The sequence below is a fragment of the Myxococcus dinghuensis genome (genome assembly GCF_024198235.1).
Classification (GTDB): domain Bacteria; phylum Myxococcota; class Myxococcia; order Myxococcales; family Myxococcaceae; genus Myxococcus; species Myxococcus dinghuensis.
On sequence record NZ_JAKCFB010000013.1, the window covers coordinates 115344 to 171173 of the forward strand.

The window sequence follows — 55830 nt, forward strand, 5'->3', positions numbered from 1 at the left end:
CGAGGGCAGGTCCAGCCGCAGGTACACGTGGCTCCCCGGTCGTCCCTCCTCCCGTGGGAAGGACGGCGTCACCAGCGGCAGGAAGCCCAGTGACTCCAGCACCCGGCGCGCGGTCTCGTTGCCGGCGCGCACGCTCGTCTCCAGGTGCCGCACGCCGTCGCTCCGCACGCCCCGGCGGATGACCTCCGTCATCGCCCAGTGGCCCGCGCCACCCAGCCGGTGCCGCGCCGTCACCGCGCAGCTCACCCGCGCATAGCGCTCCTCGCGGCGGATGTTCGACAGCGCGGCCAGACCGATGATGCCCTCACCCCGCTCCGCCACCGCGAACAGCCGCGTCCCCTCCGCCGCGCTCCACGGCCCCGGCGGCCGCCCACCCGCCTCGGGCCGCCACCATCCGAACGACTCGTCGATGTCCGGGTCCTCCAACAACAACCGCACCGCACCCGCCACGACGTTCCCCACCACTTCCATGGGAATGAGCTGACGCTCACGCATTCCGGCTTCCCCCCTTCTGTCGGTTTCCGACTTCAAGGGACATGCCAGTATTCACCCAGCCCACCGTCCGAGGCGGAGACGCGGCGGGACGGACGCGCGCCCGCGTCGGCGCGAGACGCGAGCGCGTGTGGCCGGCACGCGCGGGTGGGAAGCCGTGCGGCCTCCCTACGGGAATCCCCGCGTGTCGCGGCCGACACGGGCGGCGGGTGGCGCGCTACTCCACCTACTCCGCGACGGAGAGCTTCACGTCGATGTTGCCGCGCGTGGCGCGCGAGTACGGGCACACCTCGTGGGCGGTGTGCATCAGCTTCTCCGCCTGGTCGCGGGGGATGCCCGGCAGGATGCCCTTCAGCTCCACCGCCAGCCCGAAGCCCCCGTCCGGCGTCTTGCCGATGGTGACCGAGGCCGCGATGCCCGCGTCCGCGCCCAGCTTCACGCCCACCTTGCCCGCCACCAGCCGCAGCGCGCTCTCGAAGCAGGCCGAGTACCCCGCCGCGAACAACTGCTCCGGGTTCGTCGCCGCGCCGCCCGCGCCGCCCAGCTCCTTGGGCATCACCAACGGCAGGTCGATGACCTTGTCGGACGACTGGACCTTGCCGTTGCGCCCACCGTGGGCGGTGGCGTGAGCGGTGTACAGGGGGCTGATGGTGACCGGGGCCATGACGTTCTCCTCGAGTGGGACGGTGGACCTCACGTCCACCGTCATGGCCAATTACTAGGGCACCATTCAATTGTGCGCAACTGAATCGAACCAAGAAGAAGCCCCCGGGGGCGCCGCGTGAGGATACGCGACGGCCGGGGGCTCTCGGGATGCGTGGGGACTCCCTCTTCCGAGGGAGTCCGGAAGTCATCAGCGGGTGGCGACCGTCGCGGGCGTGGCGACGAACTCCTCGGCGGCCTTCACGGCGGCCTTGATGTCCAGCTTGCCGCCGGTGCTCACCTTCCCCTTGAGGTCCGGGTCGACCTCGACCGTCTTCACCAGGAGGTCACGCACCTGGGCGGCGGTCAGGTCGGGGTTGGCGGCGAACATCAGGGCCGCGGCGCCGGCCACCGTCGGGGTGGCCATGGAGGTGCCGCTCATCTTCTCCCACTTGCCGCCGGGCACGGTGCTCAGCACGTCCTCGCCCACCGCGGCCAGCTCGACCACCTTGTCGCCGTGGGAGGAGAAGCGCGCCAGCTTGTCGTTGTTCTTGTCCATGGACGCCACGGTGATGACGTTGGGCAGGTCCAGGTTGGCGGGCATGTCCGCCACGTTGTTCATGTTGCTGCCGTAGCCGTTGGCCGTGGCCGCCACGAGCAGGATGTCCGCGTCCGCCAGCTTCTGCACGGCGGCCGTCCAGCGCGCCTGCGAGGCCGCGTCGCGGTACTCGTCACCGAAGCTGGCGTTGAGGGCGCGCACGTTGACGCCGCGCTCCTGTTTCATGTTGACGATGTAGTCCACGCCGCGCTCGAAGTTGGTGAGCAGGTCCGCGCCGTCGTACAGGCCGCCGATGCTCATGATCTTCGCCTTGCCCGCGGCGATGCCGGTGTTGCCCTGGCCGTTGTCCTCGGCGGCGATGATGCCGGCCACGTGCGTGCCGTGGTCCGTGCCGTCACCCTTCAGCACGTCGCCGCTGTTGAAGCCGACGTTGAAGCCGTGGACGTCATCCGCGATGCCGTTGCCGTCGTTGTCGATGCCGTCGCCGGCGACCTCGCCCTCGTTGACCCACATGGCGCTGTCGAGGTCGGAGTGCTTGTAGTCCACGCCGCCGTCGAACACCGCGATGACCGGGTCACCCGTGGGGCGCGGGGGCTTGGGGTCCACCGGGTCCGTGCCCTGCGCCTTGCCCGTCGCCTCCAGGCCCCAGCTCTTCAGCGTGCCCGTGTCCGCGCGCGCCTTGTCCTCGACGGACAGCGTCCAGGTGCCCTTCGTCTTCTCGCCCTGGAACGCGGTGCTCAGGTCGAACGTGCCCTTCACGTCGTCCGCGCTGCCGCCCGTGCGGTCGTGCACCACCGCGCTCTTGCCGGAGGGGCTGGTCAGCTTGACGACCAGGTCACCCTTGTAGGTGTGGGGCAGGTCCAGGTTCAGCTTCAGCGAGTCCAGCGCCACGTCCTGGTCGAAGGACACGGTGGACGTCACCGTCGAGAGGTCCTTCACCGGCGTGTTGGGCGTGGCGGACGCCTTCAGCGTGACGGGCGTGGAGGCGTCACGCGTGCCGACGGCGACCTTCTTCGAGCCGAAGGCGAACGCCGTGGCCGGCAGCACGGGGGCGCTCGGGTCCGGGCGGTGACCGGTGGGACGGTCGACGAAGTTCGACGGGCGGGCGGCCTTGGCCGACTCGAAGCCGTCACCGTTCGTGTTGCCGGGCCGGGCCACCACGCGGCCGGCGCTCGACGGGGCCGACGACTCGGGGCGCGAGGCCTCGCTGGGACGGGGAGTGGTCGGGAGCGACAGCGGCTTGCGGGTGACGGTCATGGATGTGGGCTCCGTGGGGGATCAGCAGCCTGTCCCCCATTGTCGCACCTCGTCAGGAGATGTTTCCTCGCGCGCCGTATTTTCCACTCCGGGTGCAACCGGGTCCCGCCATGGCGTGGTAGAGCGCGGCCCCGCGGGGCCCCTCCGGAAGGAAGAGGGCCCTCCGGGCGTCCTCGCCGCACCACCGGGACGAGGCCCGGAGCGAGGACGGAGAGAGGCGGATGCCGAGGACCATTGTCGCCACGCGCTACGTGACGCCCCTGCGCGAGGGGGGCTCGCTGCCCGCCATCGTCGAGGCGGATGACGCGGGGCTGTATGTCGTGAAGTTCCGGGGGGCGGGCCAGGGGGCCAAGGCGCTCATCGCGGAGCTCATCGCCGGGGAGCTGGCCCGGGAGGTGGGGCTGCGCGTCCCGGAGGTGGTGCTGCTGGAGCTGGACCCGGCGCTGGGCCGCAACGAGCCGGACGGGGAGATCCGGGAGCTGCTCAAGGCGAGCGCGGGGCTCAACCTGGCGCTGGACTACCTGCCCGGGTCGGTGACGTTCGATCCGCTGGCGGAGCCCACCCCGAGCGTGCCGGAGGCGTCCGCCATCGTCGCGTTCGACGCCTTCATCACCAACGTGGACCGCACGCCGAAGAACCCCAACCTGCTGTGCTGGCACCGGCAGTTGTGGCTCATCGACCACGGGGCCTCGCTCTACTTCCACCACGCGTGGGTGGACTGGGAGGAGCGCAGCCAGGGCCGCTTCGCGCCCATCAAGGACCACGTGCTGCTGCCGTGGGCGGGGGCGCTGAAGGACACGGAGGCGCTGCTGCGCGGGCGCCTCACGCGCGACGTGGTGGAGCGCACGGTGGCCGCCATTCCCGAGGCGTGGCTGGCGGCGGCCGAGTCGCCCTTCCCGTCCGTGGAGGCCCACCGCGCGGCGTACGTCACGTGGCTGCTCAAGCGCGTGGAGGCCCTGCCCGCGTTCCTCGAGGAGGCGGCCCGTGCCCGCGCCCAGCTCGTTTGACTACGCCATCATCCGGGTGATGCCCCGGGTGGAGCGGGAGGAGTTCATCAACGTGGGCGTCGTCCTCTTCTGCACCACGCAGCGCTTCCTGAGCGCCCGCGTGGAGCTGGACGAGGCGCGGCTCCAGGCGCTCGCGCCGGACGTCGACCTGGAGCTGGTGCGCGGCCACCTGGAGAGCTTCCGCCGCGTCTGCGAGGGCGGCAAGGGCGCGGGCCCCATCGGGCAGTTGCCGCAGAAGGAGCGCTGGCACTGGCTGGTGGCCCCGCGCAGCACCATGCTCCAGACGGGCCCGGTGCACTCCGGGCTGTGCCAGGGCGAACCCCGCGCCGCGCTGGAGCACCTGGTGGACACCGTGGTGCGCGTGAAGCGCGCGGGGTGAGCGCCAGGTGGAGACGGGCGCCACGGACTCCCCGGGCGCCGTCTCGAGGAAGACCGGCTACTGCTTCACGCGCCGCCCGGTGAAGCCCACCCGGGCGCTGCACGAGCCTTCGCCCGTCAGGATGTCGGACGACGTGGTCCGCGTCTCGAGGAAGCCCTGGATGCGGTCCGCCTCGAGCGAGTCCCCGTCGATGAAGAAGCGATGGGTGAAGAGGAAGGACCCCTCCTCGCCATCGGCGGAGTCGATCGCCAGGAACTGGAAGGGGCCCTCCGAGGACCTCGTCCCATCGAGCTCGTACGGCACGTCATCCGACACGCCCGTGTCCCCGTGGAACCGGGTCCGGTAGAGCCCCGGGACCTGCATCAGCGTGTCGCCGTACTCGCCCGCGGTGATGGTCCAGCGCTGCTGCACGGGGAGGTCCCAGGCGCCCTCGTGGCCCTCGGTGCCGCTCTCGCACCGGAACGGGACATCGCTCAGCTCCTCGGCGTTCAGCTCGATGTCGTAGACACTCTTCTCGAACCCGCCGCACCCCACCAGCAGCCCCGCGAGCGCGGCCCCGGCTCCCCACTTCCCAGCAGTCCCTCTCATCGACATCGCTCCTCCCATCGTGACGCGTGCCTCGGGCCCCTCCGGGCCAGGAGCCCACGGTGGCCCGCGTCCATGAAACCCAGACACACGCCGCTCATCAAGCGCGCGTCGCGTCGACCCTCCCCGGGGTGGCCGCGCGGTGCTACTCGGCCACGCGGTGGCCTGTGAAGCGCACCCGGGACGAGCACGTCCCCTCGCTCATCCAACTGGACCACGTGGTCCTGGTCTCGACGAACCCCTCGATGCGGTCCGCCTCCAGCGAGTCCCCGTCGATGAAGAAGCGGTGCGCATAGGTGTAGGAGGTCTCGTCGTCCGCGTCCGAGTCGAGGGTCAGGAAATGGAAGGGGCCCTCCGAGGACGACGACCCTCCGATGATGTACGGGACGTCGTCCGACACGCCCGTATCGCCGTGGAAGCGGGTCCGATAGAAGCCCGGAACCTCCATCCGCGCGTCGCCATATCCGCCCGCGGTGAGGGTCCAGCGCTGCTGGGCGACGAGGTCCCAGGGCTCCCCCTTCCCCGCCCTCCCATCCACGCACTGGAAGGGCACCGCGCCCAGCTCCTCGGCGTCCAGCTCGATGTCGTAGACGCTGCGCTCGAAACCACCGCACCCCGTCACCAGGGCCGCGAGCACGACCCGGAGTCCCACGCGCCCGACGCTCTCTCCCATGTGGCTGTCCCTCTCCTCGAACCTGGTTCCACGACGCTTCCGGGCCCGGCACCCGCCCTCCCGGCGGCCATCCATGAGAGACCCCGCCCGGAGGGGTTGCAAGGGACCGGCACAATGCCCTTCATCCAGCAACGACCTGGAGCGACCTGCCGGACAGCCGGCGGCCCTCCCCCTGGAGGGACTTGCATCGACGAGAAGCCAGAGGACCTGGCTGTTAGTAGCTTTACCCGGTGCCCACGGGGCATGGACCACGCATGAGCGACCCTGCGCTGCGAATCGTCACCTACAACGTCCGCTACTTCGGCCACATGCTGCGCGGCCTGGCGAGCACCATGGGGCCCAAGCGCCGCGTGGCCGCGGCCCTGGCGTCGCTCGACCCGCTGCCCGACATCGTCTGCCTGCAGGAGGTGGAGACGACGTCCCTGCGCAGCACCATCGCCCACCGGCCCAAGCAGCCCGGCGAGACCCAGTTGATGGCCTTCATGGGACGCATGGAGGAGACGTTCGCCGCCCAGGCGCGGGAGATGCCGTACGAGGCCTTCTACTTCCGCGCGCACCACTACAAGCTGGGCGAGGTGTCGCTCTACACCACCGGCCTCGCGGTGCTCGTCAACACGCGCGTCCTCCAGGTGGACACGCACAACGTGGCCTCACCCCAGGCCATCACCCACCACCACGTGCAGCGGCTGAAGGACCGCAAGCAGAGCCGCATCTGCGCGCACATGCGCCTGGTGCGCCGCGCGGACGGACGCCCCTTCCACGTCTTCAACACGCACCTGAGCCTGCCCACGCCCTTCGCGCGCGAGTTCTGGTCCACCAAGGACAAGATGGGCTGCGGCGTCAACCAGCTCCACGAGGCGCGCAAGCTGGCGGACTTCGTCAGCGCGCACTCGGCCAACGAGCCCTTCGTCATCTGCGGCGACTTCAACTCGCCGCCGTCGTCGCCCGTGTTCCGCTACCTCACCGGCGACGCGCGCCTGACGTGCGCCCAGGCCGCCGTCGGGCAAATCGACCCGAACGTGTCGCGGGGCTTCCCCACCGCCGGCTTCATGCACATGCGCATGCACCTGGACCACGTCTTCTCCAGCGCGGGCATCCGCTGGCTGGACGCCCAGGAGACCAGCCCCTTCGGCGACCTGAAGAGCCGCTTCCACGGGCTTTCGGACCACATGCCCATCATCGCGCGCTTCGCGCTGGACGCCGCGCCCGTCACGCTCGCGACGCCGGACGCCTCCCTCCCCATCGTGGGCTGAGGCCCCTTCAGCCCGCGTCCTTCAGCTCGCGCTCCACCTCTTCCCACGCCTCCAGGATTTCGCGCGTGCGGCGCTCGGCCAGCTCGCGGAACTCCGGCGCCAGGTGCGCCACCTTGTCGGGGTGGTAACCCGAGATGAGCGTCCGGAACGCCTTGCGCGCCTCGTCCAGCGCCGTGCCCCGGGCGATGCCCAGCAACGTCCAGGCGTCCTTCCTCGGCGCGCTCGCCGCCACGCGAGTCCCCCGGGGCGGAGTGGTCTCCGGGTCCTCGGCCTCGCCGCCCACGCGGCCCCAGCCCTGGGGCTCCGTCCGGTCGCGCCAGTCTCCCGGCCCCTGGGAGTCCTCCACGCGACCGCGGCCCTGGGGCTCCGTGCGGTCGCGCCAGTCCGGCTCCCGCGGTGGACGCGGTGCGCCGTGGCTCGCGGGACGACGCGGTGCGCGAGGAGCGGGCTCCGGCTTGCGCTTCCCCGGACGCCGCGTGGGGTCCGGGGGTGGGACCCGCGGGGTGAGCCGGCTGAGCGCCTCCTCGAGGAACCACAGGTCCTCGGCGGGGAGCCCCTGCTTGCGCACCACCGCGCGCGGCGCACCGTCCTCCAGGAGGAGGTAGCCGTTGGTCATGGCGTACGCGTCCTCCTTGCTGTCGGGGTAGAGCCGATCCGCCAGGTCCCCGAGCGGGTCCCTCCACATGCCCTCCGCCGTGCCCTCGTCCGCGACGAGCACCTGTGTCAACACGGAGCCGTGGAGGAATTCCAACGTGACAAAAGGCTCACGCTGCTCGGGGGAGCGCATCGCCGGGCCATGACGCACCCCGGCCACGAGCAACAGCCCTCGCGTCCCGTCCACCCGGGCGAAGAGCTGCTCGCGCACATTCTTATCGGAGAAGAAGAGGACGAACTGCACGGTGCCCAACGTAGACCGAAGCACCCCCTTCCGGGCAGGCGATACATCGCTCCGTCATCACGAGGGTGCGGGGTGAACACTGCGCGAAGACACCGTCTCGACGCTGGCTCGGGCTTGGGAAAGAGTGGTTGTCGCTTATGCGCTGCTGCCACCGCCACGCCTCCGAGCCCGCCCTCCCAGACGCCCACTCCTTCGCCCTCCCGGGCGCCACCGAGCACTACGCGCCGGAGCGTCCCGTCCGCGCGGAGCACCTCCGCATCGAGCTGGACCTCGACTTCGAGCAAGCACGCATCGTTGGCGTCTGCACCACCCGCGTCTCCGCCGCGCGCGCGCTGTCCACCCTCACCTTCGACGCCGTGGACCTGGAGGTCTCACGCGTGCTCGTCGACGAGCGTCCCGCGCGCTTCACCAACTCCGGGGCGCATGTCCGGGTGGAGCTGGCCCGGCCGCTCGAGCCCGGCCACGCGTGCGAGGTGGCCATCCACTACGCCGCCCAGCCCCGCCGGGGCCTGTACTTCTGGGGCCCCGACGCCGGGTACCCCGAGCGCCCCCGCCAGGCGTGGACGCAGAACCAGGACACCGACGCGCGCTGCTGGTTCCCCTGCCTGGACACGCCCGCGCAGAAGGCCACGTCCGAGCTCGTCGCCACCTTCCCGGAGGGGATGACGTCGCTGTCCAACGGCGTGCTCGTGGACGACCGGGTGCATGAGGGCCGGCGCACCCAACACTTCCGGATGGAGCAGCCGCACTCGCCCTACCTCGTCACGCTCGCGGTGGGTGACTTCGAGGAGCTCACCGACACGAGCGGCACCGTGCCGCTGCGCTACCTCTTCCCCCGGGGCCGGCGCGAGGACGCCCTGCGCTGCATCCGGCGCACGCCGGAGATGGTGCGCGTGTTCCAGGAGGCCACCGGCGAGCCCTTCCCGTGGAGCGGCTACGCGCAGGTGTTCCTCACGGAGTTCATCTTCGGCGGCATGGAGAACACCACCGCCACCAGCCTCACGGACGCGGTGCTCCACGACGCGCGGGCCCACGCCGACTACACCGCCGAGCCGCTCATCTCCCACGAGCTGGCGCACCAGTGGTTCGGCGACCTGCTCACCTGCCGCGACTGGCCGCATGGCTGGCTCAACGAGGGCTTCGCGACCTGGTGCGAGATGCTGTGGAAGGAGCGCGCCGACGGCGCGGACGAGGCCGACCAGCACCGCCTGGTCGACCTGGAGGCCTACCTGGGCGAGGTGAAGGAGCGCTACGCGCGCCCCATCGTCTCGCGCCGCTTCCACGCGCCGCTGGACGTCTTCGACCGGCACCTCTACGAGAAGGGCGGCCTGGTGCTCCACGAGCTGCGCCGCCGGCTGGGCGACGCGCTGTTCTTCCAAGGCCTGCGCCACTACGTCTCCCGCCACCGCCACGGCACCGTGGAGACGGTGGACCTGGCGCGCGCCTTCGAGCAGGCCACGGGGCACAACCTGGATGGCTTCTTCGACCAGTACGTCTTCGCGCCGGGACACCCGGAGCTCAAGGTGGAGGTGCGCTACGAGGCGGAGGAGGCGCGCCTGCGCCTCAAGGTGCGGCAGGTCCAACGCACGGACACCGGCACGCCCGTCTTCCGCCTGCCGCTGGACGTGGTCGTCACCGTCGACGACCAGGACACCCCGCACCGGCTGGAGGTGACCGACGCGGAGCACTCCTTCCACCTGCCCTGCGCCGCCGCGCCCACGCAGGTGCGCGTGGATCCGCGCCGGGACGTGCTGGGCACGCTGGACGTGGACAAGTCCGTGGGCCTGTGGCTGGCGGAGCTGCACGCCGCGCCGGAGGCCCGGGCGCGCACCGAGGCGGCGATGGCGCTGGGGCGGGACGGGGGCTATCGCGTGGTGGAGGCCCTGGCCCGGGCGCTCGGCGACACGCGGTTGTTCTGGGGAACACGCGCCGCGTGTGCCCGCTCCCTGGGACGCATCCGCACGTCCGAGGCGCGAGCGCGCCTGCTCACGGCGATGAGCGTCGAGCACCCCCGGGTGCGCCGCGCCGTGGTGGCCGCGCTGGGCGAGTTCCGCAGGGACCCCGACGTCGCCTCGCGGCTGCGCGCGCTCGTGCGGGGCGGCGACGCCAGCTACTTCGTGGAGGCGGAGGCCGCGCGCAGCTACGGCAAGGTGCGCGCTCCGGACGCGGTGGAGGTGCTCGAGGGCGCCGCCACGCGGGCCTCCTTCCAGGACGTGGTCGCCTCGGGCGCGATGGACGGGCTCGCCGAGTCCCAGGACCCCGCGGCCTTCCCGCTCGCGGTGGCGCGCACGGCCTATGGCCAGTCGGCGTACCTGCGCCGCGCGGCGACCCAGGCCGTGGCGAAGCTGGCGGAGGTGGCCGGGCGCAAGCGCGAGGCGGTGGACCTGCTGGGCGACCTGCTGCGCGACCCGATGTTCCGCGTGCAGATGGGCGTCTTCGAGGCCGCGCGGACGCTCGGAGACCGTCGGCTCATCCCCGTGCTGGAGGGCACGCCCTTGAGCGACGCGCGCGCACGCCGCGCCTCACGGGAGACGGTGCGGGCGCTGCGCGAGGGTGAACCGCAGTCCCGTGAGTTGTCCGCGCTGCGCGAGGAGGTGGACGCGCTGAAGGAGGCGACACGCGCGCTGCGCGAGCGGCTGGAGTTGCTCCCCCAGGGGCCGCCCGCCTCGCCGACGCCGGCGACGAAGCGCTCCACCGCGCACGCGTCTCGCGAGCCCCGGAAGAAGTCGTCGACGAAGACAGGCACCGCGCGGGATGCGCGGCCCCCCGCTCGCAAGTCACGGAGCAGGACCGGCACGTCGCGTCGGCGCAAGTAGCCCCGTCCTCCGCCGCCCCGGGCGCCGCGTCCCACGTCGGCGCCGCGCCGGGGCGCGTGCGCGCCTTCACGGCAAGGACACCGTCGCTCCGTTCTCCTCGTCCTCCGCCAACCCCGGCGCCGCGTCCCGCGTCGGCGCCGGGGCTCGTGCGTGCCTTCGCGCCGCGGACACCGTCGCTCCGTTCTCCTCGTCCTCCGCCGCCCCGGGCGCCGCGTCCCGCGTCGGCGCCGCGCCGGGGCTCGTGCGCGCCTTCACGGCAAGGACACCATCGCTCCGTTCTCCCGGAGCCCGTGAGCACGAGGCCCCGCTCCCCCGTCCGCCGCCCCTGCCGCACACGCGAGCCGTGGCGGCGAGCGGGAGCACCGGCAGGCGGAGAGGCTGACTCGTGGATACTTCCTTCAGGGAGGGTGGACACAACCCGCGCGCGGCGCCGAGACCGCCCGCGTCCAAGGGAGAGCATGGCCACAGCCCATGACGAGCTCAGCGCCTGGCTGGACGCCGCGGTCGACCCCCTGGTGGCCTGCGACGCGGACGAGCACATCCGCTTCCTCAACGTCGCGGCCGAGCGCCTGTTCGACTGGAAGCGCGAAGACCTCGTCAATCAACCCGTGTCGCGTCTCTTCCCCGAGCGGCTGCGCCACTTCGCGGGCAAGAGCCTGATGCGCTACCTGCTGTCGCGCCGTGAGACGCTCGGCGGCCGGCCCATCCGCATCCTCTGTCTACGCCGCGACGGCGTGGAGGTCCTGGTGGAGCTCACCGTGGGCACACTCGGCCAGGGGGCCGACGAGCGCGTCATGTTCAGCCTGCGGCGGCTCCACGAGGTCATCGACACCGTGCGCGAGCCCGTGGAGCGCACGCGCCAGGACGCCCAGGTCCAGCCGATGGAGACGGGGTGCTCGCGCGGCGGCGAGGACCTCTACCGCCTGGTCGTGGAGAACGCCCCCCTGGGCATCTTCCACTACGACACCACGCCCATCATCACCGCCTGCAACGCGCAGCTCTCCGTCCTCATCGGCTCGCCCAAGCGGGTGCTGGTGGGGCTCAACCTGATGTCGCTGCGCGACGAGCGCCTCATGCACTGCGTCCGGGAGACGCTGCACGGCCGCGACGCCGAATACGACGGCCGCTACCACTCCGTCACCGGCCACAAGACGACCCCCGTCCACATCCGCTTCACCCCCTGCTACGACGACGCCGGCCAGGTGGAGGGCGGTATCGGAATCGTCGAGGACGTCACCGAGCGCCGCCGGGCGGAGAAGGAGCGCGACGAGAGCCTCGCGCTCCTGGCCACCCTCTTCCACACGGCGCCCGTGGGCCTGGGCTTCCTCGACACGGACATGCGCTACGTGCGCGTCAACGACGTGCTCGCCCGCATCAACCAGCTCCCCTCCGAGCAGCACCGGGGCCACCGTCCATCGGAGCTGCTGGGCAACTCCGGGCGCCTGGTGGAGCAGCTGATCCAGCACGTGCTCGACACCGGCGAGCCCGTGGAGTCCCGGGAGATGAGCACGCGGGAGCTGGAGATACCGGGGCCCGAGGGCTTCCTCGCCGGCAGCCTGTACCCCGTGCGCGCTCCCGGTGGGCGCATGCTCGGCGTGGGCGTGCTCGTCGAGGACATCACCCAGCGCAAGCGCGCCGAGGCCGAGCGCGACCGGCTCTACCGCGAGGCCCAGGAGGCCATCCGCGTGCGCGACGACTTCCTCTCCATCGCCTCGCACGAACTGAAGACCCCCCTCACCCCGCTGAGCCTCCGGCTCGCCGCCCTGGAGCGCAAGCTCGAGCACGGCGAGCACGTGGACCCCGCCACGCTCCACCACGCGCGCCAGCACCTGCAGCGCATCACCACCCTCATCAACGACCTGCTGGACGCCTCGCGCATCGAGGCCGGAAGGCTCGCGCTGCACCCGGAGGCCACGCGGCTCGACCGGCTGGTGGAGGGCGTGGTGCAGTCCATGGACGCCCAGCGCGGCGACCACGTGCTGCGCTACGCCCCCCCGTCCCACTCCGTGCAGGTGTTCGCGGACCCCTACCGCCTGGAGCAGGTCGTCAACAACCTGGTGGACAACGCCCTCAAGTACAGCCCGGACGGCGGCACCATCGACGTGACGCTGGAGGTCCAGGGCGGCATGGCGCTGCTGTCGGTGAAGGACCCGGGCATCGGCATCCCGGAGGAGCAGCAGCGACTGCTCTTCGACCGCTACTTCCGCGCCCACAACGTGTCCTCCCGCTCGTATGGAGGGCTGGGCCTGGGGCTCTACATCAGCCGCGACATCGTCGAGCGCCACGGAGGCCGCATCTGGGTGGAGAGCGCGGTGGGGCACGGCTCCACCTTCCACGTCGCCCTGCCCGTGCTCGGCGGCGCGCCGCTGCATCCGCACGCCCACCCGCCCGCCAGTCAGCCGGACCGACACGTCCACTGAAGCTTGGGCAGTGCCCGCTCCGAAAGAAGTACAGGCCCGCGTGTCGAGCACTCGTCATCACGGGGCTCGCGGGGGCGCGAAGCGCCTGGATTCGCACGCTCCCAGCCATGGCACGGCGGCTGCTTTTCACGCGGACGGAGCCGAACCCAGACAGGAGCAAGCGCATGACGACGGAGACACCGGCCTGGACCCGCGACAATGACGGTTGGCTCGTCCGCGTGAAGGTGGGCGGGCGCATTCAGGAGGTCCGCTGCGCCACGGAGGGCCAGGCGCGCTACTTCGCCGCCGTCCTGGCCTTCAACCCACCACCTCCCTCGAGGCTGCGTCACTAGCGCCACGCTCGCGCGCTACTGGATGGCGGGGACCTCCGTCGGGGAGACGAGGTACGCGTCGAGCTGGTAGTAGTTGTCGTACGCGACGCGCCACGCGCCCTCGGCCACGCCGGGCCGGGGGATGAGTGGCCCGCCCACCTGGCCGCTGGTGCCCCACGAGAAGCCCAGGTCGGTGCCCGTGCTCACCTCCAGCAAGGTGATGTCCGTGGCGAGCTGCGAGTTGAAGCGGCGAATCTCGGTGAGGGCGCCGGACACCCAGAACTGGAGCCGGTGGGCGCGCACGTCGAAGCCGAAGGCCCAGAAGCCCCCCGAGTTGTTCGGGTCCGTCACGACGACGGTGTACGCGCTGAGCGGGTTGCTCGCGGCCGGGTAGAGGGGCGTGCCCGCGGGGATGGAGGACAGCGGCGTGGGCGCCGTGGGGATGTTCCACGGCGTGCCGGGGATGACGCCCGGGCAGTAGTTGGAGATGGGCGGCGGCACGACGATGGCCCGCTGCGAGGTGGTGCCCAGCGCCTCGAGCGCCTCGGGCGTGGCCATGTCGACGGGGTCGACGGCGCAGGCGGCGGTGGACAGGGAGACGGCGAACAGCAGCGCGGAACGGAGGTTCTTCATGGTCGTGCTTCCTTGGGTGTGCAGGTGACACGTCGAGCGTTCCCGGCCCTGGGGAGCCGGGTGCCCGGGGGCAGTGAAGGCCGTACGTCTCCCAGGAGGTCCCCCTGCCTCCCTTCGCGGCCAGAGTCGTGTGGGTGATGCGGCCGGGCTACTCGAAGACCACGACGGTCTTCACCCAGCTGTCGGGCCGCGCGGACAGCACGCGCATGCGTTCGTCGCGGAGCGCGGTGGATGCGGTCGCACCCGCGCGGAGGCGCTCCATGACCCGCGCGAAGAAGGGCCCGGCCTCGGCGTCCGGGATGTCGATGGGCGAGGCGATGACCGCTCGGGCGCCGGCCTCGGCGAACGCCACCGGCAGGCTCCAGGGCGCGTGCAGGTAGGGCGCGGCGCGCGCGGCCTGGCAGGCACCGAGCAGCACCACCGGCGCGCCCTTCAGCTTCTGGCGGCGCACCTCGCCCGCCGTGAGGGCGTAGCGTCCCCCGGCCTCGGGCGCCATGACGAGCAGCGACGCGTCCGACACGCCCAGGTTCACCAGGCCGTGCGCGTGGATCTCCACCTCGGTGGCCTCGGCCAGCTCCGCCAGGAGGCGCGACGGCGTGGCCGCCGGGCCCGTGAGCTCCACCCGGCGCGCGGACGGCCCGCCGGACAGCTCCCAGCTGCGCAGCCGGGGCAGGTTCAGCGAGGCGGGCGCGTCCACGTCGTACACCACGAGCGGGCGCGGCGCGGACACCGCGGGCGCGGACTTGCGCGGCCCCGTGTCGTAGCTCCACGCCACGTCCGGCGGGAGCAGCCCCGCCTGACCGTGGACGGGGTAGCGCGCCAGCACCTCCACGTGCTCACAGGGGCGCAGCGAGGCGGCCAGGGACGCGGGCACCAGCGTGGTGACGTCGAAGTCCGGCGAGCGGCGGCTGGCGTCATGGTGGCCGAGCAGCTCACCCGCGGGGCCGCGCGCCGCCACCACCGTGCGCTCGTCGTGGACCTCGATGCCCAGCGCGCAGCGCGAGGGCTCCGCCACGCCCGTCTCCTCGGAGAAGAGGGCCAGCGCGCCCGCCCAGTCCCCCTGGGCGCCCGCGTCGAGGATGAGCGAGGAGTAGCTGTACGCGCGGGCCTTGGCGGCCACCGGGTCCGCGGCGCCCAGCCGGGCCCCGTCGGTGATGGCCTGCCGCAGGAGCGCGCGGCCCGAGGCGCGGTCCGTCTGGATGACGGCGCGGCCCTCGATGTGCGTGGCCATGACCTTCTCGCCGGGGCGCAGCCAGCCCGCAGCGTCCAGCTTGCGCAGGCCGTCGCGCACCCGCTCCACGTCGCCCGGCTTCGGGTCCAGCCGCGCCAGGTCCGCCAGCACGAAGGCGCCGTTGAGGAAGAGGGGCACCTCGCACGTGGGGGCCTGGTCCAGCTCCGCGCGGGCCTCGCCCGGCTGGAGCGCGAAGACCCGCAGCGAGGCGAGGCTCTCGTGCACGTGGCGGCTGGCCGCGCAGCCCCGGTCCCGCAGCGCCTGCTCGCCCAGGTACGCCCGCGTCAGCGCGAAGGCGTTGCGGAAGCGCGCCAGGTCGCCCAGCACCAGCAGCAGGTCGGCCTGGAGCGTCCACTCCTGCGTCTGCCGCGCCCACTGGAGCCCGGCCAGCGCGTGCTCGCGGGCCTCCAAGAGCCGGTGCTCGTCCTTGTAGATGTGCGCCAGCAGGTGCTCGAGCTGGCCGCAGCGGTAGTCCGCCCGCGCGCCGCCGCAGGTGGAGATGGCGCGCAGCAGCCGCGCCTCCGCGCCCGCCAGGTCCCCGCGGCCGTACTCGGCCAGGGCGTGCTCGCGCTCCGCGTTGAGCGTCAGCCACGCGTCCCCCAGCGCCCCCGCGGCGCGCTCGTACGCATCCAGGTGCTTCGGCAGCCCCCCCGCGAGCGGCAGGACGCCCAGCAGCACGTCCTGGTGCTCCGTCCCGGACAGCTCCCGCACCAGCGCGTCGAGCCCGGACGCGTCGAACGAGCCCTGCAGCACCTCACGGAAGCGCGCGGCGAGCGGCGCGCGGCGCTGGAAGTCCCGACCGGCCACGGCCCGCGCGTAGCGCTCCAGGGTGTCACCGCCGTAGTGCGCGTCCAGCACGCGCGCCAGCGGGAGCAGCGCGGAGACCTGGTCGGCGGACGTCGCCGCCCACACCGCGATGTTGAACCAGTTGCGCGCCGTGCCCGGCACCGCTCGCGCCACGTCCTCGGACATGGGCGTGCCCTCCAGCGCCAGCGCCCGGCCGGCCCGCTGCGCCGTGTCCCACAGGTCGCGGCGGCCGTCGAGCTGACGGCGCAGCGCGCCCGCGCGCTCCCGGGCCTCGTCCGCCCAGCCCGGCTCCTGGAGCGCGGCCACCGCGTCGAACGCCTCCGCCGCCGAGGCCTCCAGCCCCAGCTCGCGCAGCACCAGCGCGCGGTTCCACAGCGCCTGCGGGTGGCGGGGCGCCTGGCCCAGCACGCCGTCGAGCAGCGTGAGCGCCACCTCCAGCTCGCCCTTCGTCATCGCCACCACCGCGCGGTCGCTGTCCACGTCCGGGGACGCGGGCACGCGCTGGAGGTAGTCCGCCGCCTGCTCGCGCTCGCCGCGCAACAGGTGGCCCACGCCCAGGCCCTGGAGGTCCCCCGCCTCCTCCAGCTTCGCCAGCGCCTGGAGGGACACCCGCTCTCGCGGGCGCTCGTCGCCGGAGCGCAGCACGCCATAGGGACGGTGCGCGCTGGCGCCGGCCCAGCTCAGCCGCGCCTCCAGCGAGCGCGTGGGCGCCAGCGCGAACGCGACCGTCTCCACGCCCGCCGTCCCGGGCCGCAGGGCCACCACGGCGAAGACGGCGGCCAGCGAGCCCGACAGCGCCGCGGCGGCCACCCACGTGCGGCGGCGGCTCCAGGCGGGACGAAAGGCCCGCTCGGGCGCGGCGGCGGCGGTGCGGGCCACGGGCGCGACGGGGGCCACCGGAGCGGCGGCCTCCTGGCGCGCCAGCCCCGCCCCGAGCGCCTGCAACTGGAGGATGTCGTCCAGCTCCTCCTGGCACGCGGCGCAGGTGCCCAGGTGCGCCCGGAAGGCGGCCGCCTCGTCCGCGGACAGCTCGCCGTCCGCGAAGGCGTGCACCTGGTCGTGGATGTCCACGGGCTCGGCCGTGCTCATGGCGCCTCCGCCTTCCCGGAGACACCGGGCAGCAACAGCTCCTTCAGCTTGCGGCGCGCGCGGATGAGGCGCGTGCCCACGGTGGCCTTGGGGATGCCCAGCGCCTCCGAAATCTCGAGGTACGAGCGGCCCTCCAGCGCGTGGAGGCGGTACACCGTGGCGAACTCCTCCGGGATGCGCTCCAGCGCGGCGCGCAGCTGGGCGGGGCTGATGGCGGCCCACGCGGGGGCGGCCTCCGGCTCCGGCGCGGCCAGCCGCTCCGCCAGCTCCTCCGCGGACACGTCCGCGCGGCGCTCCCGCGTCTTCTCTCGGCACCGGTCGATGAACAGGTGGTGGAGGATGGTGCACAGCCACGCCCGCCCATCCGTGCCCGGGCGATAACGCGCCAGGTTCTCCAGCCCCTTCAGCAGCGTCTCCTGCACCAGGTCCCGCGCGTCCGCCGCGTTGCCGCACAGCCGCAGCGCCGTCGCGTTCAGCGCCGCCTCATGCTCCCGCGCGAAGGCCGCGAACCAGCGGCTGTCCAGGGGCGGCGTAGGAGGGGTCGTCCTGCTGTCCACGTGGCTCGCAGGCTGGACCTTCTGGTCCTTCCCCGTCAAGCCCGCAGACCGGGCCGGTCGGGACAACAGCGCGAGTGGTTGCAGGGCGAAGGCATTCATGGCGGTCGCTTCCGAGAACGACCTGCCCCGGCCATCTTCCCGGCGGGATTTTCCAGGGGATTTCCCGGCCGCCTCCCGTCAGTGGGATTCTCGGGGGTTGAGACGGACGATTTCGCCGTTGAGGACGTTGGCGAAGCCCACCCAGGCCAGGTAGGGCGCCACCATCCACGCGGCGGGGCGGTCCACCTCGCGGGTGGCGGCGACATAGGCCCCGATGCTGCCCAGCAGGGCCAGGTTGTCCGCCAGGGCCCGACGTGGTGAGTGGCGTCCGAAGAAGAGGAAGGACCAGGCGGCGTTCAACCCCAGTTGGACGCCCCACCACCCGAGCGCGCGGGAGCGGGCGGCCCCCGCGGGCGCGGTCCACACGCGCCAGCCGGAGACGGCGATGAGGGCATAGAGCGCCGTCCACACGGGGCCGAACGCGCGGGGCGGCGGCTGGAAGGACGGCTTGCGCAGGTGGCGGTACCAGCGCGTGTCCGCGGAGCTCTGCCGCGCGCCGGCCCAGGCCGCGCCGGCGGTGAGCGCGCCGAAGGCGGTCAACGCGACGACGGACTCGGTGCGCAGCGTGGGGTTGAGCGTGGTGCGCTTCACGGGCCCCGGCACCGTCCGCGTCGAGGGTTCCCAGCAGGTCTCCATGGTCGTCCTCCCACAGTGTTCGGTGGAAGGTGGTGACGGGCCGGGACGATGGCCACCCCCGTTGACTGTCGACCGGACGGCGCTCTATCGAGGGTGCGGGGAGGAACACATGGCGAGTGCGGAGGAAGTCCTCGACTTCTGGTTCGGTCACCCTGCGGACCCGGTCCGCAATCCTTCATGCATCCGCCCACGCGCCGTCTGGTTCCAGCGCGACGGCGCCTTCGACGAGGAGTGCCAGCGGCGCTTCCTCCTCCCCCACGAGCGCGCCGCCGCGGGTGAGCTGGGCGCGTGGAAGGACGAGCCGCGGAGCTGCCTCGCGCTGCTGCTCCTGCTCGACCAGTTCCCCCGCAACCTCTTCCGGGGCACGCCGCGCGCGTTCTCCACCGACGCGAGGGCCCGCGGGGTGGCCCGGCACGCGCTGGCGCGGGGGCTGGACGTGCCCCTGCCCTCGGTGTGGCGCTGGTTCATGTACCTGCCCTTCGAGCACAGCGAGGAGGTCCACGACCAACGGCTGGCGGTCTCCCTCTTCGAGGTCCTCACGCTCAACCACCCCGCCAGCCGCGAGCCGCTCGACTACGCCCGGCGGCACCGGGCCGTCATCGAGCGCTTCGGCCGCTTCCCCCACCGCAACGACACGCTGGGACGCGCGACGACACCGGAGGAAGCGCGCTTCCTCCAGGAGCCGGGCTCGTCGTTCTGACCGACCAAGCCCGGGCAACGAGCGCGCAACACCCACATCGGGCAGGGCCCCGGTGGAAGCGCTCGCGAATATCTCCCAGGCCGCCCCGTCAGCAGGCGAGCGCGTCGCGACGGAAGGGCCGGCTCCCCGTTTGTCGACGAGCACCACCGGATTCCGGCGTTTCCGGGAGCTGGGGAGCACGGGTGACGTGTGGGTTGGCCACTGGGCTAGTGTCGCGAGCCACGCACATCGCAAGAGGTGGGGGCCTTGGCAGGCGAGACGTGGAAGACCATCCGGCTGCGCTGGCGAGACCACTGGCGGCTGATGCTGGGCGTGGCGGTGCTGTCCGCGACGCTGGCGGCGCTCGCGTGGCGGGCCGGGTGGTTGGATGACCTGGAGCGAAGCGCCTATGACCAGGCGCTCACCACGTTCACCGGCGGGCGCGGGAGGTCCTCGCGCGTGTCGGTGGTGGTCATCGACCAGTCCTCGCTGGACGGCATCCGCGCCAACGAGCGCTACACGCTCAACTTCGGTAGCTGGCCCTACAGCCGCAACCTGTGGGCCCGCGTGGTGGAGCAGCTCGAGGCCGAGGGCGCGCGCGCCGTCGTCTTCGACGCGGTGATGGACGAACGCTCCTCGGACGAGTCCACGGACCTGGCGTTCGCCCAGGTGCTGCGCGACACGCGCATGCCCTTCTTCCTGGGCGTCTCCACCAACGCCAACGCGCGTCCCCTGCCGCGGGTGGACTTCGAGCGCGAGCCGGCGCCCCCGCTCGCGTCGCCTCCGACGCCGAAGCCCGTGGCGAGCGCGGACGACGCGCTCCCCCGCGAGGCCCTGCCGGGCGCGGATGGCGCGCGCCCCGAGCCTCACGCCGTTCCCGGGGACGCGGACACGTTCCCGGAGGAGCCGGCGGGAGAGTTCCCCGACGCGGCCGGGGACGTCGCGGTGGCGAGCGTGCCGCCCGAGCGGATGGCGCGCGCCCTCGCCTGGCCGGTGCGCGCGGGGGGACGCGCGCTGCCCACGCTGGAGAGCCAGGACACGGAGGAGGCCCGTGGCGACGGCGCGCCGCCCCACCCCGTCATGCGCCACCCCGTGCCGCCCATCCCGGTGCTGGTGGACGCGGTGGATGGCTTCGGGCTGGTGGACACGGAGACGGACCCGGACGGCTTCATGCGCCGCACGCGCTTCGCGTACACGGACGGCATCAACACGTACCCCACCCTGCCGCTGCGCGTGGTCGCGGGCCTGTCCGGCGCGACCGAGGTGACGCTGGGCCCGAGGACGCTGAAGGTGGGCTCGCGGACGTACGCGGTGGACGCGGACGGCGGCGCGGCCATCGACTACGGCGGCGGTGAGCTGCACGAGCGCTTCCACACCGTCTCGCTGCTGGAGGTGCTCGACGGCTGGGTGCTCCGCAGCCAGGGCCAGCCCTCCGGGCTCTCCGCGGAGGCGTTCGCGGGCAAGGTGGTGGTCATCGGCGGCACGGCGCTGGGGCTGAGCGACATCAAGGCCACGTCCTTCAAGGCGGAGGTCCCCGGGGTGATGAAGCAGGCGGCGGTGCTCGACACGCTGCTGGGCACCGGGCGCTTCATCACCCGGGCGCCGCTGGCGGTGGACCTGGGCGTCACGCTGCTGGTGGCGCTGGTGTCGGTGGCGCTGCTGATGACGACGCGGTGGACGCCGCTCGAGATTCTCTGGCCGCTGGTGTCGATGCTGGGCATGTACGCGGTGACGGGGCGCTTCCTGGGTTCGGGCATCCACGTGCTGACCGCGCTGCCCGCCATGGCGGGGGTGCTGGCCAGCGTGACGGCGGTGGCCTTCAACCACCTGGTGGCCAACAAGGAGACGGAGTTCATCCGCGCCGCCTTCAGCCGCTTCATGGAGCCCAAGCTGGTGCAGCAGATGATTTCGCAGCGCCAGTTGCCCCGGCTCGACGGCGAGAACGTGGAGATCAGCGCCTTCTTCAGCGACATCCGCGGCTTCTCCACGTTCAGCGAGCGGTTCAAGGAGGACCCCCGCAAGCTGGTCCGCATCCTCAACACGTACCTGACGCGGGTCAGCGGCGCGTTGCTGAAGGAGGGCGGGTGCCTGGACAAGTACATCGGCGACGCGGTGGTGTGCCTGTTCGGCGCGCCCATGCGCCAGGACGACCACGCGGTGCGCGCGTGCCGGGGGGCGCTGGCGGCGAAGGCGGAGGTGGACCGGCTGCGCGAGGAGTTCCGCGCCCAGGGGCTGCCGGACGTCTACACGCGCATCGGCGTCAACTCCGCGGTGAACTTCGTGGGCAACTTCGGCAGCGAGCAGCTCTTCAGCTACACCGCCATCGGCGACGGGATGAACCTGGCCGCGCGGCTGGAGGGCGCGAACAAGGCGTACGGCTCCGTCATCATGATTGGCCCGCGCACGTACGAGCTGGCGAAGGACGCCATCGAGGTGCGGGAGCTGGACCGGGTGCGGGTGGCGGGCAAGACGGAGGCCGTCACCGTCTACGAGCTGCTGTCCCTCAAGGGCGGGCTGGACGCCAGGAAGCGCGCGACGGTGGAGCGCTACCACGCGGCGCTCGCGCTCTACCGCGAGGCCCGCTTCGCCGAGGCCGCGACGGTGCTCGAGGCCCGCCTCGCCGAGGACCCGGACGACGGCCCCACGCACGCGCTCATGGAGCGCTGCCACAAGTACACCCAGGCGCCGCCGTCGGACTTCGACGGCGTGGCGAACCTGGACAAGTGAAGTGAAAGGAGTCGGAGCACCATGGCCATGAGAACGAAAGCAACCTGGGTCGCGGCAATGCTGGCGCTGGCGGTCCCGAGCGCCGCGTCCGTCGTGAAGGTGGATGGCGAGTTGTACGTGAAGGCCAAGAACACGCGGGTGATGGAGAGCTCCCTGCCCACCGCGAACGTGGTGACCGTGCTCCAGCCCGGGGAGGTCGTCACCTGGAAGGGCGCGGACCCCAAGGACAAGCGCTGGCACCAGGTGAACACGAAGTCCGGCAAGAGGGGCTTCGTCTTCCAGTCCAACCTGTCCACCACCGCGCCCAACATGGAGCTCGTCGTCGACGACAAGAGCAAGGCGTCGCGCAAGGTGAACCCCGCGGGCTTCGTGGCGAGCGGCGCGGCGGTGAAGGCCCTCAGCCCCGGCGCCGTCGAGTACGGCAACAAGAAGGGCGGCAACCACCAGCGGGCGGTGGGCCAGCTCCAGGGCCTGGAGCGCGTCGCCAAGGACGTGACTCCGGCGACCATCGCCGAGCACGTGAAGGAGGCCGGCCTCTTCCCGGTCGTGGGCGCGAGCGCCACGGCGAAGTCGTCCACCAAGTCCCCGGCGCCCGCCTCGAAGTCGAAGGGAGGCACCTGATGCGCGCTGGCTGGAAGACGGCCGCCATCGCCGGCCTGGGCCTGTGGGCCTCCGGCTGCAAGGGCCTCGACATGTCGAAGGTGGCGGGTGGCGTGGACACGGTGATGGGCACCACGGCCGCGACGAAGCAGCAGCGCGAAGCGTGCAAGAAGTTCAACGTGGAGCCCACGGTGACGGAGGAGTACGCCATCGGCAGCGCCATGGCCATCCACTGGGTGCAGGGCGGTGGCGGCCTCATGCCCGCGGCGGACACGGCGCAGGCCGCCGCCACGGTGCACGGCATCCACCAGTACCTCAACGTCGTCGGCAAGAACCTCGCCGCGCAGTCCGCGCGGCCGACGCTGGAGTGGACCTTCGGCATCATCAACGACCGCGAGCACTTCAACGCCGTCTCGTCTCCGGGCGGCTACGTGTTCGTCACCCGCCGCATGCTGGCGGACCTGGACAACGAGGCCCAGCTCGCGGGCGTGCTCGCGCACGAGATTGCCCACGTCGTGCTCAAGCACTCCATCCAGCAGTACAACGCCGCCAAGGTGGACCTCTGCCAGGCGACCGTCACCGCGGAGGGGTTCATCCCCGGCTCGGGGCAATTCATCGTCACCGGAGGCAGCAGCGGCAACCTGGACCTGGACGGCGACCCCGCCCTGCTCGGCAACTTGGCGGAGAAGGCGCTCGGCATCTTCGAGAAGGGCAACGACCACGCCCAGGAGTTCGCCGCGGACCAGATGGCCGTGAAGCTGATGATGTCCGCGGGCTACGACCCGGCCGAGTACCGCGCGCTGCTGGCGAAGACCCAGGACAGCAGCAGCATCGGCTCGCGGCACCCGAAGAAGGCCGAGCGCGTGAAGCGCATCACCGCGTTCCTCGGCACCGTGAAGGACGCGTCCGGGGAGTTCTCCGAGCTGAGCCTGGAGGGGCTGAGCAGCCCGCCGCTCGCGCCAGCGCTGGTGGCCGCCGTGCGCGGCCCCGGCTCCGGCGTCGCGAAGGACGGCAGGTGACGGGCCCGGGAGCGGCGTCCCTCGTGACGGGACGCCGCGGGCCGCGAGGCGTCAGCGCGCCGCGGCCTGGCTCAGCGCGCGGTGCACCGCCTCCAGCGCCTTGCGGGCCTCGAGCAGCTCCGCGCGCTCGGCGGTGAGCGACGCCACCTGCTGGGCCAGCACGTCACGCTCGCCCTGCAGCGCCTCCACGGCGCGGCGCAGCGACGAGGCGTCGTCCTTGGCGGACTCCAGCTCGCCGGCGAGCCGCTCCTCCTCGGCGAGGCTGTCGGACAGGGCCTGCTTGCCCTCGGCCACGGCGGCCTCCAGCACCTCGTGCTCCTTCGCGGAGGCCTGGAGCGCCTGCCGGTTCTCCTGGAGCGACAGGAGCGCCTCGTCGCGCTCGCCCTCCAGCGCGGCCAGCTCCCGCTCCAGGTCGGCGAGCAGCTTCACCCGGCCCTCCATCTCCGTGGACAGCCGGCGCGCCTCGTCCATGCGCAGCCGCGCCTCCTCGGTGGCCTTCTCCGCCTGGCGGCGCGCGACCTCGAGGTCCTGCGTGAGGGCGAGGTTCAGCGCCTTCACCTTCACCAGCTCCGCCTGGAGGTGGGTGATGCGCTCCACCGCGCGCTGGCCCGCCTCGGCCACGGTCGCCGGCAGCGGCTCCGGGCGCGGGTTCTCCCGCACGGCCTTGAGCCGCGCCTTGAGCCGCTCGCGGCGGGCGTCGGAGTCCATGGACTCCTCGCGCGGGGACACCGGCGTCTGGACCTCCACCTCCGTCTGCGGCGCCTCGACGCGAGCCACCGGCTCGGCGAGGGTGGCGGTGACGTGCGGCAGCGACGAGCCCTGCGACATGACAGGCGCCTCCGGCGGGTGCCCGCCGTCCAGGTGGAACGCCACGGCGGGGGGGGCGGCGAAGGTGACGGGGACGCCCGGAGAGGGCTCCTCGAACGCGGCGGCCTCCGGCTCCGGCGACGCGTAGGTGACGGGCGCGGCCTCCGCGACGGACGGTTGCGAGGTGAACACCGGCTCGTGGGCTCCCAGCGCGGCCTCCATCGCCTCGGCGGCGGTGGGGCGGGCAACGCGAGAGCGCTCGATGCGGGCGCGCACCTCCGCGGACAGGTCCGGCTCGGCGGGCTCGGCGGGCGCCGTGGCCTCCGGCTCGACGGGCGCGGCCGGGTCGACGAGGCCGGTGAGCGCCCCCAGGCGGAGGCGCGGCTTGGCGCGGGAGACGTTCTGTTCGAAGGCTTTCTTCATGGTGATTCTCAGCCGGCCTGCTGGGTGCCCTTCTTGCCCTGGGTCGCGGCGGAGGCCACCAGTCGGGGCAGGACGTTGTCAATCATGGCCTGGATGTCGGTGGCGCCCTTGGACGTGGGGTCCGCGACGAACACGGGGCGGCCCTCGCTCGAGGCCTGGGCGAACTTCGTACACTGCCGGATGATGGTCGGCAGCAGGAACTCCGGGTAGTGCGTCTGGAGCGCCTCCAGCGCCTCCTTCGCCAGCTTGAAGGTGGCGTTGAAGGAGTTGACCACGATGAAGACGTGGTCGAGCACGTGGTTCAGGTCCTCCTCCAGGCTCTGCACCGTCTCGAAGAGCAGCTTGAGGCCGTGGAAGGAGAGGAAGTCCGCGAGCACGGGGACGAACAGGTCGTTCGCCGCCATCAGCGCGTTGAGGTTGAGCAGGCCGAAGGACGGCGGCGCGTCGAAGACGACGACGTCGTACTGGGCCTCCACGTCCTTGAGGGCGTTGCGCAGCTTGAACTCGCGGCCGGCCATGGGCATCAGCGCGAGGTCCACCGTGGACATGCTCAGGTTGGACGGGACGAAGTCCAGGTTGGGCAGGGTGGACTTCTGGATGACCTGGGACAGGGGCGTCTTGCGCACCAGCACGTCGAGCAGCGTCTTCTCGAACTCCTCGCCCTCGTAGCCCAGGCACTTGGTGGAGTGGCCCTGGCTGTCCAGGTCGATGAGGAGGACCGCGTAGCCCAGCTCCGCCAGGCGCCAGGCGTAGGAGGTGGACAGGGACGTCTTGCCGGTGCCGCCCTTGAAGTTCAGGAAGAGCTGGCGCCGGTGGCCCACCTTGTCCGGGAACTTGTCGAGGGTGGCGCGCAGCTCCCAGACGTCGTCCGGGGTGTAGAGGTCCTTCCTCGCGCCCTCCGGAATCGCCTTCGGGGACACGCCGAGCATCTCGGCCACCTGCTTCGAGCTGTACGTCGGCGCTTCCATGGACGACCCTTCGAAAGACGTGCGGGACGGATACCTTGCCTCAAGCGGCGAAGTATTTGTGCCCCCTTCGGACCACAGCCCCCCGGGCGGACAACAGGGTGAGTGCTTCCTGGGCGAGCTCCGCGGGGGCCGACAGGGCGGCGGTCAGCTCGGCGAGCGAGCGACCTCGGACGGCCGTGCGGACCTCCGCGAGCATCTGCCCACACAGGGCCTCGACCGGCGAGCGCGCCGGGACGGGACGCGCGGGCTCCGCGGGACGGACGGCGGGCGCCTGCGGCTGCGGCGGAGGCGCGCCCATGGCCACCAGCGCCGCCTGCACCGGGGAGAGCCGGGACTGCTGGGCGGCGGGCGGCGGCCTCGGCTGCGCCTGCGCGGGGGGAACGGGGACACCCGGACGCGCCCCGGGGGACTGGGGCACCGTCGCGACCGGCCGGGCCGGGGGCGCGCCCGAGGCGCCCATCAGGCTGCTGAGTGACGAGCCGCGGGGAGCGCCCTGCGGGACGACGGCTCCCGGCTGCGAGCCCGCCGCGCTCCGGGCCACCGCGCCCACCACGGCGTACGCGGAGGCGTCCTGCCCCGCGCGCGCGACACCGCCCGCCTGCGCCCCGGTCGACGTCGAAGCGCCGGTTCCACCGTGCGCGGCGACCATCGTCCTGGCGACCGCGTGCACGGGAGCCGCCATGTCCGAGCCCGCGTGCGCCGCCGTCATCGCGGAGCCTGCGTGTCCCGGGGCCGCGCCACGCACGGCCCCCCCGGTCACGGGGGCCACCACCGCGACGGGAACCTGCACCGGAGCCGGCGCCGCCACCGCGCGGGGCGCGTCCAGCCGCGCGCGCACCGGCCGGACCGGCAGCGTCGCCAGCCGGCGGATCTCCCGGCGGCGGTGGGTCTCGTCCAGGTCCACCACGGCGGAGACGTCCTGCCCCAGGATGCGGGACAGGCTCTGGGACGCGGCCTTGCGCACGCGCGGCTCCCGGTCCCCGAGCGCCCCCAGCAGCAGGGTGCGCGCGTTCTCGCCGCTGCCCGCGCCGAGCGCCAGCGCCGCCAGCGAGCGGACCTCCGGGTCGGTGTCGTGGATGGCCTCCTCGCCGAGCCGCCGCGCCGTCTCGCCCTCCAGGCCCAGGGCCAGCAGCGACGCGCGCCGGCGCACCGAGCGATCCGGATCCTTCATCGCCTGCGCCAGGTGCGGCGCCGCGTCCCGGGGCGCCAGCGTCAACAGCGCCTTGAGCGCGGCGATGCGGACCTCCGGCACGGGCGAGGCCAGCAGCGGGGACACCACCTGCGCGCCCTCCTCCCGGCACAGCGCCGCGAACGCCTGGAGCAGCGCCACCTGCGCGGTGGCGTCCGTCTCCGCGTGCAGCGCCGTGGCCAGCGCGGGCGCGGCGGAGGGCTGGGCCAGCGCCTTGAGCCGCTCGGCGGCGCGCACGCGGGCCGCGGCGTCCGGCGCGGACAGCTCCCGCACCGAGAAGCCGAACAGCGTCTCGTCCGAGGGCGTGCCGATGCCCCCGTGCGACGACGACAGCTCCGCCAACTGCGCCGCGCTCACGCCCAGCCGTCCCTCCTGCCGGAAGCGCTGCGCCTCGCGGGCCACGGGCGACAGGCCCTCCAGGAGCGGCTCCAGGAGCGCCGTGGGCATGGGAGCTGGCGCCTCGGGCGCGGACACCTTCGCGAACTCACCCGTCAGGGCGACGGCGGGGCCCCGCGTGGGGACCAGCACCGCCGACGCCGCGCGCGGAGCGTCCCCGCGCAGCAACGCCTCGCTGCGCAGCTGGGAGATGAACGAGGCCAGGTCGAAGCCCAGGTCGTCGTCCTCCGCGTCGCGCTCCTGCGTCGAGGCGCGCAGCCGGCTGGCGTCCAGCAGCTTCTCCATGAGCTGGTTGCGCTCGCCGCGCAGCGCCTGCGTCAGCCGCACGGACTCCTCGCGCTCCGCCTGCGCCCGTCCGACGCGCACCTCCAGCTCCGCCACCTCGCGGCGCAGCTCCAGCTCGCGCTGGTGTGCCTCCGCCAACTCCCGCTTGAGGTGCTCCATCTCCTCGCGCGTCGAGTTGAGCTCGCTGAGCAGTTGCTCGGCGCGCGCCTCGAAGTAGACAATTTTTTCGAGCGCGCTCTTGAGCAGCGCGTCCGGACGCTCGTCGCTCACGACCTCAACGGCCCTCCCCGCGAGGCAGCGCGGTGCCCCCCGGACCCACCGGGGGGCGCCCACCCTACGTCAGACATCCCACCTTCGTAAACCACGGAAACACCAGGGCTTTTCCGTGAACCCGCCGCGCGTGCCATTGACAACCGCGCGCGGGCCGGATTTTCGGCCCCGGGCGCGCCCCCTACCTCATCCCACCCGGGCCCGGGAGGCCCCGCCCCCCGCCCCGCGCCACCACCCCGAGTGCGGGCGAGCGACAGCCGACGTCCAACACCGGACGGACGCGCCCGCGCGGCGTCTCGCGCCCCCGGAAGCGCCGCGCGCGACACACGCCGCGACCTCGCGCCCGGCACGCTCCGTCTGCGCCCCGACGCACGCGGAGCCAGCGCCGCGCAGGCCGGATTCTCGGCCTCCGGCGCCGTTTCTGCCCACCCCTGGCGCAAGCCCGCGAAACGGCGCGGCGACCCACGCCGGAAGACCTCCGCCCGCGCCCCGCGACACCCGCCCCGCGAGGCGCGGACCGGCGCGTGTTCCGGACCGCTTCGACACACCATTTCCGGATCCACCTGAATGTCAGACCCCACCCGTAGTCTGTGTTCCACGAGGCACCGAACCCGAAGTCACTTCTCCCCGGAACCTCTCCGCCGAAGCGCGGGGGGCGAAGCCCTCTTTCCGACAGGTTTCCGCACGCCATGGAACAACGACTGGCCACCATCATTGGAAATGCAGTTCGCGCGGCGCGGCAGCGGCTGGAGCTCACCCAGGCCGACGTGGCCGAGCGCGTGGGTATCGCCACCGAGGTCTACGGTCGCCTCGAGCGCGGCCACATGCTGCCCAGCGTCCGCACGTTGAGGAAGCTGTGCCTGGTCCTCAACTGCTCCTCGGACGTGCTGCTCGGCATGGCGGGCGTGGAAGGCGCGCCCGCGCTCGCCGAGGATCCGCCCGAGTACCGCGAGCGCCCCGAGGTCCGCCGCCTGCTGCGCACCGTGCGCAAGCTCGACGCGCCGCGCCTGCGGCTGCTGGGGCAGGTCGCGCACGCCCTCGAGCCGTGAGCACGCGCACGCGCCCCCGCGGCGGGCCTCGCTTCGCGCCAATGCGAGGCACCGCGAGCGGGGGCGGTCGTGACAGCGCCGGGTGGAGGTAGACCCGGGCGCTGATTCGAGGGGGAAGCGGACGCGCGGGGTTGCGCGTTTTCGCAATCGCTTGGCGCATGGAATGAAGCGGCGGGAAATGGCCGGACCTACCCTCGTCCGCCATGAACCGCCCCCAGTCGGCTCCCGCCTTCGACCTGCCTCAACTCGCGGTGCACGCGCTGTGGTGGGTGTGGTTCCCGTCCTTCGTCTTGAGCTGGGACGCGCTGGGCGTCTGGCAACGCGTGGGGATGTGCGTCATCGGCTGGGCCGTGCTGTTCTGGAACTACGCCGTGCTGCACAATCACATGCACGTGTCCATGGCCCGGCCCCGGCTGGCGCACTGGGTCGTGTCGCGCACGCTCGGCATGGCCTGCGGCTTCCCGTATCGCGGCTACTACATCCACCACTTCAACCACCACCGGTACAACGACGGGCCGGGGGACTGGGGCCAGCGGCGCCCGGGCGAGGGCGTGGCGCGCTACTGCCTGCGCTCCGCGCTCACGCCGTGGTTCTGGCCGTTCGAGGCGGTGGGCAACGTGTGGCGCTGGGCGAAGAAGCGCAACCAGCGCGCGGAGCTGGCCTTCGACTTCCTGCTGGTGGATGGCGCCGTGCTGGCCCTCATCGTCTGGCGGCCCGCCATGGGACTGGCGTGGTGGGGAGTGTTGCTGGTGGGACAGGTCTGTATCCACTGGCTCAACCTGGCCGCCCACTTCGAGACGGACGCCTCCCAGCGGGCCGCCCTGGGCACGACGTCCACTTCCCGTCTGTACAACCTGTTCTTTTTCAATGCGGGTCATCACCAGGTCCACCACCTGAAGCCCCAGCTCCCCTGGAGGGACCTGCCCGAGGCCACGGAGGCGATGGCCGCCACGGCGCTGGTCCGTCCAGAGCTGGTGACTTCCCTGTCCCCCATCAATCCCTTCTGGGTGGCCAAGGTGGCGAAGCGCTATTCTGCCGAGCCGTGCGATCGGCAGACGGCGTCGACGATTACTTCCGGGACCCCCTCGGCCGTTATCTAGTCGGGGAAGGGTTCCTGCATTGGTACGCAGCCGCGGACCTGTGCGGCTTCATCCTCTGGGGTCGCCCGGGTGAGGCGCACGTGCGCCGGCTGGTGAACGTGCTCGACGTGGAGCTGGCGCCCGCGGCGCCGCATGCCTCGCTGGTGGACGCGCGCCGGCTGGAGGCCGCGGACCCGGCCGCGTTCGCGGTGCTGGTGAAGTACATGCAGGCGCGGGAGAAGTCCTTCAGCACGTCCGTGCAGCGCCAGGCGCTGGTGCGGCCGGAGGGCGTCGCGGGCGCGGTGGTGGGCGGGTTCTACACGCTGCTGACGGGGGCCTATCCCAGCAAGGTGTTCACGGATCCCGCCGTGGCGCTGGCGTGGCTGGGCCAGCCGGAGGCGACGGCGGCGCCGCTCCTGTCGAAGCTCAACGAGCTGGTGGCGGAGGCCACCGGCCAGTCGCCGCTCCTGCGCGAGCTGCACCAGGCGATGAAGGGCAAGCTGCCGGACATCAACCTGTCGGACGTGGCCCGGGAGATGGGCATGTCCGAGCGCACGCTCCAGCGCCGGCTGAAGGACGCGGGCACGTCCTTCCAGGCGGAGCTCAACGCCGTGCAGGTGCGCATGGCGCAGGCGCTGCTGCTGGAGACGGATATGAAGCTCACCGCCGTGGCGGTGGAGGTGGGCTGCGCGTCGCTCCAGCACTTCAGCAGCCTGTTCCGCAAGCTGGTGGGCGAGTCCCCCAGCGCGTGGCGCGAGCGGCAGCAGGGGCGCGCGTCCGGGGAGCCCGAACCGGAGGAGGCCGCCGAGCCGGCCGCCGACGAGGGCCCCCGCGGCGGCCCCAGCAGCGCCACCGGTCAGTAGTCCGCCGCGCCTGCCACGACGGGCCCGGTCAGCTCGGGCTGGCGGCCGGCAGGCGCAGCACGAAGCGCGCGCCGCCCCCCGGCCGGTTCTCCGCGGCCAGCGAGCCGCCGACGCGGGCCAGGTACTCGCGGCACAGCGCGAGCCCCAGGCCGGTGCCCTTGCCCGCGGACTTGGTGGTGAAGAAGGGGTCGAACATGCGCGGCAGGACGGCGTCGGGGATGCCAGGGCCGTTGTCCTCCACCTCCAGCACCACCCCGCCCTCCTCGCGCCGCGCCCGCAGCACGACGACGCAGGGGTGGCGCCCCGCCTGGGGCTGGAACTGGGCGGCGTCGAGCGCGTCCGCCGCGTTGAGCAGCAGGTTCACCACCACCTGCACCAGGTGCCGCTGGCTCAACCGCACGCGCGGCACGTCCAGGGCCACCTCGCGCACCACGCGGCACAGGCTGCGCAGGCGCACCGAGGCCAGCCGCTCCGCCTCCCCCAGCGCGTCCTCCAGCGAGCACGCCTCGTCCGTGTCCGTCGTCTCGCGGGAGAAGCGCTTCAGGTCGGTGACGATCTGCTGGATGCGCAGCACGCCCTGCCCCGTCTCGTCGAGCACGCGCTGCAGCTCCTCCAGGTCCGGCGCGGGGTCCCTCAGCGCGTCCGTCAGGAAGTGCAGGTTGGACTTCACGTAGGCCAGCGGGTTGTTCACCTCGTGCGCCACGCCCGCGGCCAGCCGCCCCATCAGCGCCAGCCGCTCCGTCTCCGAGTAGCTGCGCTCGGCCTCGGCGCGCAGCCGCTCGCTCCGCGCCAGCCGCTCCAGCGCCGCCGTGCGCTCGCGCTCCGCCTGGCGCTCGGCGATGCGCATGCGCCGGTACAGCTTCCCGCCGAAGATGGCCACCCACGCCATGAAGAGGAAGACGGTGACCTGCCCCGTCATCTCGTGGGGCTCGCCGTCCGCCCACCACGCCGCGCCCACCACGCCCACCAGCGTGAGCAGCACCATGGCCCACACCGTCACCAGGTCTCCCGGCGTGAAGACGCCGACGATGAGCGGCATGGCGAGCAGCAGCGGGAACAGCGGGCTCGACAGCCCCCCGGTGAAGAAGATGTCCAGCGCGAGCGCGGCCAGGCTGAACACGCCGGAGAGGGTGCTCACGCGCTGGATGGACAGCTTCCAAGGCCGCATCACCAGGGCGATGCCCACGAGCAGCGCGGACCAGCCCACGTGGATGAACAGCACCTCCGGCACGAAGCGGCCGAACATCAGCGGCTGCGTGAGCACCGACAACAGGATGACCCCCGCCGACACGATGAAGCCCCGGCGCTTCAAGCCCAGGTGCGGCTCGATGACGGCTCCCCCCGGCCCCGTGACGGCGCTGAACAACGGCACGTCGCCCCCTCCCCTAGGCCTGGAGGGCCCGACGCGCGGCGGGGCGGGCCAGCTGGCGCTCCATGTACGCGCGCAGCACCGGGAAGTCCGCGAGCAGGCCCATGCCCGAGGCCCAGTTGAGGATGGAGGCCATCACCACGTCCGCGGCGGTGAAGCGCTCGCCGACGAGGAACTCGCGGCCCGACAGCCGCGTCTCCAGCACGCGGGAGATGTCCGTGAAGCGCTTCTTCCCCCGCTCCGCCTCCGCGGGGACCCGCTCATGCTCGGGGAGGTAGCGGCTGTGCGCCGAGTAGGCGGACAGCGGCGGCTCCATGGTCGCCATACAGAACATGAGCCATTGGTAATACTCCGCGCGCTCGGGTGAGCCATGCGTGGGGGCCAGGCCCTTGTCCGGATACTTGTCCGCCACGTGCATGAGGATGGCGGCGGACTCGAACATCGGGTGGCCGTCGTCCTCGAGGGCGGGCAGCGAGCCCAGCGGGTGGATGCGCAGGTATTCGGGGCGCTTGTGCTCGCGCTGCAGCACGTCGACCGGGACCAGCTCGTAGGGCACGCCCAGCTCCTCGAGCACCCAGCGGGGGCGGGTGGCTCGGGAGTTGGGGGCGAAGTAGAGCTTCATCATCTGCGGGGTGACTCCGAGGTGTGGCGCGCGAGCCGACGGGCCTTGCCCAGCCGCCCGGCGCGGCGCGAGCTTCGCATCTCCCGGCGCTTCGTGGGGGCCGCGCCGATGGGGTCCGGACACACCGCGCGCAGCCGGCACCCCTTGCATTCCGCCCCGCTCCAGATGGCCTCGTAGAGCGCCGTCACCCGGTCGATGACGTCGAAGTCCTCCGTGGCGAAGCCCAGCTCGAAGTTGCGCGCGGTGTCCGCCTTGGCGCCCAGCCCGGCCCCCGTGAGGTTGGCGCTCCCCAGGTACACCCACGCCCCGTCCACGAGCACCGCCTTGAAGTGGACCCGGGGACAGACCTTGAGCGAAAGGCCGCCCTCCACCAGGCGCGCCCGCGCGTCGAAGGCCGCCCGGAACGGATGGCTGGGCAGCTCCGCGTGCAACAGCCGCAGCGACACGCCCCGCGCCGCCAGCCCGTCCAACACCTCCACCAACGGCACGAAGCGCCCCTTCGACTCCACGTACATCGCCTTCACGTTCGCCGTGGCCAGCCACACCGACTCGCGCGCGTGCAGCAGCTTCTCCAGCACCACCTCGCGGTACAGGTCGCTCCCGGACAGCAACTCCGCCTCGATGGGTCGCATGTCCACCAACATCCCACACCCAACCACCTCACCTCAAACCCGGCCGTCCCCAGAAATGACCCGAGGTCACTTGACGGAGCGTCTGGGCGTCACCTACTCATGACCCATGGTCAGCAACCTGGAGCCACGGCTGGGGCGGGAGGCGCCGAAGCGGGCGTTGAGGGACGAGGACAAGGAGGCGCGGCGGCGCCTGCTGCTGACCGAGGCGCTCGGGCTGTACCGGGAGACGTCCTACGGCGCGGTGAAGATGGCGGACGTGGCGGAGCGGGCGGGCCTGGCGAAGGGGACGGTGTTCCTCTACTTCCCCACGAAGGAGGCGCTGTTCCTCGCGCTGCTGGAGGACCTGCTGTTCGCGTGGCTCGCGCGGCTGGAGGCGCTCCTCGGGCGGGCCGCGGACGCGCCATGGACGGGACCGCGGCTGGCGCGTGAGGTGGCGGACTCGCTCGTCGGCGAAGAGTCGCTGACGCGCCTGCTGGCGATGCTCCAGACGGTGCTCGAGCAGAACGTCACGGAGGAGCAGACGCGGCGCTTCAAGGAGCGGCTCCTGGAGGCCCTGTCGCGCGTGGGCGCGAGGCTGGAGGCGCTGGTGCCGTTCCTGCGTCCGGGCGAAGGCCCGCGCCTGCTCCTGCACCTGCACGCGTTGGTGACGGGGCTGCGACAGATGGCGGACGTGGCGCCGGTGGCGCGCGCGGTGCTCGCCGCGCCGCACATGGCCCCCCTGCGCATCGACTTCACGGCCGAGCTGACGGCGGCCCTCACCACCCTCTTGCGCGGGCTCGAGGCCCGCTGAACCCCGCTTCACCACACCCCAGGAGCCCACCATGCTGGAGGCCGTCCCCTCAGCCGTCGAGTCGAAGCCGTCCCTGGAAGCCTCGCGCATCCTCACGGTGTTCCAGGCCCAGCGCGCGCACCGCTGGACGATGTCGCGCACCACCGCCGCCGAGCGCGTCGCCCGGCTCAAGAAGCTGCGCGAGGCCATCATCGCCCGCCGCGAGGAGCTGGCCGAGGCCATCCACCAGGACTTCCGCAAGCCCGCGCTGGAGGTGGAGCTGACGGAGGTGCACCCCACGCTGGAGGAGCTGAACCACACGGTGAAGCACCTCAAGTCGTGGATGAAGCCCACGCGCGTGGGCACGCCGCTGCTGCTGGCGGGCTCGTCCGCGCACGTGCGCTACGAGGCGCGCGGCGTGGTGCTCGTCCTGGCGCCCTGGAACTATCCCTTCCAGCTGCTGATGGCGCCGCTCATCGCCGCCATCGCCGCGGGCAACACCGTCATGTGTAAACCCAGCGAGAAGACGCCGCACACCTCGCGGTTCCTGGCGCGGCTGATTCGCGACGTGTTCCCGGAGAACGAGGTGGCGCTGTTCGAGGGCGGCGTGGAGACGGCGGAGGCGCTGCTGGAGCTGCCCTTCGACCACTTCTTCTTCACCGGCAACCCGCGCATCGGCCGCAAGGTGATGGAGGCCGCGGCGAAGCACCTGTCCAGCGTGACGCTGGAGCTGGGCGGCAAGTCGCCCGTCATCGTCGACGAGTCCGCGGACGTGCGGGCCGCGGCGGAGCGGCTGGCGTGGGGCAAGTTCATCAACGGCGGCCAGACGTGCGTGGCGCCGGACTACGTCTTCGTGCACGAGTCGCGCGCGCAGGCCTTCGTGGATGCGCTCAAGGCGGTCATCACCCGCTTCTACGGCGAGACGGAGCCCGAGCGGCAGGCCAGCCCCGACTTCTCCCGGCTGGTGGACGCCGCGGCGTGGCGCCGGGTGAAGGACCTGGTGGACCGCTCCGTGGCCGCGGGCGCGAAGGTGGAGACGGGCGGGCTGGGGGACGGCCCCTCGCGCTACCTGGCGCCCACCGTGCTGACGGGCGTGACGCCGGACATGGCGGTGATGGAGGGCGAAATCTTCGGACCCGTGCTGCCGGTGATGACCTTCCGCTCCCGGGACGAGGTCTACGCGCACATCCAGCGCGGGGACAAGCCGCTGGCGCTCTACGTCTTCAGCCAGGACAAGCGGGCCATCGAGGAGGTGTTCCGCCACACCACCTCCGGCGGGGCGGTGGTGAACAACGTCCTCATCCACGTGGCGAACCCGAACCTGCCCTTCGGCGGGGTGGGCGTGAGTGGCCTGGGCAACTACCACGGCGTCTACGGCTTCCGCACCTTCAGTCACGAGCGGGCCGTGTCGGTGCAATGGATGAAGTCGCTCGCCGCGGTGTTCTTCCCGCCGTACCGCGGAAAGGCGCAGGAGTGGGCCTCCCGCGCCAGCCGGCTGATGGAATAGGAGCCCCGGGATGCGCGTGGTGAAGCTGGAGGAGGAGCTGGTCCCCAGGGGCCTGCAGGAGGCGTTCGACCGCCTGCGGGCCCGGCGCTGGGACGTGGCCGAGCGTGGCCCCGCCGAGCGGCTGGAGCGGCTGGAGAAGCTCAAGGCCCTCATCCTCGGGCGCCGCGACGCGCTGGCGGAGGCCCTGCACGCGGACTTCCGCAAGCCGGGCGCGGAGGTGGAGGCCACGGAGGTGCTGCCGGTGCTCCAGGAGCTGGAGCACGTGCGCAAGCACCTCAAGGGCTGGATGAAGGCGCGCAAGGTGGCCACGCCGCTGATGCTCGCGGGGACGTCCAGCCACGTGCGCGCCGAGCCCCGGGGCACCGTGCTGGTGATGGCCCCGTGGAACTACCCGTTCAACCTGCTGGTGTCGCCGCTCGTCGCCGCCGTCGCCGCGGGCAACACCGTGATGTGCAAGCCCAGCGAGAAGACGCCGCGCACCACGCGCTTCCTGGCGGACCTGATTCGCGACGCCTTCCCCGAGGACGAGGTGGTGCTGGTGGAGGGCGGCGCGGAGGTGGGCGAGGCGCTCCTGCGGCTGCCCTTCGACCACTTCTTCTTCACCGGCGGGCCCCGGGTGGGGCGCCGGGTGATGGAGGCCGCGGCGAGGCACCTGGCGGGCGTGACGCTGGAGCTGGGCGGCAAGTCGCCGGCCGTGGTGGACGTGACGGCGGACATCGACGCGGCGGCGGAGCGCATCGCCTGGGGCAAGTACCTCAACGGCGGCCAGACGTGCATCGCGCCGGACCACGTCTGGGTGCACGCCTCGCGCGAGGAGGCGCTGCTGGCGGCGCTGAAGGCCTCGCTGGAGCGCTTCTACGGGCGCTCCGAGGAGGCGCGCCGCGCGAGCCCCGACTTCTGCCGCATGGTGGATGACGGCGCCTTCGCGCGCGTGCGCGGGCTGCTCGACCGGACGGTGGCGGCGGGCGCGCGCGTGGTCGCCGGCGGCGGCGTGGACGCGGAGACGCGCTTCATCGCGCCCACGGTGCTGGCGGACGTGGCGCCGGACGCCCCCATCATGGAGGAGGAGATCTTCGGCCCGGTGCTGCCGGTGCTGCGCTACGAGTCGCTCGACGAGGTCGTGTCGCACGTGCGCGCGGGCGGCAAGCCCCTGGCCCTCTACGTCTTCGGCAAGGACGACGCGACGGTGGAGCGGCTGCTGCGGCAGACGAGCGCGGGCGGCTCCTGCGTCAACACCGTGGTGCTCCACAACGCGAACCCCCACCTGCCCTTCGGCGGCGTCGGCGCCAGCGGCCTGGGCGCGTACCACGGCGAGACGGGCTTCCGGACCTTCAGCCACGAGCGCGCGGTGCTGCGCCAGGGCCGCACGTCGCTCGCCCACCTGCTGTTCCCCCCGTACACCGACAAGGCGCGCAGGCTGGCCCGCCTGGCCAGCCGCCTCTTCGAGTGATTCCCCTCCGCCCAGGTGGGGTCGCCCGGCCTCGGCGCCAAAACAAGCAATCATGCTTGCTTTTTTAGGGGAGCCCCCCCAGACTCCCCACTCATCGTCGTGAGAGGTGTGATGGACGTTCGATTGCTGAGTCCCGGCAAGACCTCCCACTTCCCCGACGACGACCTCCCCAGATTGACGCACTGCATCCCCGGTCCCTCGCTCGCGGGGTCGTCGCGTGTGCCGTGCGCGCGCCCCGCCGGAGTCACAGGACCGCATCACTGAGCCTTCGCCCGCTCCCGCGCCCACCGAGGAAGCCCATGCAGCAGACCCAGGAACACCGCGCCATCCGCCAGACGGTCCGCAAGTTCGTCGAGCAGGAACTCAACCCGCATGTCGACGCGTGGGAGGCGGCCGAGCTCTTCCCGGCGAAGGAGGTCTTCCGGAAGCTGGGCGAGCTGGGGCTGCTCGGCATCACCAAGCCCCCGGAGTTCGGCGGGCTGGGGCTGGACGCGTCGTTCTCCGTGGCGTTCGCGGAGGAGCTGGGCCACTGCACGTGCGGCGCGCTGCCCATGGCCATCGGGGTCGTCACGGACATGGCGACGCCGGCGCTGGCGCGCTTCGGCAGCGACGAGCTGCGGCGGGAGTTCCTCGCGCCCACGCTCACGGGCGAGCGGGTGTGCTCCATCGCGGTGAGCGAGCCGGGCGCCGGCTCCGACGTGGCGTCCGTGACGACCACCGCGCGCCGCGACGGCGACGACTACGTCGTCGACGGCAGCAAGATGTGGATCACCAACGGCATGCAGGCGGACTGGGTGTGCCTGCTCGCCAACACGGGCGAGGGCCCGGCGCACGCGAACAAGTCGCTCATCATCGTGCCCATGGACCGCCCGGGCATCACCAAGGCGAAGATCCGCAAGCTGGGCATGTGGGCGTCGGACACGGCGCAGCTGTTCTTCGACGGCGTGCGCGTGCCGGCGCGCTTCCGCATCGGCGAGGAGGGGCGCGGCTTCGCCATGCAGATGCAGCAGTTCCAGGAGGAGCGGCTGTTCGTCTCCGCCAGCACGCTGGTCACCTTCGACCGGCTCATCGCGCAGACGGCGGAGTACGCGCGGCAGCGCAAGGCCTTCGGCGCGTCCATCCTCGACAACCAGTCCGTGCACTTCCGGCTCGCGGAGCTGCAGACGGAGGTGGAGGCGCTGCGCGCGCTCATCTACCGCGCCGTGGGGATGTACGTGGAGAACAAGGACGACCCGGAGGTCGTCAAGCTGGCCTCCATGTGCAAGCTGAAGTCCGGCCGGCTCGCGCGCGAGCTGGTGGACGGGTGCCTCCAGTACTGGGGCGGCATGGGCTTCACCTGGGACAACCCGCTGGCGCGCGCGCACCGCGACCTGCGCCTGGGGTCCATCGGCGGCGGCGCCGACGAGGTCATGCTGGGCATCATCAGCAAGGCCATGGGCACCCTGCCCCGCAAGCCGCGCGGCTGACGACACCGCTTCGATTCCCAACGGGGGGACATCACACCACCACACCACGCGCCCCCCGGGCGGAGAGGAGCACGCCATGTCCGCGACCCACGACGCGCACTACCCGCGCATCAGCCGAGTCCTGCTGGGAGACGCCGTCCGGAGGTCGGCCCTGCGCTGGCCGGAGCGCCTCGCCCTGGTCGACGGCGAGCTGGAGCTGTCCTACGCGGAGCTGGAGCGGCGCACGAACGCGTTCGCCCACTACCTGCTCGCGCAGGGCCTGCCCCCGGGCGCGCGCGTCGCCATGTTCTGCGGCAACTCCGCGCAGATGGTCACCGCCTTCCTCGGCATCTACAAGGCGGGCCTCGTCTGGGTGCCCATCAACACCGGCCTGTCCGTGGCCGGCACGCGCTACATCCTGGAGCACGCGGAGGCGACCCACCTCGTCATCGACGCGGAGTTCCTCGCCCGGGCGGACCTGCGGGCGATGGTCGACGCGCTGGGCCTGCGCGTCATCGTCTGCGTCCCCGAGGGCCAGGTGGCTCCGGGCGGGGACACCACCGCGTTCCTCGACACGCTGCGGGGCCAGCACGCCACCCCGCCCGAGCTGGACGTGCCGAGCACCACGATGGCGCAGATCATGTACACGAGCGGCACCACCGGGCAGCAGAAGGGCGTGATGCACTCGCACGGGTCCGTGCACTCGGCGTTGATGGGCAACCTCTACGAGCTGGGGATGCGGCCGGGGGACTCGACCCTCTGCGTGCTGCCCATGTTCCACTGCGCGCAGCACGCCATCTCCATGACGTTCCTCCTGGCGGGCGGGACGGTCGTCGTGCGGCGCGTCTTCGAGCCGGGCGCGATGCTGGAGACCGTCGAGCGGCGGGCAATCACGTTCCTGCTGGGCCTGCCCATCATGTACGGCGCGATGCTCGCCCACCCGGCGCGCGCGACCACGAACCTGTCCAGCCTGCGGCTGTGTCTGTACGTGATGGCGCCCATGGCGCGCACGATGCTCGTGGAGCTGCTGGAGAAGTTCTGTCCCGGCGGCTTCGCGCTCGCGTCCGGCCAGACGGAGATGTACCCGGCGACGACCATGTTCAAGCCGGAGCAGCAGCTCAAGCGGTTCGGCTCGTACTGGGGCGACTCGGTGGTGACGAACGAGACGGCCGTCATGGACGACGAGGGCCGGCTGCTCGGGCGCGGCGAGGTGGGCGAAATCGTCCACCGCGGGCCCAACGTCATGCTCGGCTACTACAAGGACCCGGAGGCCACGCAGAGGGCGCGCGCGTTCGGCTGGCACCACACCGGCGACCTGGGCATGTTCGACGGCGACGGCCAGCTGCTCTTCGTGGACCGCAAGAAGGACATGATCAAGACCGGCGGGGAGAACGTCCCGTCCATCAAGGTCGAGGAGGTCCTCCTGCGCCACCCCGCGGTGCTCCAGGTCGCCGTGGTGGGCCTGCCCCACGCGCGCTGGGCGGAGGCCGTCACCGGCTTCGTCGTGCTCAAGCCCGGCGCCGCGGCGACGCCCGCGGACATCGTCACCCACTGCCGCCAGCACCTGGGCGGGTTCGAGGTCCCCAAGTCCGTCGTCCTGCTGGACGCCATGCCCCAGACGAGCACCGGCAAGGCCCAGAAGTTCGTCCTCCGCCAGCAGTACGAACGGCACTACGAGGACACCCCCGGGGCCACCTGAGCCCCGCTCCACCGTCACCCACGAGGCAAGCGTGAGCACCCTTCAAGGAAAGACGCTGTTCATCACCGGCGCGAGCCGGGGCATCGGCAAGGCCATCGCGCTGCGCGCCGCGCGCGACGGGGCGAACATCGTCATCGCGGCGAAGACGTCCGAGCCCCACCCCAAGCTGCCCGGCACCATCCACAGCGCGGCGGAGGACATCGAGAAGGCGGGCGGCAAGGCGCTCCCGTTGATGGTCGACATCCGCTACGAGGACCAGCTCGCCGCCGCCGTGGAGCAGGCGGTGGCGAAGTTCGGCGGCATCGACATCTGCGTGAACAACGCGAGCGCCATCAGCCTCACCGGCACGCTCGAGACGCCGATGAAGAAGTACGACCTGATGAACCAGGTCAACGCGCGCGGCACCTACGCCACGTCCCAGGCGTGCCTGCCGCACCTCCTGCGCGCGAAGAACCCGCACATCCTCAACCTCTCCCCGCCGCTGAGCCTGGACCCGAAGTGGTTCGCCAACCACGTCGCCTACACCATGGCGAAGTACGGGATGAGCATGTGCGTGCTCGGCATGGCCGCCGAGTTCAAGGACCAGGGCGTGGCGGTGAACGCGCTCTGGCCGCGCACCACCATCTGGACGGCGGCCATGGCCATGATTGGGGGACAGGAGGCCGCCCGCGGCTGCCGCACCCCGGACATCATGGCGGACGCCGCGCACGCCATCCTCACGACCAACAGCCGCGAGGTGACGGGCCAGTTCTTCATCGACGAGGACCTGCTGCGCTCGCGCGGCGTCACCGACTTCGACCCGTACGCCGTGGAGAAGGGCGCGGAGCTGATGCCCGACTACTTCCTCGACTGAGGAGGCGGGGCCCGGGGCGCGTGAGTCACCGCGCCCCGGGGGCACGGCTCAGGTGCGCAGGCCCGGGGCCTCGTGGCCCGTGCGCGCGACGTACTCGGTGTAGCCGCCGCCGTACTGGTGGATGCCGTCCGGCGTCAGCTCCAGCACGCGGTTGGACAGCGCGCCCAGGAAGTGGCGGTCGTGGGAGACGAACAACATCGTCCCCTCGTACTGGGACAGGGCGGTGATGAGCATCTCCTTCGTCGCCATGTCCAGGTGGTTCGTGGGCTCGTCCAGCACCAGGAAGTTGGGCGGGTCGAAGAGCATCTTCGCCATCACCAGGCGGGCCTTCTCGCCGCCGGACAGCACGCGGCACTTCTTCTCCACCTCGTCACCGGAGAAGCCGAAGCAGCCCGCCAGCGCGCGCAGCGAGCCCTGGCCCGCGCGGGGGAACGCGTCCTCCAGCGACTGGAACACGGTGCGCTCGCCGTCCAGCAGGTCCATGGCGTGCTGGGCGAAGTAGCCCAGCTTCACGCTGCCGCCCATCGTCACCATGCCGGTGTCCGGCTCCGTCGCGCCCACCACCAGCTTCAGCAGCGTGGACTTGCCCGCGCCGTTGACGCCCATGATGCACCAGCGCTCGCCGCGCCGGACGAGGAAGTCCATGCCCTCGTAGATGCGCCGCTTGCCGTAGGCCTTGTGCACGGCCTTCAGGCTCACCACGTCGTCGCCGGAGCGCGGCGCGGGCTGGAACTCGAACAGCACCGTCTGGCGGCGCTTGGGCGGCTCCACCCGTTCGATCTTCTCCAGCTTCTTCACGCGGCTCTGCACCTGCGCCGCGTGCGAGGCGCGCGCCTTGAAGCGCTCGATGAACTTCAGCTCCTTGGCGAGCATGGCCTGCTGGCGCTCGTACTGCGCCTGCTGCTGCTTCTCGTTCTGCGCGCGCTGCTGCTCGTAGAACTCGTAGTTGCCGGCGTACGTGGTCAGCGTGCCGCCGTCGATCTCCACCATCTTGGTGACGATGCGGTTCATGAACTCGCGGTCGTGCGAGGTCATCAGCAGCGCGCCCTCGTACCCCTTGAGGAAGCCCTCCAGCCAGATGAGGCTCTCCAGGTCCAGGTGGTTGGAGGGCTCGTCGAGCAGCATCGCGTCCGGCCGCATGAGGAGGATGCGGGCCAGCGCCACGCGCATCTTCCAACCGCCGGACAGCGCGCCCACGTCGCCGTCCATCATCTCCTCGCTGAAGCCCAGGCCCGCGAGGATCTCCCGCGCGCGGCCCTCCAGCGCGTAGCCGCCCAGCTCCTCGAAGCGCCCCTGCACCAGGCCGTAGCGCTCGACGAGCTTCTCCATCTCGTCCGCCTTGTCCGGGTCCGCCATGGCCGCCTCGAGCTCCTTGAGCTCGGCCGCCACCACGCTCACCGGGCCGGCGCCGTCCATGACCTCGGAGACGGCGCTGCGGCCGGCCATCTCACCGACGTCCTGGCTGAAGTAGCCGATGGTGACGCCCCGGTCGACGGCGACCTGGCCCTCGTCCGGGTGCTCCTGGTCCGTGATCATCCGGAACAGCGTCGACTTGCCGGCCCCGTTGGGCCCCACGAGGCCCACCTTCTCCCCCTTGTGGAGGGCGGCCGAGGCCTCGATGAAGAGAATCTGCTGGCCGTGCTGCTTGCTGATGTTGTCGAGACGAATCATGTGCGTAGGGGGGCCCGGGAAGCGGGCGCGGCGTCCTTATGCCACGAGGGGCGCCCGGGGAGGACTCTTCCGAACCCGCAAGACGCGGGTTCTCATGCCCGGGACCGGCCGGCCGGGGGGTCGGCGGGCCGGCGGCACGGGGGCGTGACGCGCCCAGCCCCCCTCCCACGCTCAGGGGACGACCACCAGCCGGATGGGGTTGCCCTCCTTCTTCACCAGCCGCTCCACCCCCTTGGCCACGTCCTCCAGGGGCAGCGTCGCGCTCACGGACCGGGAGACGTCCAGCCGCTTCGTCCCCACCAGCCGGACGAGCTGATCCAGGTGCTTCTTCTCGTAGCCGAGGTGGCCGAGCAGCTCCTGGGAGCGCACCCCGAACACGGAGCCGGGGCCCAGTTGGATGGGCTCCGGCGACAGGCCCACCATCACCGCCTTGCCGAAGCGCCCCAGGCTCTTGGCGGCCTGGGCCAGCACCACGTTGGCGCCCACCAGGTCCACCGCCACGTCCAGGCCCAACCCGTTGGTGTGCTTCAGGATCTGGTCGCGCACGTCCGGGGAGCGCGGGTCCAACGCCACGTCCGCGCCGAACTCCAGCGCCCGGGCGCGCGCCGCCTCGTTGGTGTCGAAGGCGAGGATGGGCGCCGCGCCCAGCATGCGGGCGATCTGCACCGCGTGGACGCCGAGCCCGCCGATGCCCCACAGGCCCACCGACTGCGCGGGCCGCAGCCCCGCCCGGTCCACGAGGCCCGCGTAGGGCGTGGCCACCGCGTCCGCGAGGATGGCGGCCTGCTCGAAGGGCAGCCCCTCCGGCACCTCCACCAGCGCGTGGTACGGCACCACGACGTACTCGGCCCACGCGCCGTCGTAGTGGAAGCCCATGATGAGGAAGTCCAGGCACTCCTGGGGCTGGCCGTTGGAGCACTTCGCGCAGCGGCCACAGGGCTTGCCGCCCGCGATGGCCACGCGGGTCCCCGGCTTCCAGCGCGGCACGCCGATGCCCACCTCGTCGATGACGCCGGCCGACTCGTGCCCCGGCGTCACCACGGGCAGGGGCGACGGCAGCGAGCCGTCGATGAGGTGCGCATCCGACAGGCAGATGCCACACGCCTTCACCTTCACGCGGACCTCACCGGGGCCCGGCTTGGGGACGGGCACGTCCGTCACCGTCAGCGTCTTCGCCGCCGTGTCGAAGCGCGCCGCCCGCATCGTCCGCTGGTTCGCCTCTCCCATCGCGTGCTCTCCTCGCCCGCGTCGCGCACGAGCGGGCGTCAACGAAACGACTGGAAGGCGCGCACGCTAGCACGCACCCGGGGACGGGCCCGCACCCGCGTCGGGGATGCGCGGAGGGTGACACTCCGCGATTTCGCAGAGCGGATGTCCCCGCGCGGCGCGTGGCATAGAGTCCGCCCGTGCTGACGCTCGACCCGCATCCGTCCCTGGACACGCTGGCCTTCACCTCCACCTTCCCCGCGCCGCTGGGCTCGCTGCCCTCGCCGGACTGGCTCGTGGCGCTGCTGAAGCCGGACGCCGCGGCGCCCCTCTCCAGCGACGACGCCGTGCGCGGCGCCGTCCGCGACATGCTCCGCCACGGCGGCTACAAGCCCACCGGCCGGGGCAAGCCCGCCTCCGAATACCTCGTGCGCGCCGCGGGCGACGGCTCGCTCGGCGCCATCAACACCGCCGTGGACCTGTGCAACGCGGTGTCCCTGCACAGCGGCCTGCCCGTCAGCGTGGTGGACCTGGACCGCGCCCGGGCCCCCTTCCGCATCGGCATCGCGCCCGAGGGCGCCCAGTACGTCTTCAACGCCTCCGGGCAGAGCATCGACCTGGCGGGCCTCCTGTGCCTCTTCGACGCGGAGGGGCCCTGCGCCAACGCGGTGAAGGACGCCCAGCGCACCAAGACGAACGCGGACACGCGCCGCACCCTCACCGTCCTCTGGGGCGCCAGGAGCCTGGGTGACCGCACCGCCCGCGCCTTCGCGTGGTATCGCGAGCTGCTGGAGCGCGCGGGCGCCACCGTGGAGCCCGTGCGCTGACGCCGTCCGCTCACGCCCCCACGCGCACCACCACCTTGCCGAAGGGCCCCCGGTCCAGGTGCGCGAGCGCCTGGGGGAACGCGTCCAGCGCATAGGTCGCGTCCACCACCGGGTCCAGGCGCAGCGTGTCCACCGCGCGGACCAGCTCCTCCAGGCCGCGCCGGTGGCCCACCGCCACGCCCTGGATGACGCCGTGGCTCTGGAACAGCGGCAGCACGGGGAAGCGCGCGTCGAAGCCCTCCAGGATGCCGATGAGGGCGATGCGTCCGCCGCTCGCGAGCGCTCGCACGGAGCGCCCCAGGTCGTCCCCGCCCACCACCTCCAGGATGACGTCCGCGCCGCGTCCTCCGGTCAGCTCCAGCACCGCCTGCTCCCAGTCCGGTGACTCACGCCGGTGGATGCCATGCGCCGCGCCCAGCGCCTTCACGCGGTCGAGCTTCGCCGCGTCCCCCGACGTGACGAGGACGCGCGCCCCGAGCGCGGAGGCGAGCTGCACGGCGAACAGCGACACCCCGCCCGTGCCCTGCGTCACCACCGTCTGCCCGGGCCTGGGCGCGCCGTGCTCCATCAGCGCCGTCCACGCCGTGAGGCCGGCGCACGGCAGCGTGCTCGCCTTCACGTCGTCCAGCGTCCGGGGCGCGGCGACGAGCCAGGCCTCCGGGAAGGACACGTACTCCGACAACACGCCGGGAAGCTGCCCGCCCAGGCTCGGCACCATGCCGTCCACCCTGGGAGGCGGCCCATCCAGCCACGGGGGACTGAAGTGGGCGAGCACCCGCGCGCCCTTCCTGACGCGCGTGACCCCTTCGCCCGTGGCCACCACCTCGCCCGCCATGTCGGACGTGGGCACGAAGGGCCCCGGCGCGGCCAGCGGTCCCGGCCCGTCGAGGATGAGCTTCTCGCGGTAGTTGAGCGACACCGCGCCCACGCGCACCAACGCCTCGCCCGGCTTCGGGGTGGGAATCTCCACGCTCGCCAGCTCCAGGTTCGCGCGGCCCGGCTTCCGCAACTCCCATCGCTTCATCACGCCTGCCATGTGTTCTCCCTCTCGTGCCTCCAGGAGGCGCGGGGGATATACGGAGGCCATGGTGTCTCCAGTGGAGAGCTTTCGGGGCTTCACTGGCGACAGACATTCACCCATGGAGTGGAGGCCCGGCATGACCGACCGGCTCAGCGGAGTGCACGCGTTCGTCCAGGCCGCGGAGGCGGGAGGCTTCGCGCTCGCGGCCCAGCGGATGGGGCTGTCCCGCTCCGCCGTGGGCAAGAGCATCGCGCGGCTGGAGCAGCGGCTGGGCACGCGCCTGTTCCAGCGCACCACGCGCCAGCAGCGCCTCACCGAGGACGGTCAGGTCTTCTACGAGCGCTGCGTGCGCGCCCTCGCGGAGCTGGAGGCCGCGGAGGCCGCGCTCGACTCCGGACGCCGCGAGCCCACGGGGCGACTGCGCGTCACCGCGTCCGTGCTGTTCGGCCGGCACCTCGTCGCGCCGCTCCTGTGTGAGCTGGCCCGCGAGCACCCGGGCCTGGAGCTGGAGCTGTCCTTCAGCGACCGCGTGGTGGACCTCATCGAGGACGGCTACGACCTGGCCATCCGCGTCGCGCCGCTCGCGGACCAGGCCGGGCTCACCGCGCGGAAGCTCGGCGCGCAGATGATGACCGTCTGCGCGTCACCCGACTACCTCGCCCGGCGCGGTCGCCCCCGGACGCTCGAGGACCTGCCCCACCACGAGGCCATCACCTATGGGCGCCATGGCCTCAGCAAGCCGTGGCTGTTCCCGGACGGGAAGGGAGGCGACACGCCCGTCCGCGTCCAGGGACGCCTGCGCCTGGATGACCTGGAGTCCGTCGCGGACGCCGCCACACGGGGCCTGGGGCTCGCGTGGCTCCCCTGCTGGCTCGTCACGGAGCGGCTGCGCCGAGGCGAGCTGGTGGCGCTGCTCGAGTCCGCGGGCCGCCACGGCAACGAAATCTTCGCCGTGTGGCCACAGAACAAGCACCTGCCCACCAAGGTGCGCGCGGCCGTCGACCTGCTCGCGGCGCGCATCCCCGAGCGGCTCGCCCGCACCGCGCGAAAGCCCCCGCGCCCACACACCGGACGGACACGCTGAGCCAGGCGCTATGCTCCCGGCCATGACGCTCAAACGAATGGACAACGTCAGCATCGTCGTCGAAGACCTCGCGGCGGCCATCGCGTTCTTCACCGAGCTGGGGATGGAGCTGGAGGGGAAGACCACCGTCGAGGGTCATTGGGTCGACCGCATCGTCGGGCTCGAGAACGTCCGCTCCGACATCGCGATGATGCGGACCCCGGATCGCCACAACCGGCTCGAGCTGACGAGGTTCCACACGCCGCCGGCGACTCGCCTTGAGCCGAAGGACGCCCCGGTGAACACGCTGGGCATCCGTCGCATCATGTTCGCCGTCGAAGACATCGACGACGTCGTCGCCCGCCTGCGCACCCACGGCGCGGAGCTCATCGGCGAGGTGGTCCGGTACGAGGACCTCTATCGGCTCTGCTACATCCGCGGCCCCGAGGGCATCATGGTCGCGCTGGCCGAGGAGCTGCGCTGACGCGTTCGGAAGGACGGCGGCGATTCGCGCCGCCAAGCCGATTCCGGAGCGCGTGACAAGGGCACGGGGGCGGACACGGAGCCCCGGCGACACTCACACTGGACCGCTGTCACATGGTGATGTGGCGGGCTCCCGCCGACGATGCGGCTCGCATCGGCGCCACCCCGAGCCAGTCGGGCACGGGCGCCGCGCCGGTGCCAGGCGCAGGGCCCCGTGAGTTCGGCGCCCAGATCCATGGACAGCTTCGGGGCGGGCCAGCGAGACAGACCTGGCCGGCCTCCGGGATGCGGGGCAACACGCGAGGCTCGGCCGGCGGTCCAGGTCGAGCCCTCGCGGCCCCTAGAGCTTCAGCCCCTCCCGGATGCGGGCGACCACCTCCGCGGGAGGCGGCGTCACGTCCACGGGCATCGCCCGCTGGGGCACCTCCAGCGTCTCCAACTGGCTGTCCAGCAGCGACGCCGGCATGAAGTGTCCGTGGCGCTGGGACACCCGCTGCGCCAACACCTCCCTGGGCGCGTGCAGGTACACCCACCGCAGCTGCGAAGGGTCCACCTCCAGCGTGTCGCGGTGGACACGCTTGAGCGCGGACGACGCCACCACGAGGTCTTCCCCGCGCTCGATGGCTTCCTGGATTTGCGCGCGGATGGCGGCCAGCCACGGCCAACGGTCCGAGTCATCCAGCGGGAAACCCGCCGCCATCTTCGCCACGTTGGCCGGCGAATGCAGGTCGTCCGCGTCCAGGAAGCGCCAGCGGAGCGCCTCCGCCAACTCCCGGCCGACCGTGGTTTTCCCGGCTCCCGTGACTCCCATGACGATGACCACCATCCCGTGCGGCCTCCTCGAACCCGGTGATTCCAGCATGGTGTGTCCGAGGGGCGTCTCCGGCCACTCGCTCGGGTGTTTGATTCCCACCGCTCTACGTCCTGGGAATGTCGGACCCAGCGGGTACTCTTCGGTTCGTCGCCGCTTCAGGACGCGGCACGGAGGATTCATCGTGGCGGACATCGCGGACGGCGCGCAGGTCGAAGTGCAGGGTTCGGGCTCCAAGCCCTACATCCTCAAGAACACGGGCGGGGTGTACTCGTGCTCCTGTCCGGCCTGGCGCAACCAGTCCATCGCCATCGAGCGGCGCACCTGCAAGCACCTGCGCCGGGTGCGCGGAGACGCCGCGGAGGACGCCCGCTGCGGCGCCGCCGCCACCGCCGTGAAGCCCACCCGCGCCAGGCCCCAGGGCGCGGAGGCGGACGGGGAAGGGGGCGCAGAGGAGAAGGCGCCGCCGCTGTTGCTGGCCCACCCGTGGGAGAACGACGTGGACCTCACGGACTGGTGGATGAGCGAGAAGCTCGACGGCGTGCGGGCGTACTGGGACGGCAAGCGCTTCTGGTCGCGCCTGGGCAACGAGTTCTTCGCGCCGGACTGGTTCACCGCGGGGCTGCCGGACTTCCCGCTGGACGGAGAGCTGTTCGGTGGACGCAAGCGCTTCCAGCGCACGGTGAGCGTGGTGCGCCGGCAGGACCGCAGCCCGGACTGGAAGGAGCTGGCCTTCGTCGTGTTCGACGCGCCGGCGGTGGCGGGGGCGTTCGAGGACCGGCTGGAGCACTGCCGCAAGTGGCTGGAGGACGCGAAGCCCACGTATGCGCGGTGGCACGAGCACGGGCGCTGCCAGGGCACGGAGCACCTGCGCGAGGAGCTGGCGCGCGTGGAGGGGCTGGGCGGCGAGGGGCTGATGCTGCGCAAGCCGGGCTCGAAGTACGAGGTGGGGCGCTCGCACACGCTGCTGAAGGTGAAGAGCTTCAAGGACGACGAGGCCGTCGTCGTCGGGCACGTGGCCGGCGCGGGGCGGCACAAGGGGCGGCTGGGCGCGCTGGAGGTGGAGCTGCGCAACGGCAAGCGCTTCAACGTGGGCACGGGCTTCTCGGACGCGGAGCGCGCGGCGCCTCCCGCCCTGGGCACGCTCATCACCTTCCGCTACCAGGAGCTGTCCAACGACGGCGTGCCGCGCTTCCCGTCCTACGTCGGCGTCCGCATCGACGCGCCCGCGTTCCCGGTGAAGGCGAAGGCGAAGCGCTGACGGCGCTCAGCAGTACGTGCCCGAACCGAAGAAGCGCGACGGGGCCTCTCCGACGACGGCGCGCAGCTCGCGGTTGAAGTGGGGCTGGTCGTAGTAGCCGGAGGCGTGCGCCAGCCGGGAGAAGCTCATCCCGGGCCGGTACGCGGAGACGGCCTGCCGCATGCGCAGGATGGAGGCGAGCCGCTTGGGCGAGGCGCCCACCGCGCGGCGGAAGCCCTTCTCCAGCGCGTCCTGGCTCAGCCCCACCTCGCGCGCGAGCGCCGCGATGCGCACGGCGCTCGGCTCCTCGTGGACCGCCCGCACCGCCGCCAGCACGGCGCCGCTGACGGGTTCGGGGCGCAGGCGCGAGAGCAGGAACGCCTCGAAGACCGCCACGCGCCGGGCATCGTCCTCCGCCTCGGCGATGCGCGACGCCACGCGGTCCACGTCGGCGTGGGGCACCAGCGTCTCGAGCGCCAGCGTCTCGCCCAGCAGCTCGTGCAGGGGCTCCTCGAAGAAGCGGGCCGCGCCGGCCGCGTGGAACTTGGCGAGGATGATGGCCCCCCCCGCCAGCGTGCGCATGCGGCGCGCGTCCACGCGCAGCCCGGTGATGACGTGGTCCGGGACCGGGAGCGTCCGCGCGTCCTCGAGCATCTGGGACGTCCCGCCGAAGCGGAAGCCCACGATGATGCTCGGCTCCGGGACCAGGACGCGCGTCACCAGCTCCCGCGCCTCCACGACCTCGAAGGCACGGACGAACGGGGCGAGCCTGGGACCCGGGGCGAACGTCGTCACGCGCATGACGCCCTCCAGCATGCGCCTCATGGGGGGCGAACGCACTGAATTCGTCCAAGCCCCCTCCCGGCGCCGCTCATTACCTTGCGCCCATGAAGAAACGAGCCCTGCCGTGGATGGCCTCGGCCGTCCTGCTGCTGTCCTCCTGCACCACGACCCACGCCGCGCCTGACGCGCCGGAACGGACCGCCTCCATGAAGATGCCCCTCGACCTCGACCAGCACCCGAACCTCCACTTCCGCATCGACCGCATCACCGTGCCGACCGCCTCCCGGGCCGAGCTGGAGACGGCCATGCACCGCATCACCGCGCTCCTGCGCGAGCAGCCCGGCTTCCTGGGCAACGTCGTCTTCGAGCGCAAGGGCGACGCGGGGACCCTCGTCCTCGTGACGATGGCGACCTGGGAGAGCGCCGAGGCGATGGCCAAGGCCGGCGAGGCCGTGCGCGCGCACAACCAGCGCATCGGGTTCGACGCGCAGGCGCTCTTCCAGCGGCTGGGCGCGACGATGGAGCGCGGCGACTACATCGCCCCCCGCGAACTCCAGTAGCCGGGTCGCCTGGGACACTCGGCCTGAGAGAGACTCTGTGCGCTAGCCGTCATCGCAAGTGCGCGAGGCCGCGTCGCGAGGCGGGGGCTGTCCGCACGTGGATGCAGGCCCGGTCTATAGAGAGACGCTCCCCCCTTCGCCGGAAACGGCGTCGCGCTGTTCCAGTGTCTGCTCGAGGTGACCATGCACTGCGAGCTCTGTCTTTCGGACCATGCCGAGGATGTCCCCTGTCATTCCCAGGGAGCGCACCTGGGCAACCGCCACGAAGCGCCGCGGTCCGCGTGTCCCCGGCGCGCGGGCCTCTCGCCTCGCCACCGGGTGGAGCCGCTGGCGCGCGTGGCGCCGTGGTGCGTGCGCGTGCAGCACCCGGAGGGCGTGGACGTGCATGGCGTGGAGCTGGCGCGGGGCGGCTTGTTCCTGCACTGCCGGGAGCCCTTCCCGCCGCTCCTCACCCGGCTGTCGCTGACGTTGCGGCTGGAGGGAGAGGACGTGGCCTGCGAGGGCGAGGTGGTGCGCCACGTCGACGCCGCGCACGCGCACGTCTGGAGTGGTTCACCGGGCATCGGCGTGCAGCTCGCGCGGCCCCCGCCCCGGCTGCGCGAGCTGTTCGAGCGGGTGCGCCTCCACGCCCCGGCGACGGTCGACGACGCGGAGCCGCCGCTCAGCGAACGGTGAAGGCGCGGGAGGCGCCGAAGTACGGGCGCACGCGGCCGTCCCAGCCGGACTTCCACTCGCCTTCGTGGAGGAGGCGGTAGGTGCCGGGCGTCGCGTCCTGGGGGATGTGCCACTCCACGGTGACGTGGGAGCAGCCCAGGGTGGGCACGCAGTTCTCGCGTTGCCACAGGTAGCGCGTCTCCCAGTCGCTGTCGTCCGCCACGTCCACCCAGGCGCCGATGGAGCCCTTGCGCTGCACGCGCAGGAAGGTGCCCTCCTGGTGCAGGTCGTTCTTCGGGTGGCCGCCCCAGAAGGTGACGCTCACGGTGTCGCCGCGCGCGTAGGTGGCGCGGGCGTCGGCGAGGACGTCACCGAAGTCGACCCAGAGCAGCTTGTCGTCGAACACGACACCCGGCTGGAGGGCCACCTGGACGTAGCGCAGGTCGGTGGGCGTGGGGCCCGGGGGCACGGCCTGTCCCTCCACGAGGGAGGTGGCGAGCCCGTCGAAGGATTGCTGGAGGGCCGCGAGGGTCCACGGGCCGAAGTGGGTGGAGGCGCCCTCGTAGTCCTGGCGGGCGTACTCCTCGCGGGTGGCGACGTAGCCGGCGTAGTCGTTGGAGAGGCCGGCGATGACGACGTCGGTGACGCCGAGCGGGGCGAGCCGGGCCTGCACGGTGTCGCGCAGGCGGCGGCCGGCCATGGTGGTCAGCTCGAAGGGCACGGCGACGAGGGCGAGCGGGCCGATGGTGACGAGTTGGAGGGGCAACACCTCCGGGGACCACGGGTGGGGGAGCATGGTGCCCGTCTCGAGGACGATGGGCTTCTCCGCCTGGCAGGGCGTGGTGGTGAGGGCGCAGGTGAACTGGCTCCAGAGGTCGTGGATGGCGGCGCAGGAGGCGCCCTCCACGCCGTAGCCCGGGCCGTCCTCGGCGCCGGCGAGCATGGACAGGCCGATGGCGGCGGGACAGGTGCGGCGCGGCGGGCCGTCGGTGAAGGCGGGGGCGACGTCCACCGCGTCCATCTTCACGAAGGTGTGGCGGTAGTCGACGCCGCCGGTGAGCGGCCGGTCGGCCTGGTTCCACAGGCGGGTGGCGAAGTCGTACTGGCGGCGGGCGGACAGCTCGGTGTCCTCGAAGTCGTCGGCGCCTCCGCCGTTCGTGCCGCCGAGGATGTTGGGGGTGACATCGCCCTCGTTGGATTGGGCGAAGGCGGCGACGAAGGTGTCGCCGGCGTCGTGGGTCCGCTCGAAGAGGGAGGAGGCGAGGCCCTTGTTGTCGCCGCTGATGAGGTGGTGGGTGTTGCCCATCGACGTGGCGTGGACGGCGAACCAGTTGATGAGGCCCAGGTCGGAGCCGTCGGTGCGCGTCAGGCGCACGAGCGTCATGCGGGGGTCGACGTCGAGCGGATAGCGGGCGCGCTCCTCGGCGGGGTTGCGCAGGTAGGCCTGGGGGGAGCGGTTGCGGCTGGCGCCGAGGAGGTCCCCGGAGGCCAGGCGCAGGGTGCCTTCTCCCAGGCGGGTGTGCGCGCGGGCGATGGAGGTGACGATGCCGGAGACGATGGCCTCGAAGTTCTGGGGGACGAAGCCGAAGGTGGTGAGGTTGTAGAGGGTGTGGTGCGAGTAGCCGCCGGGCCCCGAGTGGGTGTGCGTGGCGCTGAGGAGGACGTTGTCCTCGGTGTAGAGGTCGCCGAAGCGGGCGTGCAGGCGCTCGACGACCTGGCGGCGCACGGACTCGAAGACCATGCCCAGGTCGGCGCTGACGAAGGCGACCCGGCGGCCGTTGCAGGGCGAGGCGATGACGAAGGCGCGCGAGCGCAGGCGCTGGTGGATGCCGGAGGTCTGCTGGGCGAGCTGGGCGTAGCCCATCATGCCCACCTCGGCGGCGGGGCCGGTGATGTCGGCCATGCCCGCGCCGACGAGGAAGCGCGAGCTGCCCGCACACGTGTCCGCGCTCGCGGAGGCCACGGGGCCCGTGGCCCATGACGTCGCGGACAGGACGAGGCCGAGCGCCAGGGTGAGCGGGAACAGGGTCGCGCGCATGCCGTCCTCCAAGGGCGCCGAGGGGACGCGCCAGGGCAAGAGAGGGCTCGGAGATAAGGGCTGCGCGAGCCGAATGCACGCGCGCGGTGAGCGGTCGTCCGGCGGGTCACAGTCCACATGGCGCCTCAGCAACGCCTCGCCCGGAGGTGCGGCCGTTGCCCTCACCCAGGGTCCGCCCCCAGCCTCGACTTCGATGCGAACCATGCCAGCCAGGACTCACGCACAGCCGGCAGCGAGGTCGACGCTCCCCGCGGACCGTCAGCCCGACCTGGACGGAGGAACGGATGCGGGTGTCGCGCCCTCGCCCACGCACGTGGTCGCGGAGGGAATCCGTTGGCCCACGGAGCTGACACCCCTGGCTACGCTCGACGGGCCCGCGGTCCTCGCCGCGCATTCCGCGCGCCAGAAGGTGCTCGCGGCCATGCCCCGTGAGTACGCGAGCAGTTGCGCCTATTCCGCCAAGGCCATGGAGGTCGTCGTGGGCAAGGACGCGGACCTGTACTTCGTCCGCGTCCATCGTCGCCCCGAACGGTGTGGCCGCATCGCGCCGGGCAGCGGAGCCACACTCGACTGGCACGAACTCTACGCCGTCTCGCCGGAAGGGAAGGTCCTGGCGCGCTTCCCGAACCACCCCTGAGCCAGCGCCACGCCCAGGCCGCTCACATCCCCGGATTCGCCGCCGAGGCGTGGGGGGGCGCGATGTGGAGGGCGACACGGAACGTGGTGCCCACGCCCACCGAGGACTCCACGGAGATGTGGCCCCCCAGCGCCGTGACGATGGTGTCGCAGATGGACAACCCCAGCCCCGTCCCCAGCCCCGCCGACTTCGTCGTGAAGAACGGGTCGAAGATGCGCCGCAGGTGCTCCGGCGGAATGCCCCCGCCCGTGTCCCGCACCTCCACCATCACCCGCGCCCCCTCCTCCGGCCGCGTGGTGATGCGAATCTCGTTCGTCTCCGACTGTCCTTCCTCGATGGCGTGCGCCGCGTTGATGACCAGGTTCAGGAACACCTGGAACAACTTCCCCTCGTTGCCACGCACCGGCGGCACCGCGCCGTAGGTCTTCACCAGCCGCGCCCGCGGACGCACCTCGCTGGCCGCCATCTGAATCACCGAGTCCAACACCCGGTGCAGGTCCACCGGCTCCTCGCGCGTGTCCTCCACCCGCGAGAACACCCGCAACTGGCGGACGATCTGCCGCATCCGCTCCGCGCCCTCGCGCGCGTCGTCCAGCACCTGCCGGCACTCCACCAGGTCGTCCGGCGTCAGCGGGCGCGCCCTCGGCCCCACCGTCGCGTGCAGGAAGTCCAGGTTGGACAACACGTACGCCAGCGGGTTGTTCAACTCGTGCGCGATGCCCGCCGCGAGCAGGCCCATGGAGGCCATGCGGTCCGCGAGGATGAGCTGCGCCTGGCTGCGCTTGCGCTCGGTGACGTCCCGCGCCACCGTCACCCACGCGGGCGACCCGTCGAACACCACCGCCAGCGTCACCAGGTCCGCCACCACCGTGGCGCCGTCGCTGCGAATCAGCGGCACCTCCACCGCCCGCGACGCGTGCTTCCCGTCCACCGCCTGCCCCAGGTACAGCTCCGCCGCGCCCCGGTCCTCCGCCCGCACCAGCTCCAGCACGTGCCGGCCCACCAGCTCCACCGGCTCGCGGTAGCCCAGGTACTGCGTGAGCGCCGGGTTCACCGACAACAACACCCCGTCCCCCACGTGCACCATCACCGGGTCCGGGAACGCCTCGATGAGCAGGTGGACCCCCGCCTCCGTGCGCCGCAGCGTCGTCTCCGTGCGCACGCGCAGCGCCTTGTCCATCCGCTGCTCCAGCGCCAGCGACAACGTGCCCGCCGCGCCGGACAGCAGGTTCACCTCGATGTGGCCCCAGGGCCGCGCCTCGCGGCAGTTGTCGAAGCCGATGACCCCGAACAACTGCCCGTGGACGTGCAGCGGAATCAGCAGCACCGAACGGACACCCTGCTCGTCCAGCATGGGCGCGAGCATCGGCGTGAAGTCCCGCGGCAACCCCTGCACCGGCTCGCCCCGCATCAGCGTCGCGGCCTGCTCCGGCCGCAGGGCCTCCAGCAGCGGGAGGCCGTGCATGTTCGGGTCCTCCAGGTTCGGCGCCACGCCCGGCTCGCACCACTCCGCGCGCTGCGAGGCCAGCACCGCGCCGCGCTCGTCCCGGTGCATCTCGAAGACGTACACGCGGCTGGCCGCGGACACCTTGCCCAGCGGCTCCACCACGGAGGAGTACAGGTCCAGGGGCAACTGGTGCGGCATCATCCGCCGCTGCACCTCCACCATCGCCTCCAGGTAGCGCTCACGCGTGGCGACCGCCTCCTCCGCCTGCCGCCGGGAGCTCACGTCCAGGAGCGTGCCCACCACCTCCCCGGGCACCCCGGGCACCGCGCGCATGCTGAGCACCAC

At 72.3% G+C, this 55830-nt stretch carries 50 protein-coding genes (2 of these 50 running past the window's edge); 26 read left to right on the forward strand and 24 right to left on the reverse strand.

Annotated elements, in window-relative coordinates:
* From LZ198_RS19065 to LZ198_RS19075, 3 genes are all read right to left on the reverse strand, one after another.
* On the reverse strand, positions 1 to 495 hold the 5' portion of the coding sequence (locus LZ198_RS19065; protein ID WP_253973431.1) for a GNAT family N-acetyltransferase. It extends 51 nt beyond the left edge of the window; the window shows 495 of its 546 coding nt (coding positions 1-495); its start codon is at positions 493 to 495; the stop codon falls past the left edge of the window.
* Positions 496 to 718: 223 nt separating this feature from the next.
* Complete coding sequence (locus LZ198_RS19070) at positions 719 to 1156, reverse strand: organic hydroperoxide resistance protein (RefSeq protein WP_253973432.1); 438 nt, start codon at positions 1154 to 1156, stop codon at positions 719 to 721.
* A gap of 189 nt (positions 1157 to 1345) precedes the next feature.
* A complete protein-coding gene (locus LZ198_RS19075; protein WP_253973433.1) occupies positions 1346 to 2950 on the reverse strand; it encodes a S8 family serine peptidase in 1605 nt (534 codons plus the stop codon).
* A gap of 221 nt (positions 2951 to 3171) precedes the next feature.
* On the opposite strand from LZ198_RS19075, the gene LZ198_RS19080 reads away from it, so the two are divergent.
* Positions 3172 to 3957: a HipA family kinase gene (locus tag LZ198_RS19080; RefSeq protein ID WP_253973434.1), complete on the forward strand. Its 786-nt coding sequence runs from the start codon at positions 3172 to 3174 to the stop codon at positions 3955 to 3957.
* The gene (locus LZ198_RS19085) at positions 3935 to 4336 is read left to right on the forward strand and encodes a DUF3037 domain-containing protein (protein WP_253973435.1); all 402 of its coding nucleotides are present in this window, start codon (positions 3935 to 3937) and stop codon (positions 4334 to 4336) included. Before LZ198_RS19080 ends, LZ198_RS19085 begins: the two co-directional genes overlap by 23 nt.
* Before the next feature lie 57 nt (positions 4337 to 4393).
* Here the strand turns inward: LZ198_RS19085 and LZ198_RS19090 are convergent, their stop codons facing one another.
* Together LZ198_RS19090 and LZ198_RS19095 are read right to left on the reverse strand one after the other, a co-directional pair.
* Positions 4394 to 4924, reverse strand: a complete 531-nt coding sequence (locus LZ198_RS19090; RefSeq protein WP_253973436.1) for a hypothetical protein — start codon at positions 4922 to 4924, stop codon at positions 4394 to 4396.
* Positions 4925 to 5066: 142 nt separating this feature from the next.
* Complete coding sequence (locus LZ198_RS19095; protein WP_253973437.1) at positions 5067 to 5594, reverse strand: hypothetical protein; 528 nt, start codon at positions 5592 to 5594, stop codon at positions 5067 to 5069.
* Positions 5595 to 5848: 254 nt separating this feature from the next.
* On the opposite strand from LZ198_RS19095, the gene LZ198_RS19100 reads away from it, so the two are divergent.
* Positions 5849 to 6847, forward strand: a complete 999-nt coding sequence (locus tag LZ198_RS19100) for an endonuclease/exonuclease/phosphatase family protein (protein WP_253973438.1) — start codon at positions 5849 to 5851, stop codon at positions 6845 to 6847.
* A 7-nt stretch (positions 6848 to 6854) separates the two neighbouring features.
* Here LZ198_RS19100 and LZ198_RS19105 read toward each other — a convergent pair whose 3' ends face one another.
* Positions 6855 to 7745 (reverse strand): J domain-containing protein, encoded by an 891-nt coding sequence (locus LZ198_RS19105; RefSeq protein WP_253973439.1) that lies wholly within the window; start codon positions 7743 to 7745, stop codon positions 6855 to 6857.
* Between the two features lie 137 nt (positions 7746 to 7882).
* Here LZ198_RS19105 and LZ198_RS19110 point away from each other — a divergent pair, with 137 nt between their 5' ends.
* Entirely contained in the window at positions 7883 to 10561 is a 2679-nt protein-coding gene (locus LZ198_RS19110) for a M1 family aminopeptidase (RefSeq protein WP_253973509.1), read from the forward strand.
* A gap of 66 nt (positions 10562 to 10627) precedes the next feature.
* Here LZ198_RS19110 and LZ198_RS19115 read toward each other — a convergent pair whose 3' ends face one another.
* Positions 10628 to 10816 carry a hypothetical protein gene (locus LZ198_RS19115; RefSeq protein ID WP_253973440.1) on the reverse strand — a complete coding sequence of 63 codons (189 nt, stop codon included), beginning with the start codon at positions 10814 to 10816 and terminating at the stop codon, positions 10628 to 10630.
* A 203-nt stretch (positions 10817 to 11019) separates the two neighbouring features.
* Between LZ198_RS19115 and LZ198_RS19120 the strand changes: the two genes are divergently transcribed.
* Positions 11020 to 12981 (forward strand): PAS domain-containing sensor histidine kinase, encoded by a 1962-nt coding sequence (locus LZ198_RS19120; RefSeq protein ID WP_253973441.1) that lies wholly within the window; start codon positions 11020 to 11022, stop codon positions 12979 to 12981.
* Between the two features lie 164 nt (positions 12982 to 13145).
* Entirely contained in the window at positions 13146 to 13313 is a 168-nt protein-coding gene (locus tag LZ198_RS19125; protein ID WP_253973442.1) for a hypothetical protein, read from the forward strand.
* A 15-nt stretch (positions 13314 to 13328) separates the two neighbouring features.
* On the opposite strand, the gene LZ198_RS19130 is transcribed toward LZ198_RS19125, so the two are convergent.
* The 4 genes from LZ198_RS19130 to LZ198_RS19145 all read right to left on the reverse strand — a co-directional run bounded on the left by LZ198_RS19130 (position 13329) and on the right by LZ198_RS19145 (position 18344).
* Positions 13329 to 13925: a hypothetical protein gene (locus LZ198_RS19130; protein ID WP_253973443.1), complete on the reverse strand. Its 597-nt coding sequence runs from the start codon at positions 13923 to 13925 to the stop codon at positions 13329 to 13331.
* 148 nt (positions 13926 to 14073) lie between these two features.
* A complete protein-coding gene (locus tag LZ198_RS19135) occupies positions 14074 to 17052 on the reverse strand; it encodes a CHAT domain-containing protein (RefSeq protein ID WP_253973444.1) in 2979 nt (992 codons plus the stop codon).
* Complete coding sequence (locus tag LZ198_RS19140; RefSeq protein WP_253973445.1) at positions 17049 to 17708, reverse strand: RNA polymerase sigma factor; 660 nt, start codon at positions 17706 to 17708, stop codon at positions 17049 to 17051. Before LZ198_RS19140 ends, LZ198_RS19135 begins: the two co-directional genes overlap by 4 nt.
* 78 nt (positions 17709 to 17786) lie before the next feature.
* Positions 17787 to 18344: a TspO/MBR family protein gene (locus LZ198_RS19145; RefSeq protein ID WP_253973446.1), complete on the reverse strand. Its 558-nt coding sequence runs from the start codon at positions 18342 to 18344 to the stop codon at positions 17787 to 17789.
* 109 nt (positions 18345 to 18453) lie between these two features.
* Between LZ198_RS19145 and LZ198_RS19150 the strand changes: the two genes are divergently transcribed.
* The 4 genes from LZ198_RS19150 (at position 18454) to LZ198_RS19165 (ending at position 23369) form a co-directional block, all read left to right on the forward strand.
* Positions 18454 to 19044, forward strand: a complete 591-nt coding sequence (locus LZ198_RS19150) for a DUF924 family protein (protein WP_253973447.1) — start codon at positions 18454 to 18456, stop codon at positions 19042 to 19044.
* Between the two features lie 246 nt (positions 19045 to 19290).
* The gene (locus LZ198_RS19155; RefSeq protein ID WP_253973448.1) at positions 19291 to 21750 is read left to right on the forward strand and encodes a CHASE2 domain-containing protein; all 2460 of its coding nucleotides are present in this window, start codon (positions 19291 to 19293) and stop codon (positions 21748 to 21750) included.
* Positions 21751 to 21777: 27 nt separating this feature from the next.
* Entirely contained in the window at positions 21778 to 22371 is a 594-nt protein-coding gene (locus LZ198_RS19160; RefSeq protein WP_323382807.1) for an SH3 domain-containing protein, read from the forward strand.
* A complete protein-coding gene (locus LZ198_RS19165) occupies positions 22371 to 23369 on the forward strand; it encodes a M48 family metallopeptidase (protein WP_253973450.1) in 999 nt (332 codons plus the stop codon). The genes LZ198_RS19160 and LZ198_RS19165 overlap by 1 nt, the downstream gene beginning before the upstream one ends.
* 51 nt (positions 23370 to 23420) lie before the next feature.
* On the opposite strand, the gene LZ198_RS19170 is transcribed toward LZ198_RS19165, so the two are convergent.
* From LZ198_RS19170 to LZ198_RS19180, 3 genes are read right to left on the reverse strand one after another with little or no spacing between them, the layout of a single operon-like run.
* Complete coding sequence (locus tag LZ198_RS19170; RefSeq protein ID WP_253973451.1) at positions 23421 to 24599, reverse strand: extensin-like protein; 1179 nt, start codon at positions 24597 to 24599, stop codon at positions 23421 to 23423.
* Between the two features lie 8 nt (positions 24600 to 24607).
* Positions 24608 to 25567 (reverse strand): ParA family protein, encoded by a 960-nt coding sequence (locus LZ198_RS19175; protein ID WP_253973452.1) that lies wholly within the window; start codon positions 25565 to 25567, stop codon positions 24608 to 24610.
* Positions 25568 to 25607: 40 nt separating this feature from the next.
* Positions 25608 to 27707 carry a HEAT repeat domain-containing protein gene (locus LZ198_RS19180; protein ID WP_253973453.1) on the reverse strand — a complete coding sequence of 700 codons (2100 nt, stop codon included), beginning with the start codon at positions 27705 to 27707 and terminating at the stop codon, positions 25608 to 25610.
* A 689-nt stretch (positions 27708 to 28396) separates the two neighbouring features.
* Between LZ198_RS19180 and LZ198_RS19185 the strand changes: the two genes are divergently transcribed.
* The 3 genes from LZ198_RS19185 (at position 28397) to LZ198_RS19195 (ending at position 30698) form a co-directional block, all read left to right on the forward strand.
* Positions 28397 to 28756 (forward strand): helix-turn-helix transcriptional regulator, encoded by a 360-nt coding sequence (locus LZ198_RS19185; RefSeq protein WP_234066087.1) that lies wholly within the window; start codon positions 28397 to 28399, stop codon positions 28754 to 28756.
* A 203-nt stretch (positions 28757 to 28959) separates the two neighbouring features.
* Complete coding sequence (locus tag LZ198_RS19190) at positions 28960 to 29856, forward strand: fatty acid desaturase family protein (RefSeq protein ID WP_253973454.1); 897 nt, start codon at positions 28960 to 28962, stop codon at positions 29854 to 29856.
* An 80-nt stretch (positions 29857 to 29936) separates the two neighbouring features.
* Complete coding sequence (locus tag LZ198_RS19195; protein ID WP_253973455.1) at positions 29937 to 30698, forward strand: helix-turn-helix transcriptional regulator; 762 nt, start codon at positions 29937 to 29939, stop codon at positions 30696 to 30698.
* Positions 30699 to 30726: 28 nt separating this feature from the next.
* Here LZ198_RS19195 and LZ198_RS19200 read toward each other — a convergent pair whose 3' ends face one another.
* The 3 genes from LZ198_RS19200 to LZ198_RS19210 are packed head-to-tail and all read right to left on the reverse strand — an operon-like array spanning position 30727 to position 33321.
* A complete protein-coding gene (locus LZ198_RS19200) occupies positions 30727 to 32070 on the reverse strand; it encodes a sensor histidine kinase (protein WP_253973456.1) in 1344 nt (447 codons plus the stop codon).
* A 13-nt stretch (positions 32071 to 32083) separates the two neighbouring features.
* Positions 32084 to 32692, reverse strand: a complete 609-nt coding sequence (locus LZ198_RS19205) for a glutathione S-transferase family protein (protein WP_253973457.1) — start codon at positions 32690 to 32692, stop codon at positions 32084 to 32086.
* On the reverse strand, positions 32689 to 33321 hold the full coding sequence (locus tag LZ198_RS19210; RefSeq protein ID WP_253973458.1) for a phospholipase D-like domain-containing protein: 633 nt from the start codon (positions 33319 to 33321) through the stop codon (positions 32689 to 32691). Before LZ198_RS19210 ends, LZ198_RS19205 begins: the two co-directional genes overlap by 4 nt.
* Before the next feature lie 106 nt (positions 33322 to 33427).
* Here LZ198_RS19210 and LZ198_RS19215 point away from each other — a divergent pair, with 106 nt between their 5' ends.
* From LZ198_RS19215 to LZ198_RS19240, 6 genes are all read left to right on the forward strand, one after another.
* On the forward strand, positions 33428 to 34111 hold the full coding sequence (locus LZ198_RS19215) for a TetR/AcrR family transcriptional regulator (protein WP_253973459.1): 684 nt from the start codon (positions 33428 to 33430) through the stop codon (positions 34109 to 34111).
* Positions 34112 to 34142: 31 nt separating this feature from the next.
* Positions 34143 to 35597, forward strand: coding sequence for an aldehyde dehydrogenase family protein (locus LZ198_RS19220; protein ID WP_253973460.1), 1455 nt, complete (start codon positions 34143 to 34145; stop codon positions 35595 to 35597).
* 10 nt (positions 35598 to 35607) lie between these two features.
* Positions 35608 to 37047, forward strand: a complete 1440-nt coding sequence (locus tag LZ198_RS19225; RefSeq protein ID WP_253973461.1) for an aldehyde dehydrogenase family protein — start codon at positions 35608 to 35610, stop codon at positions 37045 to 37047.
* A gap of 299 nt (positions 37048 to 37346) precedes the next feature.
* Positions 37347 to 38513 carry an acyl-CoA dehydrogenase family protein gene (locus LZ198_RS19230; protein ID WP_253973462.1) on the forward strand — a complete coding sequence of 389 codons (1167 nt, stop codon included), beginning with the start codon at positions 37347 to 37349 and terminating at the stop codon, positions 38511 to 38513.
* A 76-nt stretch (positions 38514 to 38589) separates the two neighbouring features.
* A complete protein-coding gene (locus tag LZ198_RS19235; protein WP_253973463.1) occupies positions 38590 to 40191 on the forward strand; it encodes an AMP-binding protein in 1602 nt (533 codons plus the stop codon).
* 31 nt (positions 40192 to 40222) lie between these two features.
* On the forward strand, positions 40223 to 41044 hold the full coding sequence (locus tag LZ198_RS19240) for an SDR family oxidoreductase (protein WP_253973464.1): 822 nt from the start codon (positions 40223 to 40225) through the stop codon (positions 41042 to 41044).
* A 48-nt stretch (positions 41045 to 41092) separates the two neighbouring features.
* Here the strand turns inward: LZ198_RS19240 and LZ198_RS19245 are convergent, their stop codons facing one another.
* Together LZ198_RS19245 and LZ198_RS19250 are read right to left on the reverse strand one after the other, a co-directional pair.
* Positions 41093 to 42715 (reverse strand): ABC-F family ATP-binding cassette domain-containing protein, encoded by a 1623-nt coding sequence (locus tag LZ198_RS19245; RefSeq protein WP_253973465.1) that lies wholly within the window; start codon positions 42713 to 42715, stop codon positions 41093 to 41095.
* Positions 42716 to 42886: 171 nt separating this feature from the next.
* Positions 42887 to 43942, reverse strand: a complete 1056-nt coding sequence (locus LZ198_RS19250) for a zinc-binding dehydrogenase (protein ID WP_253973466.1) — start codon at positions 43940 to 43942, stop codon at positions 42887 to 42889.
* A gap of 179 nt (positions 43943 to 44121) precedes the next feature.
* On the opposite strand from LZ198_RS19250, the gene LZ198_RS19255 reads away from it, so the two are divergent.
* The gene (locus tag LZ198_RS19255) at positions 44122 to 44748 is read left to right on the forward strand and encodes a phenylalanine--tRNA ligase beta subunit-related protein (RefSeq protein ID WP_253973467.1); all 627 of its coding nucleotides are present in this window, start codon (positions 44122 to 44124) and stop codon (positions 44746 to 44748) included.
* Positions 44749 to 44758: 10 nt separating this feature from the next.
* On the opposite strand, the gene LZ198_RS19260 is transcribed toward LZ198_RS19255, so the two are convergent.
* Complete coding sequence (locus tag LZ198_RS19260; protein WP_253973468.1) at positions 44759 to 45784, reverse strand: zinc-dependent alcohol dehydrogenase family protein; 1026 nt, start codon at positions 45782 to 45784, stop codon at positions 44759 to 44761.
* Between the two features lie 121 nt (positions 45785 to 45905).
* Here LZ198_RS19260 and LZ198_RS19265 point away from each other — a divergent pair, with 121 nt between their 5' ends.
* Both LZ198_RS19265 and LZ198_RS19270 read left to right on the forward strand, forming a co-directional pair.
* Entirely contained in the window at positions 45906 to 46853 is a 948-nt protein-coding gene (locus LZ198_RS19265; protein WP_253973469.1) for a LysR family transcriptional regulator, read from the forward strand.
* A 22-nt stretch (positions 46854 to 46875) separates the two neighbouring features.
* Complete coding sequence (locus tag LZ198_RS19270; protein ID WP_253973470.1) at positions 46876 to 47316, forward strand: VOC family protein; 441 nt, start codon at positions 46876 to 46878, stop codon at positions 47314 to 47316.
* A 339-nt stretch (positions 47317 to 47655) separates the two neighbouring features.
* Here the strand turns inward: LZ198_RS19270 and LZ198_RS19275 are convergent, their stop codons facing one another.
* Positions 47656 to 48141, reverse strand: a complete 486-nt coding sequence (locus LZ198_RS19275; protein WP_253973471.1) for a gluconokinase — start codon at positions 48139 to 48141, stop codon at positions 47656 to 47658.
* A gap of 169 nt (positions 48142 to 48310) precedes the next feature.
* Between LZ198_RS19275 and LZ198_RS19280 the strand changes: the two genes are divergently transcribed.
* The gene (locus LZ198_RS19280) at positions 48311 to 49387 is read left to right on the forward strand and encodes a DNA ligase (protein WP_253973472.1); all 1077 of its coding nucleotides are present in this window, start codon (positions 48311 to 48313) and stop codon (positions 49385 to 49387) included.
* A gap of 6 nt (positions 49388 to 49393) precedes the next feature.
* Here the strand turns inward: LZ198_RS19280 and LZ198_RS19285 are convergent, their stop codons facing one another.
* The gene (locus LZ198_RS19285) at positions 49394 to 50167 is read right to left on the reverse strand and encodes a helix-turn-helix domain-containing protein (RefSeq protein WP_253973473.1); all 774 of its coding nucleotides are present in this window, start codon (positions 50165 to 50167) and stop codon (positions 49394 to 49396) included.
* An 86-nt stretch (positions 50168 to 50253) separates the two neighbouring features.
* Here LZ198_RS19285 and LZ198_RS19290 point away from each other — a divergent pair, with 86 nt between their 5' ends.
* Both LZ198_RS19290 and LZ198_RS19295 read left to right on the forward strand, forming a co-directional pair.
* The gene (locus LZ198_RS19290) at positions 50254 to 50709 is read left to right on the forward strand and encodes an antibiotic biosynthesis monooxygenase family protein (RefSeq protein WP_253973474.1); all 456 of its coding nucleotides are present in this window, start codon (positions 50254 to 50256) and stop codon (positions 50707 to 50709) included.
* 183 nt (positions 50710 to 50892) lie between these two features.
* Entirely contained in the window at positions 50893 to 51384 is a 492-nt protein-coding gene (locus tag LZ198_RS19295; protein WP_253973475.1) for a PilZ domain-containing protein, read from the forward strand.
* Here the strand turns inward: LZ198_RS19295 and LZ198_RS19300 are convergent.
* Complete coding sequence (locus LZ198_RS19300) at positions 51371 to 53401, reverse strand: neutral/alkaline ceramidase (RefSeq protein WP_253973476.1); 2031 nt, start codon at positions 53399 to 53401, stop codon at positions 51371 to 51373. The genes LZ198_RS19295 and LZ198_RS19300 overlap by 14 nt on opposite strands.
* A 202-nt stretch (positions 53402 to 53603) precedes the next feature.
* On the opposite strand from LZ198_RS19300, the gene LZ198_RS19305 reads away from it, so the two are divergent.
* Positions 53604 to 54038: a hypothetical protein gene (locus LZ198_RS19305; protein ID WP_253973477.1), complete on the forward strand. Its 435-nt coding sequence runs from the start codon at positions 53604 to 53606 to the stop codon at positions 54036 to 54038.
* Between the two features lie 22 nt (positions 54039 to 54060).
* Here the strand turns inward: LZ198_RS19305 and LZ198_RS19310 are convergent, their stop codons facing one another.
* A protein-coding gene (locus tag LZ198_RS19310; RefSeq protein WP_456094075.1) for an ATP-binding protein crosses the window boundary here: on the reverse strand, positions 54061 to 55830 show its 3' portion. 267 nt of this gene lie beyond the right edge of the window; 1770 of the gene's 2037 nt are visible here — the last part of the coding sequence; its start codon lies beyond the right edge, outside the window; the stop codon is at positions 54061 to 54063.

What these genes read in the sequence shown, in the direction of transcription:
- LZ198_RS19070 (WP_253973432.1), bottom strand. Translation starts at nt 1,156, where the DNA reads ATGGCCCCGGTCACCATCAGCCCCCTGTACACCGCTCACGCCACCGCC.
- LZ198_RS19075 (WP_253973433.1), bottom strand. Translation starts at nt 2,950, where the DNA reads ATGACCGTCACCCGCAAGCCGCTGTCGCTCCCGACCACTCCCCGTCCC.
- LZ198_RS19080 (WP_253973434.1), top strand. Translation starts at nt 3,172, where the DNA reads ATGCCGAGGACCATTGTCGCCACGCGCTACGTGACGCCCCTGCGCGAG.
- LZ198_RS19090 (WP_253973436.1), bottom strand. Translation starts at nt 4,924, where the DNA reads ATGAGAGGGACTGCTGGGAAGTGGGGAGCCGGGGCCGCGCTCGCGGGG.
- LZ198_RS19095 (WP_253973437.1), bottom strand. Translation starts at nt 5,594, where the DNA reads ATGGGAGAGAGCGTCGGGCGCGTGGGACTCCGGGTCGTGCTCGCGGCC.
- LZ198_RS19100 (WP_253973438.1), top strand. Translation starts at nt 5,849, where the DNA reads ATGAGCGACCCTGCGCTGCGAATCGTCACCTACAACGTCCGCTACTTC.
- LZ198_RS19110 (WP_253973509.1), top strand. Translation starts at nt 7,883, where the DNA reads ATGCGCTGCTGCCACCGCCACGCCTCCGAGCCCGCCCTCCCAGACGCC.
- LZ198_RS19120 (WP_253973441.1), top strand. Translation starts at nt 11,020, where the DNA reads ATGGCCACAGCCCATGACGAGCTCAGCGCCTGGCTGGACGCCGCGGTC.
- LZ198_RS19125 (WP_253973442.1), top strand. Translation starts at nt 13,146, where the DNA reads ATGACGACGGAGACACCGGCCTGGACCCGCGACAATGACGGTTGGCTC.
- LZ198_RS19130 (WP_253973443.1), bottom strand. Translation starts at nt 13,925, where the DNA reads ATGAAGAACCTCCGTTCCGCGCTGCTGTTCGCCGTCTCCCTGTCCACC.
- LZ198_RS19135 (WP_253973444.1), bottom strand. Translation starts at nt 17,052, where the DNA reads ATGAGCACGGCCGAGCCCGTGGACATCCACGACCAGGTGCACGCCTTC.
- LZ198_RS19140 (WP_253973445.1), bottom strand. Translation starts at nt 17,708, where the DNA reads ATGAATGCCTTCGCCCTGCAACCACTCGCGCTGTTGTCCCGACCGGCC.
- LZ198_RS19145 (WP_253973446.1), bottom strand. Translation starts at nt 18,344, where the DNA reads ATGGAGACCTGCTGGGAACCCTCGACGCGGACGGTGCCGGGGCCCGTG.
- LZ198_RS19150 (WP_253973447.1), top strand. Translation starts at nt 18,454, where the DNA reads ATGGCGAGTGCGGAGGAAGTCCTCGACTTCTGGTTCGGTCACCCTGCG.
- LZ198_RS19160 (WP_323382807.1), top strand. Translation starts at nt 21,778, where the DNA reads ATGAGAACGAAAGCAACCTGGGTCGCGGCAATGCTGGCGCTGGCGGTC.
- LZ198_RS19165 (WP_253973450.1), top strand. Translation starts at nt 22,371, where the DNA reads ATGCGCGCTGGCTGGAAGACGGCCGCCATCGCCGGCCTGGGCCTGTGG.
- LZ198_RS19170 (WP_253973451.1), bottom strand. Translation starts at nt 24,599, where the DNA reads ATGAAGAAAGCCTTCGAACAGAACGTCTCCCGCGCCAAGCCGCGCCTC.
- LZ198_RS19175 (WP_253973452.1), bottom strand. Translation starts at nt 25,567, where the DNA reads ATGGAAGCGCCGACGTACAGCTCGAAGCAGGTGGCCGAGATGCTCGGC.
- LZ198_RS19185 (WP_234066087.1), top strand. Translation starts at nt 28,397, where the DNA reads ATGGAACAACGACTGGCCACCATCATTGGAAATGCAGTTCGCGCGGCG.
- LZ198_RS19190 (WP_253973454.1), top strand. Translation starts at nt 28,960, where the DNA reads ATGAACCGCCCCCAGTCGGCTCCCGCCTTCGACCTGCCTCAACTCGCG.
- LZ198_RS19205 (WP_253973457.1), bottom strand. Translation starts at nt 32,692, where the DNA reads ATGATGAAGCTCTACTTCGCCCCCAACTCCCGAGCCACCCGCCCCCGC.
- LZ198_RS19210 (WP_253973458.1), bottom strand. Translation starts at nt 33,321, where the DNA reads ATGCGACCCATCGAGGCGGAGTTGCTGTCCGGGAGCGACCTGTACCGC.
- LZ198_RS19215 (WP_253973459.1), top strand. Translation starts at nt 33,428, where the DNA reads ATGGTCAGCAACCTGGAGCCACGGCTGGGGCGGGAGGCGCCGAAGCGG.
- LZ198_RS19220 (WP_253973460.1), top strand. Translation starts at nt 34,143, where the DNA reads ATGCTGGAGGCCGTCCCCTCAGCCGTCGAGTCGAAGCCGTCCCTGGAA.
- LZ198_RS19225 (WP_253973461.1), top strand. Translation starts at nt 35,608, where the DNA reads ATGCGCGTGGTGAAGCTGGAGGAGGAGCTGGTCCCCAGGGGCCTGCAG.
- LZ198_RS19230 (WP_253973462.1), top strand. Translation starts at nt 37,347, where the DNA reads ATGCAGCAGACCCAGGAACACCGCGCCATCCGCCAGACGGTCCGCAAG.
- LZ198_RS19235 (WP_253973463.1), top strand. Translation starts at nt 38,590, where the DNA reads ATGTCCGCGACCCACGACGCGCACTACCCGCGCATCAGCCGAGTCCTG.
- LZ198_RS19245 (WP_253973465.1), bottom strand. Translation starts at nt 42,715, where the DNA reads ATGATTCGTCTCGACAACATCAGCAAGCAGCACGGCCAGCAGATTCTC.
- LZ198_RS19250 (WP_253973466.1), bottom strand. Translation starts at nt 43,942, where the DNA reads ATGGGAGAGGCGAACCAGCGGACGATGCGGGCGGCGCGCTTCGACACG.
- LZ198_RS19260 (WP_253973468.1), bottom strand. Translation starts at nt 45,784, where the DNA reads ATGGCAGGCGTGATGAAGCGATGGGAGTTGCGGAAGCCGGGCCGCGCG.
- LZ198_RS19265 (WP_253973469.1), top strand. Translation starts at nt 45,906, where the DNA reads ATGACCGACCGGCTCAGCGGAGTGCACGCGTTCGTCCAGGCCGCGGAG.
- LZ198_RS19270 (WP_253973470.1), top strand. Translation starts at nt 46,876, where the DNA reads ATGACGCTCAAACGAATGGACAACGTCAGCATCGTCGTCGAAGACCTC.
- LZ198_RS19275 (WP_253973471.1), bottom strand. Translation starts at nt 48,141, where the DNA reads ATGGTGGTCATCGTCATGGGAGTCACGGGAGCCGGGAAAACCACGGTC.
- LZ198_RS19285 (WP_253973473.1), bottom strand. Translation starts at nt 50,167, where the DNA reads ATGCGCGTGACGACGTTCGCCCCGGGTCCCAGGCTCGCCCCGTTCGTC.
- LZ198_RS19290 (WP_253973474.1), top strand. Translation starts at nt 50,254, where the DNA reads ATGAAGAAACGAGCCCTGCCGTGGATGGCCTCGGCCGTCCTGCTGCTG.
- LZ198_RS19295 (WP_253973475.1), top strand. Translation starts at nt 50,893, where the DNA reads ATGCACTGCGAGCTCTGTCTTTCGGACCATGCCGAGGATGTCCCCTGT.
- LZ198_RS19300 (WP_253973476.1), bottom strand. Translation starts at nt 53,401, where the DNA reads ATGCGCGCGACCCTGTTCCCGCTCACCCTGGCGCTCGGCCTCGTCCTG.
- LZ198_RS19305 (WP_253973477.1), top strand. Translation starts at nt 53,604, where the DNA reads ATGCCAGCCAGGACTCACGCACAGCCGGCAGCGAGGTCGACGCTCCCC.